This window comes from Agrobacterium sp. SORGH_AS_0440, from assembly GCF_031453135.1.
Classification (GTDB): domain Bacteria; phylum Pseudomonadota; class Alphaproteobacteria; order Rhizobiales; family Rhizobiaceae; genus Agrobacterium; species Agrobacterium pusense.
The window spans coordinates 400,507-458,000 of record NZ_JAVIYR010000001.1 but is presented as its reverse complement, the minus strand read 5'-3'; the positions used below and the strand labels follow the sequence as shown (position 1 = coordinate 458,000).

Genomic DNA, 57,494 nt, shown 5'->3' with positions numbered 1-57,494 from the left:
TTTCTGCTGATCGACCCGTCAGGACGGGAACAGCGTCATTATAGTAGTTTCGCCCCAAGGCTGACGCATGGCGATGAGCCGATCCTCAAGGTGCAGCACTGGTTGCAGGCCCGTGCCGGGCGGGCGACAAGCGTTACCGACATGGCCGGCCATGCCGGGCTGGAGGAGCGAACCTTCCTGCGCCGCTTCAAGGTGGCGACCGGCATGAAGCCCATCGAATATGTCCAGCACCTGCGGGTCGGCAAGGCGCGTGAATTGCTGGAATTCACCCGCCGTTCGGTCGATCAGATCGCTTGGTCGGTGGGTTATGAGGACGCTGCCGCCTTTCGCCGGGTGTTTCACCGCATTCTCGGCCTCTCACCGGGAGAGTATAGAAGCCGCTTTTCCAGCGGTTCGGCCATGGTTGCTGCCTGAGGTTGATCCGATGGGGGTGGTGGTACCCGGCACTTGCAATGTGGCCGGTGTTTGCTAACATGCCAGACAAGTTTAAAACAGGTGGGCCGAAATGGACGTCGAGAGCAGCACCAAGCAAGTATCGCTTGCGGCGAAAATCAGTTCGGCCTTGCGACGGGACCTGGCGGAGGGGGTGTTCCGCCCGGGTGACCGGCTTCCGAGCGAAAGCGAATTGACGCGGGAATATTCCGTCAGCCGGACGGTTGTGCGCGAGGCCATCGCCATTCTTCGTGCCGATGGCCTCGTTGAAGCACGCAAGGGCGCAGGGGTCTTTGCTGTCGAAGCCAAGCCGGCAAAGGAACTGCCTTTTAACGATCTCGCCGTGGGTCGCATTTCCTCGGTCATCGAACTCCTGGAACTGCGGACCGTGTTCGAAGTGGAATCCGCCGGGCTGGCGGCCTCGCGGCGTTCCGCCGTGCAGGTGGAATCGATCGTGGATGCGCATCGGCGTGTCGGTGACTGTCTCGCCGCCGGGCTACCAACGCGGGACGCCGATTTCGAATTCCATCTCGCCATCGCGCAGGCCACGCAGAACAGGCGGTTTCCGGAGTTTCTTCAACTCATTCGGTCCGGTATCATTCCCCGCGGCGAATTACAGGGTGCCGCGCCGGGGTCGCGCCCCAAGGATTACAACCTCCACCTTCAAGAGGAGCACGGTAAGATCGTCGATGCCATTATCGAGGGAGACGCCGATGCCGCGCGCCAATATATGGCCTCGCATCTGCGCGGCAGTCTCGAGCGTTACAAGGTGCTCCTGCGATCCCGCACCGTGGCTGAGTAGGGCGGAAATAGCTGATATAGCAATGAATTATGCGTTTGCCCGTCGGTAAAAGGCCAGGGAAGCAGCAAGCGTCAACAGCGCGCCGCCGCAGATGCGGTCGAGCCATAATGCTCCGGACTTGCGCAATATCCTGACCGCCTGCGCGCCGAACAGGGCGTATGCGAACATCACGATGAAATCGATGCCGGCGAAGATCAGCGCAAGTACGGTATATTGCTGAATCTGCGGCGCGGCGACATCGATGAATTGCGGCAGGAAGGCCGAAAAAAACAGGTATCCCTTGGGATTGGTCACGGCGACGAGAAAGCTCTTCAGGAAGATTGAACGCGCCGATGCGGCCCTGTTTGCCTCTGCAGAGCCGCGAGCGCCGTCAAGCGTCCCTCTTGAGCGCAGAAGCATGATGCCAAGATAAACAAGGTAGCAGACCCCGGCCCACTTGACGACAACGAACCAGAACTCCGAGGCGGCCATAAGAGCCCCGAGTCCCAGTGCAACCGCGCCGATCAGGACGAAATCCGAAAGGACGGCACCAGCCATGCCGATCATCGCGCGACGCACGCCGAATTTCGAACCATTGGCAAGCGCCAGCAAGACGGTGGGGCCGGGTGTTGCAATGCCGATAAAGGCGACCATGGCAAAGGCCAGGAGCGTCACGTCGATCATATTTTCCTCCCCCGAGGCAGCAGACACGAGCGGTCAAATCGCCACGAATTTCCATGTCAGCCTTCTGTGGGCAGGGAGAATACAGCGTTGTGCGGTTGTGGCAATGTGGGCTTCTTTAGGGAAAGAAGAACGCCGCAACCGCCGCCTGGGCAACGCTGTGCCTGTATACCCCCGCGCTTGCCGATATCGATTTTGGCGTCGGATGCTTGACAGCCTGCAACACCTGTGACAACTTTACCGTAGTTGTCAGACAGGATGTGCTCCTTGCACGTTCGGTGACTGGCAAGGGAGGAATCATGTCAAAAAGACGCCTTTCGCTTTATGGCTTGTCCGGCCAGATCGGAAGTATTGCGGTCACGCTGCTTGGATTGCTGCTGCTGACCTTTTTCATTGGCCGCCTGATGCCCGCCGACCCAGTGCGGGCCATTGTCGGTGAGGATGCGACCCGCGAAACCTATGAACAGGTCTATCACGCGCTCGGCTTTGACCGCCCGCTGTGGCAGCAGTTCGTCTATTATCTCGGAGATGTCTTCACCGGCAATTTCGGAACGTCGATCCGCACGGGCCGCCCCGTCATCGAGGACATCATAAGCGTGATGCCGGCGACGATCGAGCTTGCGACCTTCGCCATCCTGATCGGTGCCGGTCTCGGCATCCCCATGGGCGTTTACGCCGCCGTGAAGAAAGACCGCTGGCAGGATCATCTTGTGCGCGTTCTCAGCCTGTTCGGCCATTCCATGCCGATCTTCTGGACCGGCATGATCGCGCTGATCGTTTTTTACGCCCATCTCGGCCTCGTTGGCGGCGGTGGCCGCATGGACCAGTTCTATATCGGTCTGGTGGAGGAGCGGACGGGCTTTCTGCTGATCGACAGCCTGCTTGCGGGTGACATGGAGGTCTTCCGGTCGGCCATCAACCACCTCATCCTGCCAGCTGCCCTGCTGGGCTATTCCTCCTCTGCCTATATCACCCGCATGACGCGCAGCTTCATGCTGGATCAGCTGGGGCAGGAATATGTGACGACCGCGCGTGTCAAAGGCCTGTCGCAACGGCAGACGGTGTGGCTGCATGCTTTTGGCAATATTCGCGTGCAGCTGGTCACCATCATCGCGCTGGCTTACGGTTCGCTGCTGGAAGGAGCGGTCCTCATTGAGACCGTCTTCGCCTGGCCGGGTTTCGGGCAATATCTCACCAGCAATCTTATCATCGGCGACATGAATGCCGTGATGACCTGTGTACTGATCGTCGGCGTCATCTTTATCGGGCTCAATCTCCTGTCCGACATTCTCTACCGCTTTTTCGATCCGAGGACCCGCTGATGACGGCCCGTGCTGAAACTTCCTTCCGTCTTCCGGTGCCGCTGAACGCGCTGAAGAACATTATCGTCTTCCTCCTCAAAAGCCCGACATCGGCTTTCGGCCTCCTGATCTTGCTGCTGCTCGTCATCTCGGCGATTTTTGCGCCCTGGCTCGCGACGCATGATCCTTACGCACAGAATCTCGCCAACACGCTGCAGCCCCCGGGCAACGGCCATGTCTTCGGGACGGATGAGCTGGGGCGCGATATCTATAGCCGTCTTCTCTGGGGCGCTCGCATCACGCTCACCATCATCACGCTGGTATCGATCATCGTCGGTCCCGTCGGCCTTCTGGTCGGTACGGCATCCGGTTATCTCGGCGGCAAGTTCGATACGGTGATGATGCGCATAACGGATATCTTCCTGTCTTTCCCTAGCCTCATCCTGTCGCTCGCCTTCGTCGCAGCACTGGGTCCGAGCCTTAATAACGCGATCATTGCAATTGCGCTCACCTCATGGCCGCCGATTGCGCGTCTTGCCCGCGCTGAAGCCATGACCTTTCGCAAGGCGGATTACATTGCCGCTGCAAGGCTTCAGGGCGCGTCGCCGCTACGCATCATCGTCAAGTCGATCATGCCCATGTGTCTCCCCTCGGTTCTCATCAGACTGACGCTGAACATGGCAACCGTCATTCTGACCGCCGCAGGTCTGGGCTTTCTTGGCCTCGGCGCGCAGCCGCCGCTGCCGGAATGGGGAGCGATGATCGCCACCGGCCGGCGTTACATGCTGGATAGCTGGTGGCTGGTGACCTTTCCCGGCATTGCGATCCTGTCTGTCAGTCTCGCTTTCAACCTCCTCGGTGACGGGCTGCGGGATGCGCTCGATCCGAAGCAGATGAACCGGAGATAGAAACATGGAAAAACCAATCCTTGATGTTGAAAATCTCCGTATCCGTTATGGTGGCTCACCCACCGAGGCGGTGCGCGGCATCTCCTTCACGCTCGGTCGGGAGCGGCTCGGCATTGTCGGTGAAAGCGGTTCGGGAAAATCCACAGTCGGACGCGCTCTGTTGCGCCTCCTGCCTTCGGCAACGATCACCGCTGACAGGCTGGCTTTCGACGGGCTCGATCTTCTCTCCCTCGATGAGAAGGAGATGCTGAAGGTTCGCGGCCGGCGCATGTCGATGATCCTTCAGGATCCGAAATTCTCCCTCAACCCCATCCGTCGGGTCGGCGATCAGGTGACGGAGACCTATCTGCGCCACTTCAGGGCATCAAAAGCCGAGGCACGGGAAAAGGCGCTGGCGATGCTGGATGCGGTGAAGATCCGCGATGCCTCACGTGTCTACGAGCAATACCCGCACGAAATCTCCGGTGGCATGGGTCAGCGCGTGATGATCGCCATGATGCTGCTTGCCGATCCCGATCTCGTTATCGCTGATGAACCAACTTCGGCGCTTGATGTGACGGTGCGGTTGCAGGTGCTGAACATTCTCGACGGTCTGGTGCGCGATCGCGGCATCGGCCTCATCATGATCAGCCACGATCTCAACCTTGTGCGCAATTTCTGCGACCGGGTGCTGATCATGTATTCAGGCCGCGTGGTGGAAACGCTGGCCGCCCGCGATCTCGATCAGGCGCAGCATCCCTATACGCGCGGCCTTCTGGCGGCACAGCCGCGTATCGGCGGTGCGCGCGCACCGCTTGCGGTGCTAGACCGCCGCCCTGAATGGCTGGAGGAGAATGCATAATGGCCGTTTCTGTCGAAACCCGCGATCTTTCCATCACTTTCGGCAGCGGCAATACTGCACTGAAAGTGCTGCCTTCGGTGTCGTTCCGTGTCGAGCCCGGCGAATGTTTCGGGCTGGTCGGTGAAAGCGGTTCGGGCAAGTCCACCGTGTTGCGCTGCGTCTCAATGCTCAACGATTTCTGGACAGGCGACATCCTCATCGACGGCAGATCGGTGCGAGACGTGCCGCTGATCGAGCGCTGCCGTATGCTGCAGATGGTGTTTCAGGACCCCTATGGCTCTCTGCATCCCCGCCAGTCGGTACGCACCGTGCTTGGTGAATCGCTTGCGATCCACAAGCTCGGCGACCGCGAGGAGCGCATGCGCAAGGTCATCACTGATGTCGGCCTGCCGGTGTCTTTCCTCGACCGTTTCCCGCACCAACTCTCCGGCGGCCAACGGCAGCGCGTGGCGATTGCGAGGGCGCTGATCCTGGAACCGTCGCTGCTGCTGCTCGATGAGCCGACCTCGGCGCTCGATGTCTCGGTGCAGGCAGAAATCCTCAACCTCTTGCAGCGGCTGCGAGAAGAGCGCGGTTTCACCTATATCATGGTGACCCATGATCTCGCCGTGGTCGATCACATGTGCGATCGCTTCGCCGTGATGCTGCGTGGCGAAATCACCGAAATCCTGCCGCGCGAGGCCATTGCTGGCAACGATGCAACGCATCCTTATGCGCGCGAACTGATCGGTGCCTCGCTGGAATATGAAGGCGCGTGACGACTCCAAGAACGTGACCGTCCTCCTCCGGGGCGCCACGGATGATAACAGCCTCCTTCCTTGCCCGGCCTCCCCGCCGGGCATTTTTTTGGGGGAGGCAGGCCGAAGATAGAAAAGACCGGTGGTAATCGGGCCTCGGGCTGCTGACAAACGGAGCCTCTCCGCTGTCATGCCGGACTAGATCCGGCATCCAGCTACGGCGTGTCTGCGCCGTAAGAGGAGTCTTGCGCGATCAAGGACTTGATCGCGCTGGACCCGGGATCTAGTCCGGGGTGACGGAGTGCGGATGCCTCACTTTTGGGGAATATTTCGGCTTTGTAAGGCCTCGTCGGCAGCAAAAAAAGCGCGGGGTTAGCCGCGCCTTTTCTTACTCGCAGATATGGCGGCCGGTTATCGCTCCTTGCTCACCACTTCAAACCTCGAGAGCCAGGGGCTGACGATCATGCCCTTGACGTCGCTGCGGAAGGCTGCGGTGTCGACCACTTCGGAGAAGGGCTGAATGGACATGACGATTTCATCCATATAACCCTGCAGGTCTTCATAAAGCTTTGTCTGTTTTGCCGCATCGCGCTCGACAAGAGCTTCCTCGATCATCTTGTTCAGCTTTTCGTCGAAGAAGCTGGTGCGCCAGCTCTGGTAATTGGTGAGCTTGGCGTCATCGGCATTATTGGGGTTGTAGGCAATCGAGCGCAGGTTGTTGTCCGGGTGCGGCTGCTGGCCGCCGCCACCGCGGCCGAGCAGCAATTCGAAGTTGCGCTCGCGCATCGCACCATAGATCTGGTCGCCGGAGCCGCTGATCAGCTCGGCCTGAATGCCTGCCTGGGCGAGCGTGTTCTGGATCGCCGTTGCGGCTTTCATGAACGGGTCTTCCGAAAGCACGCGCAGCGTTGTCTTGAACCCATCAGGATAACCGGCCTCGGCCAGAAGCGCCTTGGCTTTTTCAATATCGAGCTTGTAGCCCTGATCCGGCAGCGCACCCATGACGCCGGTGCTGAGGGAGCGCTGATGCAGCTTGCCGTAATAGGGCATGACCGCCTTGTCGAGACCATCGTAATCAATCAGGTAACGCAAGGCCTCGCGCACCTTCTTGTTCGCGAATTTCTCGTCCTTCATCGAAACGCTGAGGTAATAGAAACCGGAGCCCGGTGTGGATTCGATGGTGACGGTCTTGTCGGCCTCAAGTGATTTCAGATCCGGAGCCTGCAGGGAATAGGCAACGTCGATATCGCCCTTTTCCAGCATGAGCCGCTGCGACTGCGATTCCGGCAGATGGCGCATCAGGATACGCTTCATCTTGGCCTTTTCACCCCAATAATCGTCGTTGCGGGTGAGGATGATGTATTCGTTGGATTTCCACTGGGTCAGCTTGAAGGGGCCGGAGCCGGCGGAATTCAGCGTCAGCCATGCGCCGCCGAGATCGCCATCCTTCTCATTCTCAAGCGCGGTCTGGCTGTCGATGATCGAGCCGGGACCGTTCTGGGCAAGGATCATCAGCAGAAGATTGGGATCGTCGGGCTTGGGGATATTCAGCACGAAGATCTGATCGCTTTCGGCAACGAAAAGCTTGTCGGCCTCTTCGAGCTTGAAACCGCGGGTTTTCAGAAAGGATGATTGCGCCAGATTGCGGGCGAGCAGCCGTTTGAGGCTCCATGCCACATCCTTTGCCGTCACGGCATTGCCGGAAGCGAACTTGGCATCGGCACGCAGATGGAAACGGATCGACTTCCGGTCTTCGGCTATTTCCCAGCGTTCGGCAAGGCGCGGCTGGACGCTGCGGTCCTCAGGCGAAAGCACGATCAGGGTGTCATAGATATTGTTCAGAACCTGCACGGTCTCGCGGCCGGTGATGGCGGCGGGGTCGAGTGTGAGGATATTGCTCATGGTCGTGGCGACAATGAGCTGGTCCTTTGGCGTCTCGGCAAAAGTGCTGAGCGGCATGGCGCCGATCAGCAGGGCGCCAAGTGCTGCTGTTGCAAGAAAATGTTTCATCTTTCCTCCCAATACGGCCGCTTCATACGGCCTTCCACGTTTCGATCCACGTGCCCGGTTCCTCCTCGGGCGGCGTGTGATCAACCAAGAATATCTTTGACTGGTGTGGCCAGGGCCCGGCCGATCGCCGCTGTCGCCGGCGCGTCCAGATGCACGCCGTCCATCGGCGAAGCACTGGCGACCGAACCGGCGTCGAAGAAGTGATGTCCGAGTTCGGTAGCGAGTTTTTGGTAAAGCGGCGCAAGCCTGAGCGATTGCCCGACATCCCGCCCTCCCGCCGGTTCTCCACCCGGGCCTGCAACGCAGGGCGGTGGGGCAACGATCAGCAGTTTCGGTACCGCTTCTCGCGGCTTGTAGATGAAGGTCTCGACGATCTGCGCTAACCGGCGCATGCCGGAAACGGCGGCTTCCGCGCGTCCGCCATGCACCGGTTTGATGTCATTGGTGCCGAGCATGATTATGACGAGGTCAAGCGGCATATGGCACGAGAGCGCTATTTCCAGCGCCCGCACGCCGTTGCGGCAGGCCGGACCGGCGTGGTCGTCGTAGCAGGTGGTTCGTCCGCCAAGACCTTCGGGGTAAACTTTCGCCATGCCGGCAAGCTCGGTTTCCAGAACCTCCGGCCAGCGATATGCGGCGGGGTGCCTGAGGCCCGTTGCCGGGTCCGCACCCCAGGTGAGGCTGTCTCCAAAGGCGAGCACCGTTTTCATCGCCCGTTACCTCACCCGGTTGTTGTCGATGAATGTAAAATCGATGTCCTCGCCAAGGCCCGGCCGGTCGGGAACGTGGACAAAGCCATCCCGGTCCATCGGATCGGACAGAGACTTCAGATAGTCGTGGCCGTCATCATATTCGAGGAAGGGATGTAGCAGGCCACGCTCATACCAGCGGCAATTCTTGGTGGCGGCAACCACATGCAGGTTCATGGCGGTATTTCCATGCACTTCGCACTCCATACCGAAGGCTTCGGCCAGATGCATCGTCTTCAGCGCCGGTGTGATGCCCCCGACATCGTTGACGCCGGTGCGCAGAATGTCGCAGGCGCCGGCCTTGATCCATTCGGCACGGTGCCAGTGTTTGCCGGCCGCACTTTCCGGGCCGACGACCGGAATATCGAGATTGTCGGAAAGCCACCTGTAGGAGGACAGCGACTGTTCATCCATCGGCTCCTCGATCCAGTCGAAACCGAGTTTTTCGAGGCCGCGGCCCAGCGCCAGCGCATCGGTGCGGGAGTACCAGTGGAAGGCGTCAATCATCAGGCGGATATCGGGGCCGACCGCCTCGCGCACGGCCGCGCAGGCCTTGAGGTCCATCTTCACATCCGGCGCCCAGCTGACGGGCGGCATCCACGTGTGCAGCTTGATGCCCTTGTAGCCGCGCTTCACCAGTGTCTCGGCAAAGCGGCCGTAGTCGTCCGGTGTCGCCAGCCCGCCTTCCAGTTCGTCACCGCACATGATGGAGCCATAGGCGAGCACCTTGTCGCGGTAACCGCCGATCAACTTGTATACAGGTTGATTGAGGGAGCGGCCGGCAAGGTCCCATAGCGCGCAGTCAACCACCGCCAGCGTGCGGTCAGTCAGTTGGGCGGCCGAACCGCGCTGCCAGTGGGCAAGGTCCTGCCACAGCCGTTCGCGGTCTCGATGGTCCTCACCGATCAGGACTTTCTTGACGAATTTTTCGATGACATGCGGGCGAACGATCTCTGGCGCGGTGAAAGAATGGCCCTCGTGGCCGTCCTCTGTCCGGATCGTCAGCATGGCCTGTTCCACCTGATGCGCCGGACCCGGATGCGCGTGGCCGGCACTGTCCGAGTGCCGACGGGTCGTCGTGCGGAAAACACGGACCTCGACGTCGGTAATGATCATAATTCCTCCCTCATGCAGGTGTCTCGGCGTTGTTGGTCGCCGCAATGTCATACATGTATGCAATATTTGTCAACATGTATGATAATCTGTATTACATGTTGGAGGGGGAAATCAAGGTCATTTGTGCTTGACGGTGCGCAGGTCGACGGTGAGGTACAGCCACTGGCGGATTTGCCTCATCCCAAAAAAAGACCTGAGGAAGCGTGAGGGCGGGCTGTGTGGAGGGATAGTCCACAATTTTAGTGTATTATTGAATCGCGCAATGATCTTTCAACAATGGCCGGGACTATAAACGAACATGCCGCGCCAGTTGCCGCCGTCATCATGCATGCTGTGTGAGCATGCGTCGCATCGGGCGGTCGTTCCAAACCAGGATGGCTGCGTTTGCGTTGCTGAGTTTCAACTCGTTTCCGGATGCACGCCCATGCCCCTTTCCCATATCTCCCATTTCGCCTTTCTTGTCCCGGGCAACTATCATGACGATGATCCGGGACAGGGGCTGGAAGAAACCCTGCAGCTTTTCGAAGCAGGAGAGGCGCTGGGTTATCATAGCGCCTGGGTCCGCCAGCGCCATCTGGAGCGGGGTGTTTCCTCTGCGGCGACTTTCCTCGCTGCGGCTTCGCAACGAACCAGACGGATCGGATTAGGCACCGCCGTTATTCAACTCGGTTACGAGAACCCATTCAGGCTGGCGGAGGATCTGGCCACCGTGGATGTCCTGTCGCGCGGACGGCTGAATGTGGGGGTTTCGGTGGGCGCACCGCCCTTCGCCCATCTTATTTCCGACTATGTTGATACGGTTGTCGAAGCGGACTACAGCCACGCGCGCGCTGAGAAGCTGGCGAGGGCGCTGCGATCGGAGCCGCTATCGAACGAGACGGAGGCGGGCAATGCGGCCGGTGCGCAGGTGCCGCGGCTTCGGCCAGTCGCCAAGGGGCTGACGGACCGGTTATGGTATGGCGGTGGATCGCAGAATTCTGCGCGCTGGGCTGGCAGGGCAGGGTTCAATCTTCTGACGGGCAATATTGTCAGCGGCGAGAATACCGATGATTTTCTGACCGCTCAGGCGGCTCTCGTTGCTCGCTTCCGGCAGGAATGGGCGCATGAGCGCGAACCGCGTGTCGCTCTTGGCCGCGTGATCCTGCCAACCGATAGCGCAAGCCCCGCCACGCGCCGCCGTTACCAGGAATTCGTTGCCGAGCGGGACAAGCGCACGACCTCGCCGCATGGGGCGCGCCGCACGCTTTTCCTGCCGGATATCGTCGGGACGACGCATGAGATTCTGGAAAGATTGTCGAGCGACCCCGTTTTGCCGTTTGTCTCGGAATTCCGCCTCGAACTTCCCTATGAATTCCAGCCGGAAGATTATCGCCAGATCGTGGCGGATTTCGCCTCTGTCCTGCCGCAGCTTTCCGGCGAAAGGCCGGTTTTGAAAGTGGCGACGGGGCAATAACGTCGTCACCTCCCGCCATTCGACTTTCAATGGAAGCCGGCGGGAGGTCGACTGAGCGACATTGCCGCATCCGTCCTTCAATCGGGGTATGGCAGGCCATAGCGGTCGCGGATCGTCGTGGCTTCATATTCGCGCGGGTAAACCCCGCGATCCTGCAGTACCGGAACAACGTGTTCGACGAATTCAGCGATATCATCGGGCGCCCGTGGCGGCTGTAATGTGTAGCCGTCCACTGTGCCATCCTGCCAGAGCTCGATAATGCCGTCCGCTACCTCTTCCGCCGTGCCGAGCAGCAGCCGGTGGTGTCCTTCCGAGCGGCGTACGGCCTCGCGGGCAGTCAGTTTTTCATGGGTCAGAAGATCGGAAAGGCCAAGGCCCATGCCTACCGCCCATTGCCGGTTCTGGTCGGGGATGAAACGCTCGGCATCGAGTTTTGCGTCGGGGTCGAAATCGCGAGGCTCTATGCCGTTTTCTCTGGCGAAACGTGCCAGGAGACCGTCTTCCGAACCGGCGCCGCTGTAGAGTTCGTGTTTACGCAAGGCTTCCTGCCGGGTTTCGCCGAGAATGACGACGAGGCCGGGAACGATGCGGATGCCAGAGGGATCGCGCCCGAGGGAGACGGCGCGGTCGCGGACCTTCTTGCCAAAGGCCTGCCCTGCGGGACGTGACAGAATATTGCAATAGATGATCTCGCCATGGCGTGCCGCGAGATCAATGCCGCCTTCAGAGGCGCCGGCCTGCGCGATAACGGGATGCCCCTGCGGCCCGCGCGGAACGTTGAGGGGGCCTTTGACATGGAAATATTGCCCCTCATGATCGATGGTTTCGGCTGTCGCCGCATCCCAGAAGCGGTTCTCCGGCACGTCGCTCTCGCGGCGGGGGTCCCAGCTAGACCAGAGCTTTTTTGCGACATCCAGAAATTCGGTAGCCTTGCCATAACGTTCGCTGCGCGGCGGCAGCGGGTCATTGCCAAAATTGGCGGCAACATTGGGATTAAAGGAAGAAACGATATTGACGATCAGCCGACCGCCGGTGACGAGATCGATGGATTGAGTTCGTCTGGCGAAATTATAGGGCGAATTGTAGGTGGAGGACACGGTTGCCACAAAGCCGATATCCGGCACCTGTGCGGCAAGCGATGTCGAGAGGATGAGCGGATCAATGGTGTGGAACGGCCGGCTTGCCGGGTCGGTCAGCAGTGCCGGGTGGTCGGAAAGGAAAACGGCGTCGAACCGGCCCTTATGCGCCAGTTCCGTCAGTCGTCGGTAATATCCGATATCGTTTATATCGTGCCGGTCTCCGCTCCGATATTTCCAGGCATTGGCGAGATATCCTGTCGTGTTGATGCCGACGTTGAGATTGAGCCGGCGTTTGGTCTTGCTCATGCTGCCACTTTTTCTTTCGGGTCTGTTGGATTATCGGCCTGTATGGCCGCGCAATTGCGGGAAGCGTAACAGCCGGGGGGCCGGTCGCGAGTTAAAAATCCTTGCTGTGTGGAGAAGAAAAACTTTCGTCTCCAGTTTCACCCGCGCGTGGTCGATCTGATCGATGCCCGACAAAAATCCCAGCGAAATCCTGCTTTTATCGAAAGGATATTCCGCCATGCGGCGCATGAGCTGGTAAGATGGAAACGAATTTCCTCAATCGCGTTTGAAATAGTACACTTTATCTATAGAAAATGTTTTATGGCGTGTAGCGTGCCGTCCAGATCGCAATTTCGAGGACGAACGCCATGGCCAACGCCGCTCTTCGCCAGGGAACCCAACCCGTAACGGTGTGGTATACACGCTGCCCGGCGCCCACGCCGCTTTCCATCGCAACGCAACTGGGCTGGATTGAGCAGAGTTTTGCCAACCACGGCATCTCCGTTTCCTCCATTCGCGATGCGGCCGATCCGGCCATTCGCCAGAGTCATTTTGATCATCGGCTGGACTGGTCGTTCCGTCAGGGCGGCAACATCCCACCGATCTGGGCGAAATCCGGTGGCCGGAAAACACGGCTGGTGGGGCTGACAAGAACCGACGAGTTCCAGGCCGTCATTGCCTTGCCCGCAAGTGGCATAAGCAAGGGAAGCGACCTGCAGGGGCGGCGCATCGGTCTGCCGAAGCGCCCGGACGAGATCATCGATTTCCAGCGCGCCACCTCGCTCAAGGGCATCGTGTCGGCATTGACGGTCTCGGGGCTTTCCATCGCAGATGTCGAGCTTGTCGAGCTTGCCGCCAAAGAACCCGTGCTGCTCGGCCCGACGGAGGAACGGTTCCACGGTCTGCGCCGGCGGCTTCCCTATGGCGAGGAAATCGCAGCATTACACCGGGGCCAAATCGATGCATTTTTCGTCAAGGGCGCGGAAGGCGTCACTGTCGCCAATCTCATCGCCGCGCAGGTCGTGGTATCGACGGGTTTTCACCCTGATCCGAAGATCCGCATCAATAACGGTACGCCGCGTCCCCTGACCGTGGACGCCACTTTTGCCGATGAGCGTCCAGATCTGGTAGCGGAACTGGTGGCCACGGTTCAGCGCGTTGCGGATTGGGCAAATGACAATCCGGGGGAGGCCGTGCGTTTCATCGCTCGCGAGATCGGCGTCAGCGAGGAGGCGGTTCTCGCTGCGAATGGCCCGGACGTATATCGCAATCTGAGACTCGATCTCGATCCGGCCGAGCTGGATGCGCTCAGTCACTTCAAGGATTTCCTGCTGCAATGGAAATTCATTCCCGAAGATTTCGATGTGCAGGACTGGGCCGATCCACGCGCCCTTTCTGCACCGCAGGATACCGCGCACCATATTGTTGGGAGATGATAACGTCATGGCAGCCATCATTCTTGTAACGGGTGCAACGGGCAAGCTCGGGCAAAGGGTCGTCAGCCGTCTTTTGCAACGTCAGGCGGAGGTTCGGCTCCTGACCCGCCGGCGCGAAGACGCGCAAAAGCTGTGGGGCGACAGGGTCGAGATTGCGGAGGGTAATTTTTCCGATCGGGCCAGCCTGAAGGCGGCGGCGCGGGGGACCGACAGGGTGTTTCTGCTTTCGCCCATCGGGGAGACGCTGGCGGCAGACCAGAAGAGGGTCATCGATGCCGCTCTCTCCGCCGGTATATCGCGGATCGTGAAAATATCCGGTTCCGACTGGACTATTGGAAATGCTGCACGCTCGATTTCGGGAGCGGCGCATGGCGAGGTGGAACAATATCTGGCGGCAAGCGGCATCGCCCATACGGTGTTGCGGCCGAACGCCTGGATGCAGGTTGCGCTGGAGCCTGTTGTCGCCGCGCTTCGCAAAGGCGAGGACGTGCCGGCCCGTTTCGGCGATGCGGCGGTCTCCTTCATCGATGCCGACGATATTGCCGATGTCGCTGTACAGGCTCTGGCTTCAGGCGCACCGCTCGTCGGCCCATTGGTGCTGACCGGACGCGAAGCGCTGACGGCGCTGGAAATTGCCCGCATTGCGGCCCGTATCCTGCATCGGCCCGTTGGCGTTTCGCACCATGCTGCCCCCGTCTTTCCGCCGCATATCGGCGCTTTCGAACAGACGGCGATCGGTGAATTCGGAGAACTCATCCGCGAAGGTTTCGCCGCATCCATCACCGACGCCATCTACCATATCACCGGCCGCCAGCCCCGCAGTGTCGAAGATTATCTGCGCGCGCGGCTGGCGACTGCCCCACAGGGCGATCATTCCGAGGGAGAAAAGACATGGCGCTGACTGTTCCGTTACCCGAAGATTCTGAGCTCAAAGGTCTTGAGCTGAAAGGCCCGGCTGATTTCGACGACAGCCCGCTCAGTCGCGCCATCAAGCAGCCCCTGATGCTCGGTCTGTTCCTCAATCTGCAGGATATCAATTTCTCCAGCTTGCCGACCAGCAACAGCTGGACCTTCGATTACAATGTCGAACTGGTGAAGCGTGCCGAAGAGCTCGGTTTCGAAATCGCCTTCAGTCGCACGCAATGGCTGCCGAAGGGTGGTTATGACGGTGAATCCTCGCTTGACAGTTTCATTGCGCTTGGCGCGATGGCGGCGGTGACGAAGAGCATTTTGCTGATCTCCACCATCCACGTTCTTTACGGGCCCCTGCATCCGCTGCATCTCGCCAAATATGGCGCGACGCTGGATCATATCGCCCAAGGGCGCTGGGGCATCAACATCGTCACCGGCCACCGTGCCATCGAACATGAAATGTTCGGCTGGCAGCGGATCGATCATGACAAGCGTTATGACATGGCGGGGGAATTGTTCGATGTGCTCCACCGCCTTTGGGGAGAAACCGAAAACTTCTCTTATGAAGGCAAGCTCAACCCGTGGGCGATCAACAATGGCTGGATCACGCCAAAGCCCGCCTTCGGCCGCCCGCCGCTGGTCACAGCGACGGGTTCTCCCGCCGGTATCGATTTCGCCGCCCGTCATTCCGATCTGGTTTTCGTCACTTCGCCAGGCGGTGCGCATATAGACAGTGCGCTCGAAACGCTTCCCGATCATGTCGCCACCATCAAGAACCGCGCCAAAGCCTATGGCCGGCAGGTGAAGACGATCATCAATCCGATCATTGTCAGTCGCGATACGGAGAAGGAGGCGATCGCCTATGCCGATGCCATCGAGGCCGGAAAGCCGCAGCCCGGCACGCGTGCTTTCGCCACCAACAATTACGACAGCGACGCCCATGCCTGGCGCGGACGCGGTGATGCACGCCACAAGCAGGGCCGCAATCTCGGTGGCAATATCGAAATCATCGGCTCGCCGGAACAGGTGGTCGAGCAGCTTGTCGGCCTGAAGAAGGCGGGGATCGATGGCGTTCAGCTGAATTTCTACGATTTCCGCGAAGACCTCGATTATTTCGCCGAGCGTATTCTGCCCTTGATGAAGGAGGCGGGCCTGAGGCTCTGACGCCTTTCCAGCCCTGATTTTCCTATCCGAAGCCAATCCTTCGCAATCGTCCGATTGCGAAAACGATATTTTTTGTCCTGAGGAGATACCGTGAATATCGCCGTCGATCCCGTTAAAACACCCGCCCCTAAAATCATCGACCGGATCGGGACGTTTGTTCCCGAGCTCGTCTCCATCCGCCACGACCTGCACCAGCATCCCGAAATCGGCTTCGAGGAGGTGCGCACGTCAGGCATCGTCGCTGAAAAGCTTGCTTCCTGGGGCATCGAGGTTCATCGCGGTTATGGCAAGACCGGCGTGGTTGGCGTGCTGCGCGGCCGTCATTCGGGCAATCGCTCCATCGGGCTCCGGGCCGATATGGATGCCCTGCCGATGCCCGAAGAAACCGGACTGCCCTATGCATCCGTCTACCCCGGAAAGTTCCATGGCTGCGGGCATGATGTGCACACCACCATCCTGCTCGGCACCGCCCGTTATCTGGCGGAAACCCGCGATTTCGCCGGCACGGTGGTGTTCATTTTCCAGCCTGCCGAAGAGGGACTGGGCGGCGCGCGCGCCATGATTGCCGATGGGCTGTTTAAGGATTTTCCCGTCGACGAGATTTACGGGCTGCACAATTCCACCCATGCCGCGCCCAATCACCTCAAGGTTTCGCCGGGCACCATTCTGGCTGGTGCGGATTTCTTTGACATCCGCCTGAAGGGCCGGGGTGCTCACGCCGCGCATCCCGATGTCTCCCGTGACCCCGTGCCGGCGACGGGTGAGCTGATCCAGGCGCTGCAGACCATTGTCAGCCGCAACGTATCGCCGACCGATCCCGCCGTGCTGTCGATTACGCGCATCGAGGCTGGATCAGCCTATAACGTCATTCCCGAAACGGCCGCGATTGCCGGAACAGTGCGAGCCTTCTCCGACAGCGTGCGCGAAACCATAAGGGGCCGCATCCGCACCATCTCGGATCACATCGCTGCTGCCTATGGCCTGACTGCTGAGGTGGATATTCGCGACATATTCTCGGTCCTCACCAATGATGACGTGTCAGTGGAAATCGTTGCCGGCGTGGCGCGCGAGGTTCTGGGAGACGAGCGCGTTTCCACCGAGCCCGGCCGCTTCATGGGCAGCGAGGATTTCGCCGATCTTTTGAAACACGCACCGGGTGCGTTTTTCACCCTTGGCCATTCCGGCACGGTACCTGCCCACAATCCCGGTTTCATCGTTGACGACGACATCCTGCCCGTCGGGGCGACCCTGTTCGCGCGTCTGGTGGAAACCCGGCTGAAACCTGCCTGAAATTTAAAAAACAAGTCTGTAAGAGGAAACATCCATGGATATTACAAGACGTAAGACATTGCTTCTGAGTGCCGCCCTGGCCGGAGCCACATTGCTGCCATCCCTGCCGACGCTGGCGGCGGAAACGCCGAAAAAGGGCGGGATCGTCACTTTTGCAGGTCTGGGCGAGCCAACGACGCTAGTGCCGCTTTCCGATTCCAATACGCGCACCCGCGCCATTTCCACGAAAATCCTCGAGGGTCTGGTGCGGTTCGACAGCGAGTTCAAACCGCATCCGGTTCTGGCCGAAAGCTGGGAAACATCGGCCGACGGGCTGCGCTATACTTTCAAATTGCGCAAGGGTGTCAAATGGCATGATGGCAAGGATTTCACGTCGCAGGACGTCAAATTTTCGTTGCTTGCCTTCAAGAAGGTCGGGCCACGGGGGCGCATCACCTTCGCCAATGTTGCCGATATCGAAACGCCTGATCCGCTGACGGCCGTGGTGGTGCTTTCCAAACCCGCGCCTTATCTTCTGCGCGCGCTGACGGGCGGCGAGACGCCCATATTGCCGGCCCATGCCTATGCTTCGGAAAACTACAATGAAAGCCCGAACGGCAATGCGCCAATTGGCACAGGCCCCTTCGTGTTCGAGGAATGGAAACGCGGCAGCTATGTGAAGCTGAAGAAGAACCCGGATTACTGGCAGGCCGATCTGCCCTACCTTGATGGTTTCGTGGCACGGTTCGTCGCCGATGCGGCTTCCACCACCATTTCCGTGGAGACGGGTGAGGCGGATTACACCGCCGATGTCTCCTACAGCGATCTTGAGCGCCTGCGGCAAAATCCGAAACTGGCTGTGGAGGTCTATACCGACGCTTATCTCAACAATGCGGCCGTGTTCGAGTTCAATCTGGAGAACCCAATTCTGGCGAAGAAGGAGGTGCGTCACGCGTTGGCCCACGCCATCGACCGCGATTTCATCAATGACGCCATCTTCTTCGGGACGGCGAAACCTGCCGGTTCCAACATCCCGGCAGTCTTCACCGCCTATAACGACGAAAAGCCTTTCACCTATCCCTTCGATCTCGCCAAGGCGAATGAGTTGCTGGACAAGGCCGGCTACCCGAAGGGCGCGGATGGCACCCGCTTTTCGCTGCGGCTCGCCTTTCTGCCGTCCGACGTCTTCCGTAAAACGTCCGAATATCTCCGCTCATCCTTCGGCAAACTCGGCGTGAAGGTGGATATCGTCGAAGGCGATCTCGCCACCTTTATCAAGCGCGTTTATACCGAGCGCGGTTTCGACCTGACGGTGAACGGCATCAGCCGGTTGTTCGATCCGACAGCGGGCGTGCAGCGTCTTTACTGGTCCGATGGCATCAAGAACCCCGCGCCTTATGTCAACGCCGCCCACTATAACAATCCCACGGTGGACAATCTTTTCCGGGCGGCCGCCATCGAGGTTGATGAAACGAAGCGGGCCGGGCAGTTCCATGAGATCCAGAAAGTCGTCGGCGATGACCTGCCGAATTTCTCGATCGTTGCTTTGCCGACCGTCATTCTACGCAACACCAGCCTGAAATCGCTTGTGACGACCATCGACATTGCCTATGGCGATCTGGCGACGGCCTGGAAAAGCGAGTGAGGACAGAAATCCGATCACCCTGCGGCGCGAAGTTATGACGAACTTTTCTCCGCATTCAACGTCATCCTCGGTCTTGCACCGAGGATCTCCCAAGGCATTCTACGCCTTGTAGATCGCAGATGCTCGGGACAGGCCGGAGCATGACGAAGGAGAGGTTTTACGCCAACAGCATCTCACCAGAACCCGGCAATTCTGCCGGGTTTTTTATTGCCGAAACCCACCCTCCATCCTGTTTGCACCTTCGCGCGGCAAGCCTGTTTCAGGGAAAAACTTTGCGCATGAGACAGATCGGGTGAAACAGCGATGCCATCCACAAAAATTTCGAAAAAATCAATTTCATCAATAATTTAGCGCAAAGCTTTTCTTCGTTTCCAAGCAAGAATTGCTTTCTGGACCCGCGCTATGGCCGCCTGCACTGTGAGCTGGAAATCTCACCCTCACATGATGGATGCCATGGCCAAGGATACGCTTTTTTTGATCGCTCCCGGTTTCGAGGACCCCAAGCACCCCGGTGTCCGGTTCGTCTGCCCGCATTGTAACCAGATCGAGGGTCTGCTCGCCGCGTTTCCTGACCTTGCCGCTGGGATCGACGTCCAACGCGTCGGGTTCCAGCGCCCACGTGAGGCGGTTATCGCCGCCGTGGGGGAGGAAAATCAGTCGCTGCCGCTGTTGATCTTCGCCGGCGACGCGCCTGCCGACGTCACGGTCAAGGGCGAGACGCATTTCATTCAGGATACCAAACGCATTTTGCAAATCCTCGCCGAGCGCCACGGGTTTCCGCAGCTGCATTGAGTTGCCGCACCCCGCATATCGGATTTTTCGGAGACAGACATGACCATTTCCAGACGCCAGTTTCATAAGATCGCACTTGCTGCCGGCGCATTCGTGGCGCTCCCGGGCGGTTCTTTCGCCGCGGCCGAAGAGCCGGTTTCGGGCGGCACGCTCAAGATTGTTTATTTTCCTGAGCCGACCCAGCTCGTGGCCATCAATACCAGTGCGGGCGGACCCCAGTTCATCGGTTCGAAGATTTATGATGGGCTTCTGACCTATGACTATGAGCTGTCGCCGAAGCCGAGCCTCGCCAGGGAATGGAGCGTATCGGCGGACGGACTGGAATATGTTTTCCACCTCCAGCCGAAGGCCAAATTCCATGATGGCAAACCGGTTACATCGGCGGATGTGGAATTTTCCATCCTGCGGCTGAAAGAGGCCCATCCGCGCGGTCGGGCGACGTTTGCGAATGTCGAGAGCGTCGATACTTCCGATCCGCTGGTCGCAAAGGTGAAGCTCTCCAAGCCGGCACCGGGCCTGATCACCGCGCTCGCGTCGTCTGAATCGCCAATCGTGCCGAAGCACATCTTCGAAACCTTCAAACCGACCGACAATCCCAAGCCTGCCCAGATCATCGGCAGCGGCCCCTTCGTGCTCAAGGAATGGGTGCCCGGCAGCCATATCCTGCTGGAGAAAAATGCCGACTACTGGGATGCGCCGCGCCCCTATCTGGAGCGCGTCATCATTCGCCTCATCAACGATGCGGGCGCCCGCGCGGCGGCGCTGGAAACCGGGGAAGGGGATATTGGCCCCAACCCCGTGGCGCTCGCCGATCTGGAGCGGCTGAAAGCAATCCCGACGTTGAAGGTGGATGACCGCATCTATGCCTATGCCGGCCAGCAGAACCAGCTGGTCATCAATCTTGAGAACGAATATCTGAAGGAACTGAAGGTCAGGCAGGCCATTGCCCACGCCATCGATGTTCCGGCGCTCATCGATACCGTGCTTTACGGTTACGCCGTGCCATCGCCGACGCCGATCAGCCCCGGTCTTGCAAAGTTCCACAATCCCGATATCGGTTTTGCCAAGTTCGACGTCGCGCAGGCGGAAAAATTGCTGGATGAGGCCGGTTTCCCGCGCAAGGATGGCGGCAAGCGTTTCAAGCTCCGGGTCACCACCAACCCGTTCAATCCGCAGACCTATTCGGATTTCATCGCGCAGGCGCTGTCGAAGATCGGGATTGAGGCCGATATCCAGAAATTCGATTTCGGCACCTATGTGAAGGTGGTCTACACTGACCGCGCCTGGGACCTTTCGGTGGAATCCCTGTCCAACACTTTCGATCCGACGGCCGGCGTCCAGCGCGTCTACTGGAGCAAGAACTTCAAGATCGGCCTGCCATTCTCAAATGCCAGCCACTACGCCAATCCGGAGGTGGACCGGCTGCTGGAAGCGGCGGCCGTGGAGCCTGACATCGAGAAACGCGCTGCCTTCTTCAAGGAATTTCAGGCCGTTGTCGCGAAAGATCTTCCCGTCATCAATCTCGTCGCACCCATCCAGCCGGTCGTCGGCAGCGTGCGCATCAAGGATTATGCGACGGGGGCCGAAGGTCTCGGCGGCAATCTGGCCAGGGCATGGCTGACGAAGGAGGCGTGAGCCGCCGCAGTTGGTTCTTAGAGCAGTGAGGTCATTTCCATGAGCAGAAAATCCGAAAAGCTGGTTCTCAACGCCTTCATCTATCCGGGCGGACATCACGAAGCGGCCTGGCGGCATCCGGATTCGGAGCCGCACCGCGTCACCGATATCAGGCTTTATCAGGATATCGCCCGCAAGGCCGAGGCGGCGAAGCTGGATGCGATCTTCTTTGCCGATGCGCCGGTACTGGATGCCAATATCCGCTATGCCGCCCGCCACCGGCTGGAGCCTATCACCATGCTGGCGGCGCTCGCCGCCGTCACCGAAAAGATCGGCTTCATCGCCACGGCGTCGACCACCTATTATGAGCCCTATAATCTCGCCCGGCTGTTTGCCTCTGTTGATCATATCAGCGGCGGCCGTGTGGGCTGGAACATCGTGACGACTTCGGCGGATGCAGCGGCCGGCAACTTCAACCTCCAGAAGCACCCGCCGCATGCCGATCGTTACCGTCAGGCCATCGAGTTCGTCGATGTGGTGACGAAGCTCTGGGACAGCTGGGAGGATGATGCCATCGTCGCGGACAAGGAAAGCGGACTGTTTGCCGAAACAGATCGCATCCATCCCGCCAATCACGATGGCGAATTTTATCGGGTGCGGGGCGCACTGAATGTGCCGCGCTCACCGCAGGGACGGCCAGTCTATGTTCAGGCAGGCTCCTCGGAAGAAGGGCGCGGTTTTGCCGCCCATTATGCTGAGGCAATCTTTACCGCGCATCAGACTCTGGAGAGTGCGCGGTCTTTTTATTCCGACATCAAGCGGCGTGTCGCGGCCACGGGGCGCAATCCCGCCCATGTGAAAATCTTACCCGGCATCAGCCCCTTCATTGCATCAACCGAAGACGAGGCACGAAACCTTGAGGCCTCTTTCAACGATCTCATCCAGCCGGCATTTTCGCTTGGGCAATTGCAGCGCATTACCGGCATAGACCTGTCATCGGCCGATCTCGACCGACCGCTGCCGCAGGAGGCCGTGGAAGCGACACGCGCGCAGGCGAACAGCAGCCGCCATCAGCTGGTTCTCGACGTCATTGACCGGGAAAACCCGACGATCCGGCAATTGCTTCACCGGCTTGCCGGCGGGCGTGGTCACAAGGTCATATCAGGCACACCGGAACAGGTGGCGGATTGGATAGAGACCTGGTTTCGCGAGGGTGCTGCCGACGGATTCAATATCATGCCGCCATGGCTGAATGGCGGGTTTGATCTCTTCGTGGACGAGGTGGTGCCGATCCTCAAACAACGAGGCCTCTTCCGTGAGGATTATGAGGGCGACACGTTGCGTGATCACTACGGCCTGCCACGACCTGACAATATTTACGTGGCGAGAGAGCCGCAAAAGGAACGCGCCTGAGGTGGGACGGGCGTGTTCAGGCGGCGGCCTCAAGAGCGCGCATATCCTCGCGCAACAGAGCGAGTAGAGATGCGACCTCTGGTAGCCGCCGTCTGTCAGGACTGGTCAGGAGGTGATAGCGGCTGGCGGTCGGCTGCGGCGAACCAAAAGGAGCGATCAGGCGGCCGCTTTTCAGTTCTTCCGAAATCAGCGAATGACGCACCAGGCCTATGCCGTGCCCGGATGAGATCGCTTCTATCAGCGCGGTCTGGCGTGAAAAACGCGGACCCGTTGCGGAAAGCCTGAGCGGAATGCGGCAGGCGCGAAGCCAGTTCGCCCACTCAAATGCCGGGTCAAGGCCATTACCACGCAGCAGCGCAAAGCCGATATCACGCAACCGCTCCGGTTCGCCTGCAAGGCCATGGCGGGCTGCAAATTCCGGGGTGCAGACGGCGCTGACGGTGTCGGGAAATAGCGGTTCATGAATGAAGCCGGGAATTTGGGCGGCGGTGGCGACGATGGCGCAATCGGCATCAAAATGGGTGAGATCGACGGTATCGCCCTCGATGGATTCGATCGAAAGCTCGACGTCTCCGAGTGCCGGAACGATGCTGCCCAGCCGCGGCGCAAGCCAGCGGGCGGCAAAGCAACCTTCCGCCAGAACTTTCAACTGCGGCCGTGCATTCGAAACCATCAGGTCGGAAAGACTGCCGATCATGGTCTCGAAAGCGTCCGCCAGACCGGGATAAAGTGCGCTGCCGGCATCGGTCAGCACCAATTCACCGCGCTGGCGGCTAAAAAGCGGCTGGCCGAGATGGGTTTCGAGAATGCGAACCTGCTGGCCGATGGCAGCGGTCGAAACATGCAGCTCCTCCGCGGCGCGTGAGAAGCTGGCGTGGCGCGCAGCCACGACAAAGGCGCGCAGGGCCGTCAACGGCGGCAGCCGGGAAAGCGTGGGCAGGCGAAAAGCTGTCCGGCCCCCGGCGGGAGCGACAAACTCCGTTCTCATTGCTGCTTCTCCTTTGTCGGCTGCATCGTCCGCACAGTCAGAACACCCGGCCTTCCCTGAGATGTGTCGTCGTGCCGTTGAGATAATAATCACCGATCACCCGCGCTTTGTGGGCAAGCGGATTGTGATTGTAGACGGTGCGGATATTGCGCCAGTGACGGTCGAAATTCCGGTCGCTGGATGTCGCCGAGCCGCCCCCCAGTTCATAAAGGTTGGTGGCAACGGTCAGCGACAGCTGCGAGGCAATGATCTGGGTGCGGGCAGTGGCGAGCGAGCCTTCCAGCAAGGCCGCCTCGATCGCCTCTTCATCGCCGGTGGCGAAGGCGGCCGCGGTACGGTCGAGCGTTCGGGCTGCTTCGCGGATAAGGGTTTTCACCGCGAAGCCGCCGGCGCTGATTTCGCCGAGCATCTTCTGCACGAAGGGGTCCTGATTGGCGGTTTCGGCACTGCTGTGAAGCGTGGTGCGCGCCTGGCGCAAAACATACTCGACACCGTCATTCAGCGCGCCCTGAACGGCGCCGGCGGCCGAGGCGGCAAGGTGCAGCTGCCGCATAGCCGAACTGTGCCGGCCAATCTGGCTGCCGAGCTTACGGGTCGTCAATTCATGCGGCAGAACCTCGACATTCTCGAGCAGAACACCGCCGCTCGCCGTCATACGCTGGCCCATGCTGTCCCAGTCATCGAGGATGGTGATACCCTGGCGATCAAGCGGAATAAGCACGCCGATCGGTTGCTCGTCATCGCCGATAGCGCTGAAAGTGCCAAAATCGGCAAAGGCGGTGCCGGTTGCATACCATTTGCGACCGTTCAGCCGGTAACGGTCGCCATCGGCGCTGAGCCGTGTGGTGATTTCGCCGGGGCGCTTGGTGCCCTGTTCGGTGCTGGCACCGGCGAAAAGCTTGCCGGCGAGCACATGTTCGAGATGGCGCCGGTCTTCCAGCTCGATGGGGGCGAGAGCGAGGTTTTCGGTAAAATTGAAATGGCTGCGAAGCGCGTGCGGAATATTACTGTCGGCTTCGCCGAGGATCATCAGCACCTCGATATAGTCCGCAATCGAGCCGCCCGGTCCGCCCTTGGCTTCGGGAATACGCAATGTACCGATCTTCGCCTCCTTGATGAGGGCGAAGATATCGTAAGGAAGTTCCCGCTGGCGTTCGCGGCGGGCGGCATCCTTTGCTGCGATAGCCGCAATGTCCTTTGCCCGGGCCAGAATCTCGTCACGGCTCGGTACGCCGGAATTGTCGGTGGTGGTTGTCTGCAGTTTCGGAGTGGACATTGCGGTTTTCCCTGAGCGGATGTGAGGGCCTGCGGCACAGCGCGCCGCAGGCATGGTCTTCTGGACGATCAGGCGACCGCGCGCGGCTTGAGCGCCGGGCGGTGCGCCGCTTCAAGATTGCGCGGCACACGGCCTTCGACGGGGTGGCTCGGATCGTTGAAACCGGGTGTGGAGGGATGGCCGGTGGTAACGAGGCTGTCGACCAGCGCTTCATCTTCCGCATCGATCTTCACATCGAGTGCGCGAATATATCCGTCCCAATGCTCTTCGGTGCGCGGGCCAGTGATGGCGGCGGTGACGAACTTGTTGTTCAGCACCCAGGCGAGCGCAAAATCCGCCGCTGAAACACCTTTCGAAGCGGCATGGGCCGCGACCTTTTGGGCGATCTCGACCGATTCCGGACGCCATTCCGTTTCCAAAACGCGCTTGTCGCCACGGCCAACGCGGGTATCGGCGCCGGGCTGTTCGCCAGGCTGGTATTTGCCGGTCAGCACGCCGCGGGCGAGCGGCGAATAGGACACCACGCCAAGGCCGTAATGATTGGCCGCCGGCAACTGCTCGGCTTCGGCCGTACGGTTGACGATGTTGTAGAGCGGCTGGCTGGCAACCGGCCGGTCGATGCCGAGCTGGTCGGCCAGATGCGAAATTTCGGCTATGCGCCAGCCGCGGAAATTCGACACGCCGAAATAGCGCAGCTTGCCGGCGCGGATGAGGTCGGCAATGGCGCGCACCGGCTCTTCCAGCGGCGCATCGAACACGGCGCGGTGGAAATAGAGGATGTCAATGTAATCGGTGTTGAGGCGGCGCAGCGAATTTTCGACCGTTTCGATCACCCATTTGCGCGAATGGCCGCCAAGGTTCGGGCCCTTGGTATGGGAGTTGACGAATTTCGTGGCCAGAACCCAGTGATCGCGCGTGGCCTTGATGCCGCGGCCCACGACCTCTTCCGACTTGCCGTCGTGATAGACATCGGCGGTGTCGATGAAATTGATGCCCTGTTCGCGAGCCTTGTCGATGATGCGGAAGGCCACGTCATCCGGCGTCGGGCCTCCGAACATCATCGTGCCGAGGCTCAGCGGTGAAACTTTCAGCGCGCTGCGTCCGAGATAGCGATAGTCGACCATTATGGTTGCTCCTTCAGTTTATTGGGCATGGTGGCAGGCCACGGCGTGGTTCTTGCCGAAAAGGGTATAGTCAGGTGCTTTTTCGCGACAGAGATCGGTGGCGAGCGGGCAGCGTGTATGGAACCGGCAGCCGGATGGCGGATTGTGCGGGCTCGGCAGATCGCCCGAAATGGGGGCCGCCTGCTTGCGGCGGGCGGGATCCGGAACGGCGGCGAGAAGCGCGCGGGTATAGGGGTGTTTCGGGGATGCCCAGAGTTCCGATGTGGGCGCGCTTTCGACGATCTTGCCGAGATACATGACCAGCACGCGATCGGAAAAATAACGCACCACGGAAAGGTCGTGCGAGACGAAGAGATAGGACAGCGAAAGCCGCTTCTTCATCTCCACCAGAAGATTGAGAATCTGCGCCTGTATCGACAGATCGAGCGCCGAGACCGGCTCGTCACAGACGACCAGTTCCGGTTCCAGAACAAGTGCGCGGGCAATGCCGATACGCTGGCGCTGGCCGCCCGAGAATTCATGCGGATAACGGTCGAGTGAATCCGCCGGCAGGCCCACCTGCGCGACGATGGCTTCAACGATCTCCCGCTGGCGCGCCCGGTCTCCTATGCCGTGGACCTTCAACGGCCCGGTAAGGATGGTGCGCACCGTCTGGCGGGGATTGAGCGAGGCAAAAGGATCCTGAAAGATCATCTGGATGCGGCGGCGAATGCCGCGCAGTTCGGACGATGTCATTGCGGTCACATCCGCACCCTTGAAGGTGATCCTGCCGGAAGACGGTTCGACCAGACGCATCAGGGACTTGCCGAGCGAAGATTTGCCGCAACCGGATTCGCCCACCAGGGCAACGGTTTCACCCGCCTCGATATCGAGCGACACGTCATCGACGGCGCGCACCGTGCCGCGTCCGCCCGTATAATGGGTGGAAAGACTATGCACCGACAAGAGCGCCATTGGGTATCTCCTGAGATGTTGGAGCAACGAAGGGGCAGGCGGCGTAACGGCCGTCTGAAATCTGCCTCAGCGGTGGTACATACTGCCCGCAGAAGCCGCGGGCGCTCGGACAGCGCGGCCGGAAGGCGCAGCCGCGTTCCCCCGTGGCGGAAACGATGGAGCCGGGAATTTCGATGAGCGGCCCGTCGCGATAATGCTGGCCGTCTTCGGCGCGCGGCGAGGCGGCAAGCAGGCCACGCGTATAGGGGTGGTAGGGATTGGAGAAAACCGGTTCCGGCAGCCCTTCCTCCACCTTGCGTCCGGCATACATCACCATCACCCGGTCCGCCCATTGCGCCACGATGCCGAGATCGTGGGTGATGAGGATGACGGCCATGTTGAGATCACGGCGCAGATTGTCGAGCAGCTGGAGTATCTGCGCCTGTATCGTCACGTCGAGCGCGGTTGTCGCCTCGTCGGCAATCAGCAGTTTCGGATTGCAGGCAACGCCGATGGCGATCATCACGCGCTGACGCATACCGCCGGACAGCTGGTGCGGATAATCATCCACTCTACGGCTGGCATCGGGAATATTGACGAGGTCGAGGAGCTCAATGGCCCGTTTGCGGGCCTGATGCCGGTCGATCTTCTCATGGATGCGCAGCACCTCGATGATCTGTTCGCCAACGGTCAGAACCGGGTTCAGCGAGGTCATAGGCTCCTGAAAGATCATGCCGATATCGCGACCGCGAATGCCGCGCCATTGTTTTTCCGAAAGCGGCAGCAGATCGCGCCCTTCGAGCAGAACCCGCCCGCCCGTCTTGGCGTGGGAGGGCAGGAGGCCGATCAGGCCGAGCGCCGTCAGGGATTTGCCCGAGCCGCTCTCGCCGACGATCGCGAGCATTTCACCGGGGCTGACATCGAAACTGACGCCTTTGACGGGCTGGGCAGAGCCGAAGCTGACGGAGAGGTCATGGACTTCAATCAGTTTGCTCATCGGCGTTCCTCCGAAAAACGGGGGTTGAGCGCATCGTTGAGGCCGTCGCTGATGAGGTTCAGCGAAATGACGGTGAAGACGATGGCGAGGCCGGGAAGGGCGGTCAGATACCAGGCGGTGCGGATGACATCGCGGCCGGACCCGATCATCGAACCCCAGGAAACGCGGTTGGGGTCACCAAGGCCCATGAAGGAAAGTGCTGCTTCCATGAGGATTGCGCCCGCCACCATGACGGAGGAGGTGACGATGATCGGCGGCAGCGCGTTGGGCAGGATTTCCTGAAACACGATGCGCGCATGGCCGTAACCGAGGCTGCGCGCGGCAAGCACGTAGTCCTTCTCGCGGATGGCGCGGAATTCGGCGCGGGTGAGGCGTGCCACCAGTGGCCAGGTGATGATGCCGATCGCCGAGGTGACCGTGGTGACTGAAGGCTGGGCGATGGCGACGAGCACGACCAGCAGCACAAAGTTGGGCAAGGTCTGGAAGATTTCGATCAGCTTGACGAGGATATCGTCAATGATGCCGCCGAAATAACCAGCGAAAGCGCCAACGGCGATGCCGATGGTGAGCCCGATCAGTGTCGCCACGACACCGACGGTGAGTGAGATGCGCGCACCATGCACGATGCCTGCCAGAACATCCCGGCCCATGGAATCTGTGCCAAGCGGATAGGCCGCGTTCTGGCCGGGCCACAGGAACGGGCGGGCTACCATTTCCAGGGGATCGCCGGGATAGATCAAGGGGGCGATCAGCGCGGTAACGATGACGGTCGCGAGAAACAGCAGGCCTACGATGGCGTTGGGATTGGTGAGGAAGATTTTCAGTTCCCGCCGAAGGCCGCGGCGGGGCACGGAAACGGAGCGGGCCGAGAGCGCATCCGGCGCATGGATATAGGGCCAGGTCTTTTCTTCGGGCTTCTTCGGTTTGGGGCTGGTTTCTTCAGCGCCGAGTTCGGCCGTGTCGAGAACCGCTGATGTATGGGAGGAATTCATCGGCTTTCTCCGATGCGGGGGTCAAGCCATGCCTGCAACAGGTCCACGGCTGCATTGACGATGATAACGACGAGGGAGGAGAGAAGCAGAATGCCGAGCAGAACGCTGAAATCCCGCGCCATGACGGCTTCGAAAGCAAGGCGGCCAAGGCCGGGCCAGCTGAATACGGTTTCGACCACGACAGCACCACCAAGCAGGCCGCCAATATGCATGCCGGCCATGGTTGTGATGGGGATCAGCGCATTGCGCAGAATGTGGCGTGTGGTCAGCCTGATCGGTGAAACGCCCTTGGCACGAGCGGTGCGCACATAGTCCTGCGACTTCACCTCCAGCATCGCCGCGCGGGTGAGGCGGGCATAGATCGCCAGAAAATAAAGTGCCAGCGACAGGGCGGGGAGGACAATATAGCGCAGCCGGTCCAGCAGGGCGGAAAACCCGGTGAGGCTGCTGCCTATGGTGCTGTCGCCGCCCGAGGGAAGCCAGCCGAGCTTCACCGAAAAGGTAAGGATCAGCATCAACCCGATCCAGAAACCGGGTACGGAATAAAAGATCAGCGAGCCGATGGAAATGATCCGGTCTGGCAGCTTGCCGGAAAAAAGGGCCATGATCGAGCCGAGAAACACGCCGACGAAAATCGCAATGCCAAGCGCCGCGCCCATCAAGGCAAGCGTGCCCGGCAGGCGCTGGCCGATGAGATCAGCCACCGGCATGCCGTAGCGCGGCGAAAATCCGAGGCTGAACTGGGCGAGATTGCCGAGATAATTCATCAGCTGGTGCAGGACCGGAAGGTCCAGTCCGAAACGATTGCGGATTTCCGCCATGGTTTCGACCGTTGCCGAACCCGCTTCCGCCGCCAGTACATCGGCGGCATCGCCCGGCGCCAGCTGCAGCAGGAAGAAGTTCAGAATGACAATACCGAGAACCGTCGGGACGGCCTGAATGGCCACCCGTTTCGCCTGCGATAAAATCCTTGTCGAATTTGACATCGGCTCCAGTCCGCAATCGTTAAAACACAAATCCGCCGGTCAAGGCACGGACATTAGTTGACTAATTTTATGGAATTTGTCAAAGAGTAATAGAATTATTTTCTGAAATTTACGGAAAATCGCGCCTTAAAAAAAAGATAATTCCTATTTGTGAGAATGGTTGGTTCACTATACCAATCTCGTTCTCGTCCGAGGAACAAACTTCTTCCCAAGCGCAAGAGTCCAGTTTCGCCGGTTTTTTGCCGGTTCAATCAAGGAGAGGGTATCGCATGACTGTTTTCAACCAGACGACGCGGCGGGGATTTCTGCTGGCGTCGGTCGCCCTTGGCGTGGTGTCTTTGCCTGGGCTGAAGCTTCGCGCGGCAGAGCCTGCCAGTGGCGGAACAGCCACGTTGCTTATCTCGTCGGAACCGCCGGTGCTGACGACGATTGCGCACACGGCCTATAATTCCGTCTATATATCACCGAAGGTCACCGAGGGTCTGCTGACCTATGATTTCGATCTCAATCCCAAGCCGCTGCTGGCAAAATCATGGGATGTGAGCGCGGATGGCCTGCGTTACACCTTCCAGCTGAGGACCCGGCGTTAAATGGCATGACGGCAAGCCCTTCACATCCGCCGATGTGGCGTTCTCCATCAACACCATCAAGGAAGTGCATCCGCGCGGCCGCAACACATTCCTCAATCTGACTGCCGTCGAGACGCCGGACGAGCTGACGGCGGTGCTGGTGCTTTCCAAGCCCGCGCCCTACCTCATTACGGCGCTCGCCGCCGCTGAAACGCCGATCGTGCCGAAACACCTCTATGAAGGGACGAAAGTGACCGAAAACCCGGTCAATCTCGCACCCGTCGGCACCGGCCCGTTCAAGTTCAAGGAATGGGTACGCGGCAGCCATATCGTTTTCGAGCGCAATGCCGATTATTGGGATGCGCCGCGCCCCTATCTCGACAAGCTCATCGTTCGCTTCATTCCTGATGCTTCCGCCCGCGCGATTGCCATTGAAACCGGCGAAATCGATCTCGCGCCCAGCACGCCGGTTGCCTATAGCGATCTCGACCGTTTGAAGGAGCTTCCGAGCCTCGGCTTCGAGACCAATGGCTATCAATATACCAACTCGATCAGCCGCGTGGAGTTCAACCTTGAAAAGGATGTCTTCAAGGACGTTCGCGTGCGCCGCGCTTTCGCGCATGTCATCGACCGCAACGTCATCTTCAACACCGTCAACTATGGTTACGGCGCGACGATCACCGGGCCAATCAATCCGAAGCTCACGAAATGGTTCGTGGATGATCTGAAGACCTATCCGATCGATCTGAAGGCCGCCGAAGCGCTGCTCGATGAGGCCGGATACAAGCGCGGTGCCGATGGCATCCGGTTCAAGCTCAATCTGGATTACGTGCCGAGCACCGAGGCCTATCCGCGCGGCGCAGATTATATTCGCCAGGCGCTGGCGAAAGTCGGCGTCGACGTGACGGTGCGCACGCAGGACTTCGCCACCTACACCAAGCGCATCTATACGGATCGCGACTTCGATTTTGCCTATGAGGGCATGAGCAATCTTTTCGATCCGACCGTGGGTGTGCAGCGGCTTTATTGGTCGAAGAACTTCAAGAAGGGCGTGCCTTTCTCCAATGGCGCGGCTTACAGCAATCCCAAGGTGGATGCACTTCTTGAAGCGGCCGCCATCGAGATCGATCCCGACAAGCGCGTCGCGCAATGGAAGGAAATCCAGCAGATCCTCGTCGAGGACGTGCCGGCCATCGACATCGTCGCCGCACCTGAAATCACCATCTACAACAAGCGTATCGCCGATCATACGATTGGTGCCGAAGGTGTGGCGGGAAGCCTCGCTTTCGCACACATCGCCGCATCCTGATCGTCTCACCAGACCCGGCTCCCCCTTGCGGCGGGCCGGGATGTCTCCCTTCAGCCGACGGGCGCCGCAGCTTCGCTTTCCGGTGCCATCGTTTCATTGAGGCCATTCCATGAGCACGACACTTTCTGAAATCTGGTACACACGCTGCCCGGTGCCCACGCCAGTGGGGCTCGCGGCGCAGCTGGGTTATCTCGAGCAGAACCTTCAAAGAGGCCGGCATAGCGCTGAAATCCATCATCGATTCTCCTGACCGTTCCGTTCGCCAGAGCCATTTCAACCACACGCTGGAATGGTCGTTCCGCCATGGCGGCAATGTGCCGCCTATCCGTGCCCGCTCGGAGGGGCGCAATACGCGTCTCATCGGGGTGACGTGGACGGATGAGTTTCAGGCGATCATCACCCTGCCGGAAACCGGTATTCGTTCGCTTGGCGATCTCGTCGGTCGTCGTTTCGGCGTGCCGCGCCGGCCGGAGGGCATCGTCGATTTCATGCGGGCGACGGCGCTGAAGGGCATCGTTTCGGCGCTCTCGCTGGAAGGGCTGAAGGTCGGGGATATCGAACTCACAGATATTGTCATCAAGGATTCGGTGCTCGCCTCGCAGGAGGGGCCGTCGCTGTTCGGCCTGAAGCGGCGGCAATCCTTCGGCGAAGAGATCATCGCGCTCCTGCGCGGTGAGGTCGACGCGATTTTTGTCAAGGGAACGGCTGGCATTGCCGCCGCGAACCTGATCGGCGCCGTGCAGGTGGCGGAGTTCGGTTTTTACCCCGATCCGAAGATACGCATCAATTCCGGTTCACCCCGGGTGTTGACGGTGGATGGGCGGCTTGCCGATGAGCGTCCCGATCTGGTCGAGCGGCTGGTTGCCGCCATCGGCAAAGCCTCGCTCTGGGCGGAGCAGCACCCCGAGGAGACGCGCCGTTTCATCGCGCGTGAGGCTGGCGCGACGGAAGAACAGGTTCTGGCCGCCAACGGCGCGGAGGTTCACCGCCATCTTGGCCTTGGCCTCGATGCCGACCTTGTCGGTGCCGTGGGCCATTACAAGGACTTCCTGCACCAGTGGGGCTTTCTCGAAAACGACTTCAATCTTGAGGACTGGATCGATGATCGTTTCGTTACGGCGAATGAAAGGGCGGTGGCATGAGCGTCGCACTTTCCGCCGTTCCGAACGCGTCGGCGCAGCCCGCCGATCCGGTCGCCGTGGCAACCGCGCTGGCCGAAGATTTCAGCCTGACGGCTGCGGACCATGACAAAAGCGGTGAATTCGCTGCGGGTAATTTCGAGGCGCTTTTCAAATCAGGCCTGCTCGGTCTTGTCACGGCCGAGAAGGATGGCGGCTGGGGCGAGGGCATGGAAACGACCCATGCCGTCATCACAGCCATCGCCAAGGGCGATCCATCGACCGCTCTCATCCTCGCCATGCATTATAGCGTCCATGCCGCGATCCGGCGCGGCAAGTGGCCGGGGGCACTGGCCGCAAGGGTGCTGGCCGCCAATGGCCGGGAATTGGCACTCCTCAACAACGCGCAGGCAGAGCCGGGTGTCGGTTCGCCGGCCCATGGCGGCCTGCCGGAAACAACGGCGCGAATTGAGGGCGATGTCTGGGTGGTCAACGGCCGCAAGAGCTTTGTGACTGGCCTGCCGGGCCTGAAATGGGCGATCGTGCTCGCCGTGACGACGGAAGAGACGCCGCGCCTCATCCAGCTCCTGGTTCCTCTCGACGCGACTGGAATCACCCAGGAAAAGGCATGGGAAGCGACCGGCATGTACGCCACCGCCAGTCATGATCTGGTGTTGGAGGACGTCAGGGTGCCACTTGCCGATATCGTGGCCGAGCAACCGGCGGATGAGCCGCTGCGGCGCGATGAAGTGGACGGTTACAATTTCTTCGTGCTGCTGGCTTCCGTCTATCACGGCGTCGCGCTCTCGGCGCGGGACGATCTGCTGCGCCATCTTAATGGCCATGTTCCGGCGAGTCTCGGGGCACCGCTGTCCTCCATCTCCCGCATTCAGGAAGGTCTCGGTCAGATCGAAGTATTGCTGGCGGCGAACAGACGCCTGCTTGCGTCCGTCGCCCGGGATATCGATGTCGGGGAGAGAGTGGGAACCGATGCACTGGCCGTTCGCCATGTCGTGATTGACAATGCGGTGGCGGTGACGGATCTGGCTCTGGAACTGGGCGGCAACCGCGGCCTGCGCCGGGACTACAATCTTGAGCGCCATCACCGCGATGCCATCACGGCACGGGCGCATGCGCCGCAGAGCCATATGATCCGCACGATCCTTGGCCGCCAGAGCATCAAGGCAGCCGGCGGCTGACCGGAGAAGGCATTGGGCGGCCCTGTTCCAGCAGGGTCGCCCGGCAGCGTCACCGCATCAATCCCGCAGCAGCGGCAGCAGCCTGTCGCCCTGCCGCTCAATTTCTTTCAGATAGGGCGTATCGGACAGCACGAAATGGGTGATCCCCAACGCACGATACTTCTTGAGCGACGTTGCGACATCTTCCGCTGATCCTACAAGCCAGGTCGTCCCGGCGCCGCCGCCACCGAATTTGCCCGGAGCGGTGTAAAGATTGTCGTCCAGCACGTCGCTCTGCCGGTGCAAGTCCAGAAGGCGGCGCTGGCCGACTGCGACTGCCTGAAGATGGTCGTTCCAGCGCACGCCATTGTTTGCGGCCATCTCGGCAACCTTTGCTTCCGCATCGCGCCACGCCTCGGCGGTGGTTTCGCGCACCAGTGTGGTGATCCGCAGGCCGAATTGCAGCGGCGGCAGATCGCGGCCGAGCGTTTCACTGAGGTACCTGAGCCGTTCTATCCGCTCACGCACACCGGCGAGCGGCTCTCCCCAGAAAAGCTGCACGTCGGCCTCGGTTGCGGCAACCTGCTCGGCTGCTTCGGAAGCGCCGCCGAAATAGAGTTTGGGATGCGGCCTGCCTTCGCGCGGCGCGATGCGCGGCAGGACAGTGGAGTTCTTCACCCGGAAATGCTCACCTTCGAACGAGACGTTTTCCTCCGTCCAGAGCCGCCGCACCAGCCGCATGAATTCTTTCGTGCGGGCATAACGCTGCGCCTGATCGCCTTCTTCGTCGCCATAGGCCGCAAGCTCATCCCTGCCGGAGACGATGTTGATCCTGACCCTGCCACCCGAAAGCTGGTCGAGGGTGGCGGCTGCCGATGCGAGGTTGGCCGGTTTCCAGTAGCCGGGCCGGATGGCGATCAGCGGTTCGAATGTGGTGGTGCGCGCAGTAAGCGCCGCCGCCACCGTGAAAGTGTCGGGTCTTCCCCAACCCGTGCCGACCAGCGCGCCTTTCCAGCCATGGGTTTCAAGCGCCCTGGCATGGCCCGTCAACGTGTCGAGACTGTTGTGATTATCGCTGACGGCATCGCCACGGTGACCGGGTTTGACGTCATTGGGGATGTACCAGAGAAATTCGCTCGTGCTGCTCACATTATCCGCCTGAATTTTCGTTTGTGGTGCGGCGGAGCGGCTCTGCCAAAGCCCGGCCTCTGCCACTTGGGCTACGGGAAGCGCAAGCCTACCCACGTGCGAGAATGGCAAAGCGGCGACGGCCCGGCGAAGCAGCGACGTTTCTTTTGTTGTCCGGCAGAGGAAAAGCTTTCCGTCTGGAAAGCCTAAATTGCACATATTTTCTATATAAAAAATTTGAGGAAATGATTTCCTCTGACGGACATTATCTTGGGGACCGAGAACGTATTTTCTGAACTATCGGATTTGTCTGGATCGTTTTTCCTCGTGTATCCAAAAGGTGAGCAAGGCCATAGTCGACTGGAATCATAAAATTCACCATGCTTGGTGCACTCGCACACAACCTACGGAGCAGGCATGTGTACCACCTTGATTGTTCCTGGCCTGAATGGTTCGGATGAAGGGCATTGGCAGCGACATTGGTTGCTGGATGATCCCGATGCCCAACTGGTTGATCAGGACAATTGGCAATGCCCGGTTCTCGACGACTGGCTTGACCGTCTGGAGGCAGCGCTGGCGACCGTCGAAAGTGCTTATATCGTCGCCCACAGCCTCGGTTGCCTGCTGGTGGCGAATATGGCTTCTCGACCCTCCGCCGCCAAGATCAGGGGCGCGCTTCTGGTTGCACCCGCTCATCTCGACCGCGTGGAGGCGATGCATCCCTGTATTGTGCGGTTCGGCGCATTTCCGCAGCAGCCGCTTGCTTTTCCGAGCCTCGTCGTGGGCAGTATGAACGATCCCTACATGGATGCCGAAGAGCTCTCGCGCAGTGCCAGCCTGTGGGGGAGCGATCTCATCAATCTCGGCGCCGTCGGGCATATCAATATTGCCAGCGGCTACGGACGATGGCCCGAGGGTTACGCTCTGCTCGAACGGCTGAAGATGGGTAACGCACCCGCAAAGGCGGGGACCCGATCGAGGTCCAACACACTGAGTGCGCTAAGTGATGCGTATTTTTGAAGAGAAGAGTGGCCGTTTGCGGTCCATGTACTGCCATTGGCCGTCGGAAACGGATTTTTTCCGTCACGCCGCAAGCTTGGTCCACATTTGCCGATGATCCTCTAATTATAGAATAGTAATTTTATCGAAAATATTGACGATTTTGGATGATCGCCTGAGGATGGAGTGAGTAGAGCAAAGGAGGCGCACATGCCACAGGGACTTCATGCGTTTACTTTCGATCTGTTCGGTTTGACCCGGCGTCAGCCGCATGACGAGGAACAGGTCAGCCCTCATCCCTTGGACCATTCCGGACGTATCAGGCGAGAAAAAAGCGATCTCGAACTCGAGCGGGAAGAAATCTGCGAAATGAATTTTGCAATGCTCGGCCTTTACCCGGTCTTCTGACGGCTATTGGCGAAGGCTTCGTTTCGCTTCGCAGGGCGGGTTATCCGGGAGAGAAACTCTCCATGCCGAATGGAAATTGGAACAAAATTTCTTAAACGCGCCGGGGAATTGGCTACCCTTTATCATCAGAACGCATTGCCCGAAGGGCGGATTGCAAAGGACCAGCCGATGAGCACAGCCGACAAACCCCTCGATTTTCTTTGGTTCATTCCCTCGTCGGGCGACGGTAGTTATCTGGGCTCCGACGATCTCGCGCGTCCTGCCGATCCCGGCTATTTTCGCGAAATCGCGCAGGCTGCCGATCGGCTGGGTTATTCCGGCGTGCTCATTCCAACCGGCGTCGCCTGCGAGGAATCCTTCATTCTCGCGGCCAATCTTGCGGCTTATACCGAGAAGCTGAAATTCCTCGTTGCAATCCGTCCGGGCGTTGCGTCACCCGCCTATTATGCCCGGCTGGCCTCCACGCTTGATCGTGTTTCCCATGGACGGCTGCTTCTCAACATCGTGGTTGGCGGCAGCGCGCAGGAACTGGGCGGCGACGGCATTTTCCTGCCGCATGACGAACGTTACGACCATGCCGACGAGTTCTTCCAGGTTTTCAATTCACTGATCGAAACCGGCAAGGGGAGCCTGGACGGCAAATATATCAAGGCGGTGGACGCAAGGCTCGGCCTGCCGCCGGTACAGGAGCCGCGCCCGCCGCTTTATTTCGGCGGCTCTTCCGATGCCGGCATCGAGTTTTCGGCTGGTATCACCGACAAATATCTCACCTGGGGCGAGCCGCCGGCACAGGTCGCTGAAAAAATCGCCAAGGTACGTGCGGCCGCCGCCAAAAAGGGCCGCGAGGTAACCTTCGGCATTCGCCTGCATTTCATCGTGCGTGAAACCGACGAGGAGGCCTGGGCCGATGCCGACAGGCTGATTTCGAAGCTCTCCGACGAGACCATTGCGTCTGCTCAGGAAGTATTCTCCAAAGCGTCGGATTCCGTCGGGCAAGCGCGAATGCAGGCGTTGCACAACGGCCGACGCGACCGGCTCGAGGTTTCCCCGAACCTGTGGGCGGGCATCGGGCTCGTCCGTTCGGGCGCCGGCACGGCGCTGGTCGGTTCGCCTAAGACGGTTGCGGCGAGACTGCGGGAATATCAGGCGCTCGGCATCGATACCGTCATTGCGTCCGGCTATCCTCATCTCGAGGAAGCCTATCGCGTTTCCGAACTGTTGTTCCCGGAAATCGGGCTCGGCGGACCGCGCGATCAGATCCGCTCGTCATTCGGAACGAAGCAGGTCTTTGGTGGCGGTGGCCATGGCGGCAACGTCAAGCTTGTATCCGGGGCCTGAATGGCCTGCGAAAGGCAGGCCATCCTCCCTCCGCCTCGTATCCTGCGGCAGGCTGCAACGGCGCAGAAGCATATAAAACATTATTTCTATAGAATTTTGTCATTATGGAAAAAGGTGCCTGTTTCCCACCCCATCGCCGCTGTTAGCTATTGAACAAATCAGCTTTTTCAGGAGCCACCGATGACATTGCAATATGCGGCCAAGGATCAACAATTCATCAATCTCCGTGACCCCGTTGCCGGCAAGGCTCCGGATGCCGACAGCCTCAAGGCGGCGCTGAGAACACTGGGCGGCGGCGTCAGCGTGATCACGGCGGGGGAAGGGGAGGCCCGAACGGGTGCGACCGTAACCTCGGCCACGGCGCTGTCGGTCGATCCCCCCAGAATTCTTGTCGCGCTCAATCGCTCCTCGTCCACATGGCCGGTCGTGCAGCGTTTCGGTCATCTCGCCGTGAACATCATCGGCCCCAACCATCAGTTCATCGCCAACCAGTTCGCCGGCATCGGCGGCCTGAAGGGTGCAGATCGTTATCGCGGCGCTGAATGGACCCGGCTGGCGAGCGGCGCGCCCATTCTCGAGGATGCTGTCGCGGCGATCGACTGCACCATTGAGGAAGCGATCGAACGGCATAGCCATGTCATCGTGATCGGGAAGGTGGAGGCGATCCGCGTCGGCTCCGGCTACTCGCTGGTCTATCAGAACGGGCGTTATCATTCGCTGGGTTAAGCGTCGGCCGCTGGCGCGTTACTTTGTCATTGTTTGAGGGAGTTGAGCATGGGATCCGTCACGCCTCTCGGCGAAAGACTTCGTTTCGTTCCTCCACGCCTTGGCGCGGATATTGATGTGCTGACCGTCGCACGGGCAATCGCCGCGAACTGCGGCGTTGAAAGTCCAGGACACATCCACGCTCGGATTGCCCGTTCCGGCCTTCTCGCTCTTTCCGTTCCAACGGAGCTCGGTGGAGCGGATATCACCAATGACATTCTGTCACAGGCGCTTGCCATTATTTCAGCAGCCGATGCCGACGCGGCGCAGGGCCTCGTTGAACATTTCACTGCCCTTGAGTTCATCAGGAATGCGGGCAGCGAAGAGCAGCGCAGGGCGCTCTTCGCCCGTCTCGATCTTGGCGAGACATTCGGACTGGCAACGTCTACCGCGAATCTGGACCAAGCGGTTACGGTGACGGAAGACGACTATGCCCTGCGGCTTCCCGACGACGTTGTTGAGTCGGTGAGGGGCGACGCGGACTGGATCGTCGTGCCAGCGGTCAATACGTCCGGGCAGCCCTTTCTTATCGTCTTGCGCAATCGCCCCAATACGTCGTGGGAGGGTCTGTTGCGTGCCGATCAGGTTGTGTTCCTGGCTCAGGGCGCCGGAAATCTGGCCACTTCCGTTTCAACTCTTTTGAGGGCCGCAGTGGCGTTGGGACAAAAGCAGGGTGAGCTTTCGTCCCTGCTGATCGACAGGCTGGCGTATAAGGGTGCGGCGCGACCCGTCATAGGGGAAGTATTTCTCGCCATCGAACTCCTGAGGGCGCAGATAGCAAGCCTTGCGGCCAATATCGATGCGGCACAGGTTGGTGCAGAAAACGTCACCTTTCGCTCGGTTCGCAACAATGCCATCACGCTTGAAATCCTGATGGCGCGCCTCGGTCTTGTCGAAGGCGTCAGCGAAGACGGATTGATCGCTTCGCTGGAGGACGATCTGCGCAGGCAATGAGTAGATCGCGAATGACCGACCGTTCGAAATCTATTGACCGGCCGGAATGGCGTGGGCGTCCTGCCCGTCCTTCTCCACGAATTGCGCAAGCGTCATATTGTCCAGAATCGTTGCGATGGCGTCACGCACGTCCGTCATCGAAAGTCTGACCTGACAGGTCTCCGGATCATCGCAGTCGTCACAGGCTTCAAAGGCTGTGCGACTTGCGCAGCGGATGGGCGCCAGAGGACCGTCCAGCGTGCGGATAACCTGGCCGATCATGATTTCCGACGGCATTTTCGACAGTGAATAACCGCCATTTGGCCCCTTCTTGGAGCGCAGGATTCCGCTATTGCGCAGTTCCAGAAGAATGGTGTCGAGAAATTTTTTCGGGATGTTGTTACGGCTCGCAATCTCTGTCACGAAGGCGGTTTCGCCCTGGGGCAACCGCGCCAGATCGACAAGTGCCTTTAGTCCGTATTTGCCTTTTTTGGTCAACATCACATGATCCGAAAGAGAGACGGCACGTTTTACAGCGCCTCGCCATATTATTCCTGAGTTACTAAGTAGTTTTTACCGAATTTCGGCGCAAGCCCGTTTCGCCTTCGTTGGTGCTGAAAGCGGCCAGTTGCAACGTTATTTTAAGGTGACCCTCCGCGTTGGGGATGGCTCCCGCCTGCGCCGGCTTTCCTCGACACCACTGAAAACAATATTTTCTCTCATCGCGCCGCAACGTGGAACGATCATCCTTTATTAGTATATAAAATCCGTAGACAAAGTATGCATCGAAGACACGCGAGGTGATGATGTATACGCTCAGTTTGCTGGACAAGAGCCCTGTTCCAACGGGTGAGGACGCGGCGAGTGCATTCCGCGACACTATCAATCTCGCCAGACGTGCCGAAGAGCTGGGCTACCGCCGTTTCTGGGTGGCCGAGCATCACAATTCGCCGGAACTAGCCGGGTCCGCGCCGGAAGCGCTGGTTGCGTGGATATTGGCTAAGACCTCCCACATCCGCGTCGGCTCAGGCGGCGTCATGCTGCAGCACTACAGCCCTTACAAGGTTGCCGAGGTTTTCAACGTTCTGTCGTCGCTCGCGCCTGGCCGGGTCGATCTCGGCATCGGTAAGACACCGGGCGGGCTGCCGCTCGCGACGTCAGCCTTGCAGCAGGCCTATGATCCTGCCCGCAAACCGGATTTTGAAGCGGCCTTCGGCGAGCTTACCACATTCCTGTCCGGCGCCGCGCCGCACGAACACGCGCAGGCCGGATTGCGGGCAACTCCCGTACCGCCGGTCGCTGCGGAACGATTCCTGCTCGGCGCCAGCCCGGAAAGCGCGAGGCTTGCCGCTTCACGCGGATGGAATTTCGTTTTTGCCGGCCATCTCAATGGCGACGTGGAGGTTCTCCGCCGCAGCCTTTCGGCTTTCCGTGAAGAAAGCGGCGGAGTTGCCCCGGTCCTTGCCCTGTCCGCGTTTGCTGCCAGCGACCCCGCTCATGCCGCGCGGCAGGTCGAAGGTCAGCGCATTTACCGGGTGTTCCTCAGTGATGGCAGGGCCTTCAATCTGGGCCGGCGTGAACAGGCGGAGGAATTTGCCCGCCAGTCCGGCGATGCCGATTACCGCATCGAGGAGCGCAAGCCCAATGTCCTGCATGGCGGGCCGGAGGATATTCACAAGGCGCTTCGCGCGCTTTCCGAAGAGCACGGCATCGAGGAATTCATCATCGAGCCGCCGCATGTCGGGGCCGATCAGCGGCTTGCCTCGATCGAACTCTTGGCCACGCACCGCCTTTCCCGGGCGGCGTGATTTAGTCCTCAGGAGGAAATGACATGACGAGAAAGAAAATCCGTTTCGGCATCATGCTTCAGGGTCCCGGCGGGCATATGAACGCCTGGCGGCATCCCAAAAGCCCAGTTGACGCCAGCGTCAATTTCGAGTTTTTCAGGAAGAATGCGTTGAAGGCGGAGGCGGCCGGTATCGCCTTCGCTTTCGTGGCGGACGGGCTTTACATCAACGAAAAGTCGATCCCTCATTTCCTCAACCGGTTCGAGCCGCTGACGATCCTTTCAGCGCTGGCCGCGGTGACCTCGAAGATCGGTCTCGCCGGAACCGTTTCGACCTCCTATAGCGACCCCTTCACCATCGCCCGCCAGTTTGCTTCGCTCGATCTCCTGAGCGGTGGCCGCGCCGGATGGAATGCGGTGACGACACCTCTCGAAGGCACGGCGAAGAACTACAGCCGCAATCATCCTGAACATGCGCTGCGTTATGAGATTGCCGACGAATATCTCGAAGTCATCAAGGGTCTGTGGGACAGCTGGGACGATGATGCCTTTGTGCGCAACCGTGAGACGGGGCAATTTTTCGACCGCACCAAACTTCACACCCTCGGCCATAAGGGCCGCTTTTTCCAGGTGGAAGGCCCCTTGAACATCCAGCGTTCGCCGCAGGGGCAGCCGGTAGTGTTTCAGGCCGGCTCATCCGATGCCGGCATCGGTCTTGCGGGCAAGCACGCTGATGCGGTCTTCACCAATTCCGCTTCACTTGAGGAAAACCAGACCTTCCTGAAGCGAGTCAAGCAGAGTGCCGTCGCGCAGGGCAGGTCCGCTGCCGATGTGAAGATCTTCCCAGGCATCGGTCCGATTGTCGGCGAGACCCAGGAAGAAGCGGAGGCGAAATACGACGTTATCCGCAACCTCATCACAATCGAGGAGGCGCTCGCCTATCTCGGCCGCTTCTTCGATCATCATGATTTCAGCGTCTATCCGCTGGATGAGCCGTTCCCTGACCTGGGCGATATCGGCAAGAACAGTTTCCGTTCAACGACCGACCGCATCAAGCGTCGCGCCAAGGAAAAGAACCAGACGCTGCGCGAGGCGGCACTGGAGGCGGCGACCCCGCGTGAGGGCTTCATCGGCACACCGGACAAGGTGGCTGACGAAATCATCCGCTGGGTGGAGCACGACGCTGCGGATGGCTTCATTCTCGGTTTTCCCGTGATCGCCGAAGGGCTGGATGATTTCATCCGCCTTGTCATTCCTGTGCTGCAGCGGCGGGGTTATTTCGATCCGCATCTGGACGGGGCGACGCTGCGCGACCATCTCGGCCTGCCTTTCCGGGAAAGTGTCTACGCCCGCGGCGAAAGCGGTTCGGACAAGGCCATCGCATAAGATCGCGGCCGGAGGGCGATCCGGCCGGCGCAGACTTTCAGGACGCGGCGCGTAAAGGGTCGTGCAGGAGATAGAACCATGAACATCCACATTGACGGCGCGCGTCCGCAGGACGACGCCGAACGGGGAATCCTTGCCTTCATCGAGGAGAGCATCGCCATCCGGCGCGATCTCCACCGGCATCCGGAGCTCTCGCTGAAGGAGAAACGCACGGCCGCTCTCATCGCCCGTTATCTTCTGTCCTTCGGATATGAGGTGACGGAGGGCCTCGGCGGCCATGGCGTCGTGGCGACCCTCAAGCGCGGCCATGGCGAAAAACGCCTCGGTATTCGCGCCGATATCGACGCGCTACCCATTGCCGAGGAAACCGGCCTTGCCTATGCCAGCGACACGCCGGGTGTCATGCATGCCTGCGGTCACGACGGCCATACGACCATCCTGCTCGCAGCAGCCCGTTATCTTGCCGAGACCTCGAGGTTTTCCGGCACGTTGACACTGATCTTCCAGCCCGCCGAGGAAATCGGCGCCGGCGCGAGGGCGATGATAAAGGACCGGCTGTTCGAACGCTTTCCGGTCGACGCCGTCTTTGGCCTGCATAACTGGCCGGGTGTCGAGGCGGGTCAGTTCGGTTTCGTCGAAGGCCCTGCCATGGCCTCCGTCGACAAGGCGAAGGTGCGGATTGTCGGCAGGGGCGGACACGGGGCAGCGCCGCACGAAACGGTCGACCCGGTTCTCGCTTCGGCAAGCTTCGTCACCGCGCTGCAAAGCATCGTTTCACGCAATGTCGATCCGCGCGAGATGGCGGTGCTGACGGTTGGCTCCATTCATGGCGGGACGGCTTCGAATGTCATTCCCGAGAGCGTCGAACTGCAGATAACTGCACGCGCCTTCTCGCCCGTCGTGCGCGACAGGCTGGAGGAGCGGCTTCCGGCGCTGGCAAAGGCGCAGGCGGAAAGCTTTGGCGCAAAGGCCGAGGTTGCTTATGCACGGGGTTTTCCGCCCGTCATCAATCATGCCGTGCAGACGGCTTTCGCCCAAGATGTCGCCAGACGGAACTTCCCGCCAGGACAGATCGCCGAGAGCTTTCAGCCGAGAACGGCGAGCGAGGATTTCGCCTTCATGCTGCAGGAGCGGCCTGGTTCCTATCTCTTCGTCGGCAATGGCGACAGCGCGCCGCTGCACAGCCCTCACTACGATTTCAACGATACGATCATCGCGCCTGCGGCGCGCTTCTGGGTGCGTCTGGCGGAAGACTACCTCTCCTGACGCAAAATTTGGGACAAGGACATGAGCGACAGTTTTTTCTACACATCGGTCAAGGATCCGCTCGCGACGCCGCTTCTTGAGGAGTTGCTGTTCGAGTATGACAGCCGGTACGGCACATTTTTCAATGCGGAAGGGGCCAAGGCGGAGCTCAACAAATATCCGCCTGAGGCCTTCAGCCCGCCATCTGGCAACTTCCTGCTGCTCCTGCGTGACGGCAAGGCGATCGCCGGTGGGGCTTTCATGCGCTACGACGACGAGACGGCAGAATTCAAGCGCGTCTGGACACACTCCGCCCATCGCAGGCAGGGGCTCGCGAAACTTGTGCTGCGGGAACTGGAGCTGCAGGCGATCCGTCAGGGCTACGCCCGCGTTTATCTGACCACCGGCTTCCGTCAGCCAGAAGCGGTCGGTCTTTATCTGACCAACGGCTACCGCGCCCTGTTCGACACCGCGGCCGATCCCGAGACGATCAAGTCCCTGCCTTTTGAAAAATGGCTGTCTGAAGCTTCTGCGCCCATCAGGGATGGCGCATCGCTTTCGGCCGCGCGGCCGCAACTCTCTCCAGTTCATCCGTGAAAGGCCTTTTCCGATGACGATAGCTTCCGATTTTCCGAATGTCTCGGTGAGTGAACACAAGGGCGAGCCGGTCAGGGACGGTTACGCGCATTTCCGCGTCGTTCCTGCCCGCTATCCACTGCGTACGGCGGGCACCGTTCTTGCGGTTCTCATCATCGCGGCCGTCCTGCATTCCGTCTTCGGTAACCCACGCTGGGGCTGGAATGTATTTGCGGAATGGTTTTTCGCCGAACCGGTGCTTGTGGGGCTAGGCCGGACGCTGCTGCTGACGGCGCTTGGGGCTTTTCTGGGTTTCGTGCTCGGCACCGTTCTCGCCCTTGCCCGCGTTTCGGGGTCTCCCCTGCTTGTCGCGATCTCCTGGACCTATATCTGGATATTCCGTTCCATTCCGCTGATTGTGCTGCTGCTGATCCTCAATAATCTCGGTTATCTGTACGAGACCGTTACGATCGGCGTTCCCTATACCGGTATCAACTTCTTCAGCTGGAACACGACGCAGCTCATGACGCCCTTTGCGGCTGCGGTGCTCGGACTGACGCTACATGCTGCGGCTTTCTCATCGGAGATCGTGCGCGGCGGCATCCTATCAGTCGAACAAGGTCAGCTCGAGGCGGCGGCCTCGCTTGGCCTGCCGCGCCGCCGGCAGTTTTCGCGCATCGTGCTACCGCAGGCGATGAGAACCATTCTGCCCAATGGTTTCAACGAGATCATTCTCCTCGCAAAGGGAACGTCGCAGGTCTATATCCTCGCGCTGCCCGAGCTATTCTATACGATCCAGATCATCTATCGCCGCAATCTGGAAGTGATCCCGCTGCTGATGGTTGCCACCGTCTGGTATCTGGTGATCCTGACCGCGCTTTCCATCGTCCAGCATCACATCGAGCGGCACTTTTCGCGTGGCGCGCTGCGCAACCCTCCGCCCTCACTATTTGCAACGCTCTACCGCACAATCCGGCCGCGCCGGCCCTTGCCTGAAGCGGTGGAGGCACCAGCGCCTGCGGACGCTAGAGCCGAACGGCCGGCCGCCGTCAGGACCGGTAGTTTCCAGCTCGGAAATCGCGGTGGGTCGGTCAATATTCACGGTGTTTCGAAGTCCTTCGGCTCGCTGAAAGTCCTTGATGATGTCACCGTTTCCATTCCGGCGGGCAGTGTCACCACCATTCTCGGCCAGTCCGGGTCCGGCAAGTCCACCCTGCTGCGCTCCATCAATCACCTGGAACGCGTGGATGATGGCTTCATTGCCATCGACGGCGAACTGGTCGGATATCGCCAGCAAGGCGACACGCTCTACGAGCTGAAGGAGCGGGAGATCCTCAAGCGACGCGTTGAAGTGGGTATGGTTTTTCAGAGCTTCAACCTCTTCCCCCATCTTACCGCACTGGAAAATATAGCCGAAGCGCCGGTCGTGGTTCGCGGCATCAAGAAGGAGCAGGCCGAGGCGGAGGCGAGGGATCTTCTGGCACGCGTCGGTCTTGCCGAAAAGTCCGGCGCCTATCCGCGTCAGCTTTCGGGCGGCCAGCAGCAGCGCGTGGCGATTGCGCGGGCGCTTGCCCTGCGGCCAAAGGTGCTGTTGTTCGATGAGCCGACCTCGGCGCTTGATCCCGAACTCGTCAACGAGGTGCTTGACGTCATCAAGGAACTGTCCCGGTCGGGCGTCACCCTCATCATCGTCACGCACGAGATCGGTTTTGCCCGTGAAGTTTCCGACAGGGTCATCTTCATGGAGCAGGGGCGAATTCTCGAAACGGGCACGCCTGACAAGGTGTTCAATAATCCCGAGCATCCGCGCACAGCCGAATTCCTCGCCAAAGTTCTCTAATCAACAACAAGGAAACACTCACATGGCTTTTTCATCGAAATTATTATCCCTGCTCGCTGGTGGTCTTTTCACGGCCACTGCCGCGCTCATCCCGGCAGCGCATGCGCAGGAGGTTGACCTGTCGCCGGAGCAGAAGGGTCGCGTTCGCGCAGAAAAGGTGGAGGAGGCGATCAAGCTCCTGCCTGCCGGCCACAAGTTCGTCGCCGATGGAAAGCTGACGGTTGCGACCGTACCTTTCCGGTTGCCGCTGGTGGATTACGCGAGCGACACGAAGACGCCGATCGGCGTGGAGCCGGATATTGCCCAGCTCGTCGCCGACAGCCTTGGACTTGAACTTCAGCTTGTCCCCATCGCCTGGGCCGACTGGCCGCTCGGTCTCACATCAGGCAAATATGACGCCGTGACGTCTAATATAACGGTGACGGAGGCCCGCAAGGAAAAGTTCGATTTCTCCAGCTATCGCAATGACCTGCTGGGCTTTTACGTGGGCAACAACAGCAAGGTCACGTCAATCGGCAAGCCCGAGGATGTCGCCGGGCTGAAGGTGATCGTCGGCGCGGCCACCAATCAGGAGCAGATACTCTTGAAGTGGATCAAGGACAACAAAGCCAAGGGCCTGGCCGACACCGAGGTACAATATTACGACGACCAGGCGGTGCTTGATGTCGCCCTGCAATCCGGCCGCGCGGATGCCTATCTTGGCCCCAATGCCACCTCTGCCTTCCAGGCGGCAAGCCAGAAGAAGACGAAGCTCGTCGGCACCTTCTCCGGCGGCTGGCCCGAAGCGGCGGAAATCGCCGTCGCTTCGAAAAAGGACGCCGGTACTGCCAAAGCCATCACTGCCGCACTGAATGCCCAGATCAAGAACGGCAACTACGGCAAGGTGCTCGCCCGCTGGAATCTGGGCTCGGAGGCCATCACCGAATCCCGCACAAACCCGCCCGGTCTGCCCAAGAGTTGAGAAGGCATATCGCTGACAGCCAAGTTGCCGAAAAAGCTGAGTTGAAGGTGGGACATCACTCAGCCGGTAGCGCGGGCCTCCTCCCGCCCGCGCTACCCCCGTCCCGCGATCAATATCGGGAAACACCAATGACTTTCACCTTTCGCCTGACATCTGTCACGCTCGGCGCCTTTCTTTCCTTTGCCGGCTTCGCGTCTGCTTTCGCAGATGATGTCTTCGATCTGTCGCCGGATCAGCCTGGGCGTGTCAGGGTCGAGAAGGATGCCGGCGCCATTGCCGCCATCCCGAAGGATTTCCGGTTCGTCTCACCAGGCAAATTCACCGTGGCCGTTTCACCGGGCGGCCCGCCGCTGGCCACTTACGCAACCGACGCGAAGACTGTCGTAGGGGCCGATCCCGATTATGCGCTCGCCGTTGCCGACAGTCTCGGGCTTGAGCTGGAACTGGTGGCGGTCGCCTGGGCGGACTGGCCGCTGGGGCTCGCGTCGGGCAAATACGATGCGGTGATCTCGAATGTAGGTGTCACGGAGCAGCGCAAGGAAAAGTTCGACTTCTCCACCTACCGGCAGGGTCTCCACGGCTTCTTCGTCAAGTCCGACAGTGGCATAAGGGCTATCAGGGAGCCGAAGAATGCGGCGGGGCTGCGTATCATCGTCGGCGCCGGCACCAATCAGGAGCGTATCCTGCTGAAATGGAGCGACGAGAACGTTGCCGCCGGTTTGAAGCCGATCGAGCTGCAATATTACGACGATGAAGCAACGCGGCTTGTAGCCCTTTCGGCAGGGCGGGCGGATGTAATCGTTCAGCCGCATGCCCAGCTGGTTTTCATCGCAGCGCGAGACAAGACAATCAAGCGTGTCGGGACCCTTTCCGCCGGATGGCCGGAACGTTCCGACGTTGCAATCACCACCCGCAAGGGTTCGGGACTGGCCGATGCATTGACACTCGCCACCAATGATCTGATCAAGAGTGGTGCCTATGCAAAAATTCTCGACCGCTGGCAACTTTCCGAAGAGGCGCTGCCGGAATCGCGGACCAATCCTCCCGGACTACCGAAAAGCTGATCTGCAGATGAGATGCGGCGGACTGCAATACCCGCTGGGTCAGCCCCGCGGGTATTTGTCCGTCAGAAATCCGCGACCTTGCCCCAGGCCGAGCTGTTAAAACGGCTGGGATGATAAGGCGCGGGATCGACGATCGGGCCGGCGCCAGTGACGATATCGGCAATGAGGTGGCCCGCTCCCGGACCTATGCCGAAACCATGGCCGCTGAAGCCCGCGGCGAGGATGAAGCCGGGCAATTCGCTGGTTTCACCAATGGCAGGTACGCCATCCGGCGTGCTGTCGATAAAGCCTGCCCATGTGGCCGAAACCTGCGTTTTGCGCAGAGCAGGCAGGAGCTGCAAAGCTCTTTCATGGGTTTCGCGGATCGCTGCCACATTCGGTTTCGGATCCAGAATGCGAACCCGTTCCATGGGGGTCGGCGCATCGAGCCGCCAGTTTTTCAGTGACTCATGGCCGCCGCGAACGCCTTCCAGGCCGCCCGGCCTGAGACTGCGCCAGCGCTTGAGGAACATCGGCACGAACTCACGCGCAAACCGCGCCTGCTGCGCCGTCGGGTCAATGCGTCCAAGCCCGCTGATGGCGAGCGTATAGCTCCCATTATTCCGCTTCGTTACCGAGACGGCGGCAGTGTGCAGCGCATCCGGCAGACCTTCCGCGCCGGGCGTAACGGCGAGAATAGAGGACCGAACCGAAGCCTGCGGAAAACGGATGCCCAGCTGGCGGCAGAATGAAGAGGCCCAGGCGCCGCCGGACATGATCGCCGTTTTCGTGCGGATGGTTCCTTTTTCGGTAACGACGGCGCTGACGTGACCATTTTCCGTCTCGAGGCCCCGCGCGGCGCAGTTCTGATGCACCGTGCCGCCCAGCTTCATGATGGCACGCGCTACGGCGGGGGCCGCCATGGAAGGATCGGCTGTTCCGTCGGTCGGTGAAAAAACGCCCCCCCTCCAGCGTTTTCCGGTCGCATGCCCACGCTCGCTCGCCTCATCTGCGCTCAACATATGGGTCGTCACGCCGGCAGTAAGGGCAAAGTCGCGCCAGCGCGCCCATCCAGCAAGCTCGGCCTCGTTGTCGCTCAGGTAAAGCAGCCCGCAGCGGCGAAAGCCGGTGTTCTCGCCGCTTTCGGCCGCAAATCGTTCCCAGAGCGTAAGGCTCTGCGTCGAAATCGGCAATTCCCTTGCGTCGCGGTTCTGCTGCCGGCACCAGCCCCAGTTCCGGCTGGATTGCTCCGCGCCGATAAGACCTTTTTCGACAAGGGCGACTTTCAGGCCGCGCTGCGCGAGGTAATAAGCAGCGAATACGCCGACGATGCCGCCGCCGATGATGACGGCGTCAGCCGCTTTCGGCAGGTCCGGCGATGTCGTTATCTGTTGCAGCGGGGCGGGCATGGTCTGGCTCCTTATAGTCGTCCTAATTTACCTTGGCCGACGCGCAAACGTTGCCAGACTGGGCTCTCTGCCGGAATTTCCTGCTGTTCGCAGACCTCTCTGCAACTCTTTCTGCTGAATGAAAAAAACATCGTTGCGTCGACAGCGCGCGTTCATGTGGTAAGATTTCAGTTGCCGCGCCAGAATTTTATGCCGCGTGTCTGAAAAAACAAAAGGGGTTCCGCACGTGATGAAACTTGACCGGATCGATATCAAGATTCTCTATGAACTTCAGAAAAACGGTCGCATCACCAATGTCGAGCTGGCGGAACTTGTCAATCTTTCGCCAAGCCCCTGCCTGATGCGGGTGAAGAAGCTCCAGTCGGAAGGTTATATCGAGGGGTATTCGGCGCAGATCAACATCAACAAACTCGGCCAGACGCTGACGGTCTTCACCGAGATCACACTCAAGAATCATCGCCAGATCGATTTCGCCCGCTTCCTCGGGGTCGTTGAAAAAATCGACCAGGTGGTGGAATGCCATCTCGTTTCCGGCGGTTACGACTACCTCCTGAAATTCGTCACGTCGGGCATTGTCGAATATCAGTCGATCATGGAAAGGCTGACCGATATGGACGTGGGCATCGACAAATATTTCAGCTTCGTGGTGCTGAAATCGCCGATTATCAAATCGCATATGCCGCTGACCAGTCTGTTTCCGCTTTGAAGTGAGAGGGAGTGCATCTGACGTCCGCAGAACCGATGGGTTTGACAGGGGGTTGCACTTACACTCCGTCACCCCGGACTTGATCCGGGGTCCAGCGCGATCAAGTCCTTGATCGCAAAAGACTCTTCTCACGGCGTAGACGCGCCGTGGCTGAATGCCGGATCAAGTTCGGCATGACGGAGGACAGCGTCTCAATCCTCTTTGGTAATCACCCAGGTTTTTGCAACGCCTTACTGTTTTTCAGCGGCTCACCGCTTGGAAAACGCCCGCACCAGCTCCGCATCCTGCTGAAGATTGTCGAGCCATGTCGGGTCGAGTTTGGGTACCGAAGAGAAGAGCAGCTTTGAATATGGATGCGTCGGCGATTTGATGGCTTCCGTCTCCAGATGCTCCACCTTCTTGCCGGCGTACATCACCACGATTTCGTCGCAGATGGTCTCCACCACCGAGAGATCGTGGCTGATGAAGATGTAAGAGAGGTTCAGCTCCCGCTGCAATTCGCCGAGAAGATCGATGATGGCGGCGGCAACCACGGTGTCCAGCGCCGAGGTGATTTCGTCGCAGATGATGAGTGATGGTTCGGCGGCCAGCGCCCGGGCGAAATTGACGCGCTGCTTCTGCCCGCCTGACAGGCCTGAGGGATGACGGTGGCGCACCGAGCGCGGCAGCTTCACCATGTCGAGAAGCTGATCGACCCGCGCATCCCGGGCCTTGCCCTTCATGCCGTGATAAAAGGTCAACGGCCGGCCGAGAATATCCTCGATCGGTTTCGAAGGGTTGAGCGCGGTATCGGCATATTGGAAAACGATCTGCATGCGGCGCAGCTGGTCGCTTGTCCGATGGCGGGCATCGGCATCCAGCTCCTTGCCTTCGAAAATGACATGGCCGCCTGCCGCCGGAAGAATGCCGGCAATGGCGCGTGCCAGTGTCGATTTTCCGCAGCCGGATTCGCCGATGATACCGAGATTGCGACCGGGATAGACCGAAAGGCTGACGGAATCCACGGCGCGCACGAGCGGCATCCTGTCGTCGCCCTTGGTGCCATATCCAGCGATCAGATTTTCAATATCCAGCAACGGTGCTGCCCGCTCCTGCGTTGGCGGGGCGACCGCGCGGACCTTGTCATGAAATGCCGTCAGCAATTCCTTTGTGTAAGGATGCTGCGCATTTTCGAGAATATCCCCGGTGGTGCCGGTTTCCTGTACCTCGCCGCCTTTCAGTACAACGATCCGGTCGGCGATCTGGGCAACGACGGCGAGATCGTGTGACACATAGACACCTCCGATGCCGCCCTTGCGCATTGCCGATTTGAAGGCGCGCAGAACCTCGATCTGGGTCGTGACGTCGAGTGCGGTGGTCGGTTCGTCGAAGATCACCAGCTTCGGATTGCCGATCAGCGCCATGGCCGCGGAGAGGCGCTGAAGCTGACCGCCGGAGACCTGATGCGGATAACGGTCACCGATGGTTTCCGGGTTGGGCAATGAGAGCGCCTTGAAGAGCTCAACCGCACGTGCACGGGCTTCCTGTGGCGGCATCAGGTGATGGATGCGGGTGACTTCGATGACCTGATCGATGATCTTCTGTGCCGGGTTGAAGGCGGCAGCAGCGCTTTGCGGGACATAGGTGACTTGTGTGCCGCGAACCCTTTCGCGCTCTGTTTCGGAAAGCTGCACCATATCCTGACCCGCCACCTTGACGCTGCCGCCGGAAATGCGGCAACCGGGGCGGGCATAACCCATCAGCGTCAGTGCGATGGTGGTCTTGCCGGAGCCGCTTTCGCCGATCAGTGCGACGATTTCGCCATCGGCGATATCGATGTCGACGCCCTTGATGATATCGATGCGACGGCCTGAATCGGTGGTTGCCTCGACCTTCAATCCGCGGATTTCAACGAGATTGTTCATGCTTCGCTCCTGTCGCGAATTTTCTGCGGCAGATTGTCGATCAGCAGGTTCACGCTGATCGTCAGGCTTGCAATGGCCAGTGACGGAAAAATGACCGCGGGAGCCGCGAAAGGCAGGCCGCCGATGTTTTCGCGCACCAGCGCACCCCAGTCGGCATTGGGTGGCTGCAGGCCGAGGCCAAGGAAGGAAAGGCCAGAAAGAAGCAGGACGATAAACACGAACCGCACGCCGAGATCGGCAAGCACGGGCCGGATGATGTTCGGCAGAATTTCGGAGCCGATGAGATAAAAGAGGCTCTCGCCGCGAACACGCGCCACTGTGACGAAATCCATTGTGTTGACATTGACTGCAAGCGCGCGGGCAAAACGATAGGCGCCGGGCGTGTAGATGACCGAGAGCGTGACGATCAACACCGGAATGGACGAACCGACAGCGGCGACGACCACAAGGCCGAAAAGCTTGCTTGGAATGGAATTCACCGCATCGAGAAACCGGCTGAGCGCGGCGTCGAACCAGCCGCCGATGACGGCGGCGCACATGCCGAGCACAACGCCGCAGGTGCAGGCGATGGCGACCGCTGCCAGCGAAATGCCGACCGTAAAACGTGCGCCCATGAGAATACGGGAAAGCACGTCACGACCGAGATAGTCCGAACCGAGCCAGAGCTCCGATGTCATCGGCCCGAAATAATCGAAATCGACGATTTCACCGACCGGATGCGGAATGAGATATGGCGCGAAGATCGCAACCATGGCCCAGAGAAAGATGACGAGAAAGCCGAAAACGCCGACTGCGTTGATCTTGTAACCCAAACGCGAGGTCCCCGAAGTTGTTTTGACATGATCGGCCATCAGCGCAGCCTCGGATTGGACATGATGGCGATGATGTCTGCCGTCGTGATGAGGAGGAGATAACCGACGCAGAAGATCATTGCGCAGGTCTGGATCAGCGGCAGGTCGCGGGTGGCGACGCCATCGACCATCAGCTTGGCGATGCCGGGATAATTGAAGATCGTCTCGACGATGATAACACCGCCGACAAGATAGGAGAGCGAGAGCGCCACCGCGTTGACAATGGGGCCGAGCGCGTTTGGCAGCGCGTGGCGCAGCACGATGCGCATGCGCGGCGCACCTTTCAGCAGCGCCATTTCGACATAGGGCGTGTCGAGTGTCTCGATAACGGCGGCGCGGCTCATGCGGATCATTTGAGCGGAGACAACGAAGGTCAGGGTGATGACGGGCATGGCGTAAACACGCAGCACATCGAAAAGCGTGTGCACTTCGCTGACGAGCGATAGCGCCGGCAGCCATTTCAGGTAAACGGCAAAAAGCAGCACCGCGAGCGTCGCGATCATGAATTCCGGCACCGAAATGACGCCGATGGTCAGCACGGTGACGGCCCGGTCATAAAGCGTTCCGCGCAGCATTGCGGAACTGATGCCGAGCGTCAGCGCCAGCGGCACGGCGATGATGGTCGTGATGCCGGCCAGCTTCATGGAGTTGATGAAACGCGGGCCGATGAGATCGGCAATCGCCATGTTATTGGCATAGGACGTGCCGAGATCACCCTGCACCAGGCCGAAAAGCCAACGGATGAAACGCAGCAGGGCGGGATCGTCGAGATGCATGGCGGTACGCAGGCCGGCAACGGCTTCAGGCGTCGCCGCCTGGCCGAGGAGGATCGTCGCGGTGTCGCCGGGTAACAGGCTGGTGGCTGAAAAGACGATAAATGAGACGATAAGCAGCGTCGTCAGCATGACGACCAGCCGCCTGGCGACAAGGGATAATATCCGGCTGTTCATTCACATGCTCCTGCAACCTGCCTGATGGTGGAGGCTTCCCGCATCTTGGGGAAAGCTTGCCGGGCGCTGTTTCACGCCCGGCACCATGGTTTATCAGGCTTCGAGCCAGACGTATTCCGCGAAGGCGTAACCCATCATGCCGCCGAGTGGATTGGCTTCCAGCCCCTTCAGCTTGGAGGAGATTGCGTCCACATTGGTGAGATAGGCGGGAATGATGGTGCCTGCTTCGTCGGCGATCATCGTCTGCATCTCGAAGTAGATCTGCTTGCGCTTCTCCATGTCGAGCAGGCCGCGCGCCTCCAGCATCAACTTGTCGAATTTTTCCGACTTGTACTGGCTTTCGTTCCACGGCGCGTCCGATGCATAAAGCAGCGAGAACAGGATGTCGGGCGTCGGACGCGGGTTGATGTTGCCGAAATGGATCGGGGCCTTCAGCCAGTAATTGCTCCAGTAGCCGTCGGCGGGAACGCGCTGCACGTCCAGCTTGACGCCGATTTCCGCAGCCGAAGCCTGGATGATCATCGCCATGTCGATGGCCGAGTTCGCCGCGTCGGAGGTAATGACCGGGATGGACTGGCCAATCACGCCGGCTTTTTCGAAGTGGAACTTCGCCTTCTCGGGATCGAAGGCTTTCGGCTTCAGATCCGGATTGTGATAGGGGCTCATGGGCGGCACCGGCTGGTCGTTCCCCACTTCCCCAAGTCCGCGGAGGGCCGCCTTGACGATCTGCTCGCGATTGACGATCGACTTCATGCCGGCAATGAAATCGGCCTTGTTACCGGGGGCCTGATCAAGACGGATGTTGAGATTGGTGTAGTTGCCGGACGTTCCCTTCGACAGGACAACGCCCTCCTGCTTGTCGAGCAGACGGAGCGCGCGCGGGTTGATGGCGGCGGCGAGCTGGATATCACCGGAGAGAAGCGCGTTGACACGGGCGTTGTCGTCCGAGATCGCGAAGAACTCGAAGCTGTCGACGTGCGGTCCACCGGATTTCCAGTAATTGGTATTCTTCGCCATGATCGAGCGTACCCCCGGCTCGAATTTTTCGAGCTTGAAGGCACCGGTGCCATTGCCCTTGGAGAAATCGGTGGTGCCGTCCGCCACGATCATGAAGTGGTGCATGGCAAGGATCGTCGGCAGGTCGGCATTGGCGCTGGCCAGCGTAATCTCGACGGTGCTCTTGTCGACGGCCTTGAAGCCGGTCATCTGTGCCGCGATCTTGGCAACCTTGGAGCCGACGGCTGGATCGAGATGGCGCTTCAGCGAATAGACCACGTCGTCGGCGGTCAGCGCCTTGCCGTCGTGGAAGGTCACTCCTGAGCGGAGTTTCACGGTCCAGGTCTTGGCGTCCTTGGATTCGATCGATTCGGCCAGCTCCATCTGCGGCGTGCCGGAAATGTCGAGAAAGCTCAGGCGGTTGTAGAGCGCGCAGCAGCGGACATAATCCGTCGAGAGCGAGGCTTTGGCCGGATCCAGCGTATCGGCAGTGGAGGCCGACCAGCCCGCCGCCTTCAGCGTGCCGCCGGAAACCGGGGTAGCCGCCACGGCCTGCGAGGCGCGGCCGAGGATCGCCGAACCGGCGGAAAGGGCCACGCCGCCCGCCAGCATCATGTGAAGCAGTTCGCGCCGTGTGGCGCCGCGGCGGATTGCCTGTTCAACGGCAGCATCGTCGGAGCGGGTCCAGTTTGAAATCCTGTCACTCATGGTCTTCCCCTTTTGTATGATTTCTTGAAATGCGTCTGTAGAAATTACCTGCGGCTGCGTACCGGTGTGCGCCACGCCGACAGCAGGGGCGGCTCAGCCGCCCGTTTGTCTGGCGGCTTCGGCAAGGCCGGCCATGGACGTGAAGTGATAATCCGGTTCGGTGAAGTTTTCCGGCTCGATCGTGCCGCCATATCCCTTCTGGGCATGGCGACGCTCTATCCAGCAATTGGTCATGCCGAGTTTTCGGGAAATGCCGATATCGTGGTACTGGCTCTGCGCCACGTGCAGAATGTCGTCCTTCGACGCTCCTTCGCTTTCCACGAAGGAGAAGACCTTCTCGAAGAAGGCAGGGTCGGGCTTTTCAGTGCCGGTGTCATCCGCGGTGAAAGCGGCGTGGAAGGGGTTGCCGAGTTCCTTCGAGAAATAGTCGAAGGCCCAGCGTCGGGCGTTGGTCATGGCGATCAGGCGGTGGGTCTTTGAAAGTTCGGCCATGGCGGCGCGGCAGTCGGAAAAGCCTTTCCAGTCCTTCGCCGCGTCGCGCAGACGCTCACCATAGGCGCGCTCCACCGGCAGGCCGAGCTCAGGGGCAATGATGAGGTAGACGCGCACGAGATCATCGGGAAAAAGGTCGGTCGCGTCGGAGTAGCGGGCCGCACGGTAGAGCGCGAGCGCCTTTTCACCATCGACCTCAACACCGTTTTCCGCACCGATTGCGGCCAGCGTCGATGTCAGACCCCGTTCGAAATCGATGAGGGTTCCCACCACGTCGAAGCTCATATATTTGAAGTCGCTCAGTTTTTTGGGCAATGTCGGTCTCCGCTCTGCCGCCACGTCCTTTTTAGGGGAGGGTTGCGGCATTTTATTTCGTTCCCGGACGGAATCTTTGTCCCGTTCCCATTTTTGAAAACGCCTGTTTTAGTGGCGTTTTGTGCTTTTTCTTAGGGATAGTTTGGCAGTTCCGGCGCGCCGGATTCTCCGAAATGGATCGGCTCTTCGGCAGAATATTGCGAATATGCGCTGTGTGGCGACATTTCGCGAAGGTGCCGGAAAGAGCCGGTCGCCGCTTCAGGCCATGGCCGCCCGCACGGCCGGGTCCTCTAACGTCTGATCGAGGGTTTTAAGCGTCCGTTCGATTATCGCATCGATCTCGCCATCCGTACAGCAGAGCGGCGGCGCGTAGCCGAGGATGCCGTTCGCGAAGGCGCGTACGATGAGGCCGTTCTCCCAGGCGCGATCAAAAACCCTGCGGGCTGGTGCAGCCGCTGCCGGAAGCGGGATTTTCTTCTCCTTGTCGGTCACAAGCTCGACGGCGGCAAGCATGCCGCGGCCGCGCACATCGCCGACCAGCGGATGGCTTCTCAGCCCTTCCAGCCCCGCCATGAGGCGCGCGCCGGCGCGGCGGCCATTCTCCAGAAGGCCGCCTTCGTAAAGCTTCAGCACTTCCAGGCCCACGGCTGCGCTGACCGGATGAGCG

The 57,494-nt window shown here is 59.9% G+C and carries 50 protein-coding genes and 2 pseudogenes (2 of these 52 only partly in view); 31 read left to right on the top strand and 21 right to left on the bottom strand.

What is annotated here, in order from left to right:
• Together QE453_RS02105 and QE453_RS02100 are read left to right on the top strand one after the other, a co-directional pair.
• Positions 1–414, top strand: partial view of a GlxA family transcriptional regulator gene (locus QE453_RS02105; protein ID WP_004445517.1) — the 3' end only. The gene continues 573 nt to the left of window position 1, outside the view; the window shows 414 of its 987 coding nt (coding positions 574–987); the start codon falls outside the window, past its left edge; the stop codon is at positions 412–414.
• A 91-nt stretch (positions 415–505) separates the two neighbouring features.
• Complete coding sequence (locus QE453_RS02100) at positions 506–1,234, top strand: FadR/GntR family transcriptional regulator (protein WP_004445516.1); 729 nt, start codon at positions 506–508, stop codon at positions 1,232–1,234.
• Between the two features lie 27 nt (positions 1,235–1,261).
• Here the strand turns inward: QE453_RS02100 and QE453_RS02095 are convergent, their stop codons facing one another.
• Positions 1,262–1,897 carry a LysE family translocator gene (locus tag QE453_RS02095; RefSeq protein WP_309776279.1) on the bottom strand — a complete coding sequence of 212 codons (636 nt, stop codon included), beginning with the start codon at positions 1,895–1,897 and terminating at the stop codon, positions 1,262–1,264.
• Between the two features lie 296 nt (positions 1,898–2,193).
• Between QE453_RS02095 and QE453_RS02090 the strand changes: the two genes are divergently transcribed.
• From QE453_RS02090 to QE453_RS02075, 4 genes are read left to right on the top strand one after another with little or no spacing between them, the layout of a single operon-like run.
• Positions 2,194–3,216 carry an ABC transporter permease gene (locus QE453_RS02090; protein WP_004445514.1) on the top strand — a complete coding sequence of 341 codons (1,023 nt, stop codon included), beginning with the start codon at positions 2,194–2,196 and terminating at the stop codon, positions 3,214–3,216.
• Entirely contained in the window at positions 3,216–4,103 is an 888-nt protein-coding gene (locus tag QE453_RS02085) for an ABC transporter permease (RefSeq protein ID WP_004445513.1), read from the top strand. Before QE453_RS02090 ends, QE453_RS02085 begins: the two co-directional genes overlap by 1 nt.
• A gap of 4 nt (positions 4,104–4,107) precedes the next feature.
• Positions 4,108–4,944: an ABC transporter ATP-binding protein gene (locus tag QE453_RS02080; RefSeq protein WP_060942273.1), complete on the top strand. Its 837-nt coding sequence runs from the start codon at positions 4,108–4,110 to the stop codon at positions 4,942–4,944.
• Positions 4,944–5,702, top strand: a complete 759-nt coding sequence (locus QE453_RS02075; protein ID WP_006698450.1) for an ABC transporter ATP-binding protein — start codon at positions 4,944–4,946, stop codon at positions 5,700–5,702. The genes QE453_RS02080 and QE453_RS02075 overlap by 1 nt, the downstream gene beginning before the upstream one ends.
• Positions 5,703–6,092: 390 nt before the next feature.
• Here the strand turns inward: QE453_RS02075 and QE453_RS02070 are convergent, their stop codons facing one another.
• From QE453_RS02070 to QE453_RS02060, 3 genes are all read right to left on the bottom strand, one after another.
• A complete protein-coding gene (locus QE453_RS02070; RefSeq protein WP_309776278.1) occupies positions 6,093–7,691 on the bottom strand; it encodes an ABC transporter substrate-binding protein in 1,599 nt (532 codons plus the stop codon).
• Positions 7,692–7,771: 80 nt separating this feature from the next.
• Entirely contained in the window at positions 7,772–8,401 is a 630-nt protein-coding gene (locus QE453_RS02065) for an SGNH/GDSL hydrolase family protein (RefSeq protein ID WP_309776277.1), read from the bottom strand.
• A gap of 6 nt (positions 8,402–8,407) precedes the next feature.
• Positions 8,408–9,556, bottom strand: coding sequence for a mandelate racemase family protein (locus QE453_RS02060; protein WP_112766184.1), 1,149 nt, complete (start codon positions 9,554–9,556; stop codon positions 8,408–8,410).
• Positions 9,557–9,980: 424 nt separating this feature from the next.
• Between QE453_RS02060 and QE453_RS02055 the strand changes: the two genes are divergently transcribed.
• On the top strand, positions 9,981–11,009 hold the full coding sequence (locus QE453_RS02055; protein ID WP_309776276.1) for an LLM class flavin-dependent oxidoreductase: 1,029 nt from the start codon (positions 9,981–9,983) through the stop codon (positions 11,007–11,009).
• Between the two features lie 77 nt (positions 11,010–11,086).
• Here the strand turns inward: QE453_RS02055 and QE453_RS02050 are convergent, their stop codons facing one another.
• Entirely contained in the window at positions 11,087–12,394 is a 1,308-nt protein-coding gene (locus QE453_RS02050; protein WP_309776275.1) for an NtaA/DmoA family FMN-dependent monooxygenase, read from the bottom strand.
• A gap of 347 nt (positions 12,395–12,741) precedes the next feature.
• On the opposite strand from QE453_RS02050, the gene QE453_RS02045 reads away from it, so the two are divergent.
• The 8 genes from QE453_RS02045 (at position 12,742) to QE453_RS02010 (ending at position 22,618) form a co-directional block, all read left to right on the top strand.
• Complete coding sequence (locus QE453_RS02045; protein WP_153775839.1) at positions 12,742–13,809, top strand: ABC transporter substrate-binding protein; 1,068 nt, start codon at positions 12,742–12,744, stop codon at positions 13,807–13,809.
• Between the two features lie 7 nt (positions 13,810–13,816).
• Positions 13,817–14,710 carry an NmrA family NAD(P)-binding protein gene (locus tag QE453_RS02040; protein ID WP_309776274.1) on the top strand — a complete coding sequence of 298 codons (894 nt, stop codon included), beginning with the start codon at positions 13,817–13,819 and terminating at the stop codon, positions 14,708–14,710.
• Positions 14,701–15,885 (top strand): LLM class flavin-dependent oxidoreductase, encoded by a 1,185-nt coding sequence (locus QE453_RS02035; RefSeq protein ID WP_309776273.1) that lies wholly within the window; start codon positions 14,701–14,703, stop codon positions 15,883–15,885. Before QE453_RS02040 ends, QE453_RS02035 begins: the two co-directional genes overlap by 10 nt.
• Positions 15,886–15,975: 90 nt before the next feature.
• Positions 15,976–17,175 (top strand): M20 aminoacylase family protein, encoded by a 1,200-nt coding sequence (locus tag QE453_RS02030; protein ID WP_004445497.1) that lies wholly within the window; start codon positions 15,976–15,978, stop codon positions 17,173–17,175.
• A 34-nt stretch (positions 17,176–17,209) separates the two neighbouring features.
• Positions 17,210–18,799, top strand: coding sequence for an ABC transporter substrate-binding protein (locus QE453_RS02025; protein ID WP_035206882.1), 1,590 nt, complete (start codon positions 17,210–17,212; stop codon positions 18,797–18,799).
• 441 nt (positions 18,800–19,240) lie between these two features.
• On the top strand, positions 19,241–19,591 hold the full coding sequence (locus QE453_RS02020) for a DUF3088 domain-containing protein (RefSeq protein WP_077985683.1): 351 nt from the start codon (positions 19,241–19,243) through the stop codon (positions 19,589–19,591).
• Between the two features lie 39 nt (positions 19,592–19,630).
• Complete coding sequence (locus QE453_RS02015; protein WP_035206885.1) at positions 19,631–21,226, top strand: ABC transporter substrate-binding protein; 1,596 nt, start codon at positions 19,631–19,633, stop codon at positions 21,224–21,226.
• A 39-nt stretch (positions 21,227–21,265) separates the two neighbouring features.
• Positions 21,266–22,618 (top strand): LLM class flavin-dependent oxidoreductase, encoded by a 1,353-nt coding sequence (locus QE453_RS02010; RefSeq protein ID WP_309776272.1) that lies wholly within the window; start codon positions 21,266–21,268, stop codon positions 22,616–22,618.
• Between the two features lie 16 nt (positions 22,619–22,634).
• Here QE453_RS02010 and QE453_RS02005 read toward each other — a convergent pair whose 3' ends face one another.
• The 7 genes from QE453_RS02005 to QE453_RS01975 all read right to left on the bottom strand — a co-directional run bounded on the left by QE453_RS02005 (position 22,635) and on the right by QE453_RS01975 (position 29,914).
• Positions 22,635–23,606, bottom strand: coding sequence for a LysR substrate-binding domain-containing protein (locus QE453_RS02005; protein WP_022562893.1), 972 nt, complete (start codon positions 23,604–23,606; stop codon positions 22,635–22,637).
• Positions 23,607–23,643: 37 nt separating this feature from the next.
• Positions 23,644–24,882 carry an acyl-CoA dehydrogenase family protein gene (locus tag QE453_RS02000; RefSeq protein WP_309776271.1) on the bottom strand — a complete coding sequence of 413 codons (1,239 nt, stop codon included), beginning with the start codon at positions 24,880–24,882 and terminating at the stop codon, positions 23,644–23,646.
• A gap of 68 nt (positions 24,883–24,950) precedes the next feature.
• Complete coding sequence (locus tag QE453_RS01995; RefSeq protein WP_004445482.1) at positions 24,951–26,006, bottom strand: aldo/keto reductase; 1,056 nt, start codon at positions 26,004–26,006, stop codon at positions 24,951–24,953.
• An 18-nt stretch (positions 26,007–26,024) separates the two neighbouring features.
• Positions 26,025–26,960 carry an ABC transporter ATP-binding protein gene (locus tag QE453_RS01990; protein ID WP_006698435.1) on the bottom strand — a complete coding sequence of 312 codons (936 nt, stop codon included), beginning with the start codon at positions 26,958–26,960 and terminating at the stop codon, positions 26,025–26,027.
• On the bottom strand, positions 26,938–27,936 hold the full coding sequence (locus QE453_RS01985) for an ABC transporter ATP-binding protein (protein WP_006698434.1): 999 nt from the start codon (positions 27,934–27,936) through the stop codon (positions 26,938–26,940). Before QE453_RS01985 ends, QE453_RS01990 begins: the two co-directional genes overlap by 23 nt.
• Complete coding sequence (locus tag QE453_RS01980) at positions 27,933–28,928, bottom strand: ABC transporter permease (protein ID WP_004445477.1); 996 nt, start codon at positions 28,926–28,928, stop codon at positions 27,933–27,935. The genes QE453_RS01985 and QE453_RS01980 overlap by 4 nt, the downstream gene beginning before the upstream one ends.
• Positions 28,925–29,914, bottom strand: a complete 990-nt coding sequence (locus QE453_RS01975) for an ABC transporter permease (protein ID WP_309776270.1) — start codon at positions 29,912–29,914, stop codon at positions 28,925–28,927. The genes QE453_RS01980 and QE453_RS01975 overlap by 4 nt, the downstream gene beginning before the upstream one ends.
• A gap of 269 nt (positions 29,915–30,183) precedes the next feature.
• Here QE453_RS01975 and QE453_RS01970 point away from each other — a divergent pair.
• The 3 genes and pseudogenes from QE453_RS01970 to QE453_RS01960 all read left to right on the top strand — a co-directional run bounded on the left by QE453_RS01970 (position 30,184) and on the right by QE453_RS01960 (position 34,109).
• Positions 30,184–31,792, top strand: a pseudogene (locus QE453_RS01970) (ABC transporter substrate-binding protein).
• Between the two features lie 109 nt (positions 31,793–31,901).
• Positions 31,902–32,934, top strand: a pseudogene (locus QE453_RS01965) (ABC transporter substrate-binding protein).
• Positions 32,931–34,109 (top strand): acyl-CoA dehydrogenase family protein, encoded by a 1,179-nt coding sequence (locus tag QE453_RS01960; RefSeq protein ID WP_309776269.1) that lies wholly within the window; start codon positions 32,931–32,933, stop codon positions 34,107–34,109. The pseudogene QE453_RS01965 and the gene QE453_RS01960 overlap by 4 nt, the downstream one beginning before the upstream one ends.
• Positions 34,110–34,166: 57 nt before the next feature.
• Here QE453_RS01960 and QE453_RS01955 read toward each other — a convergent pair whose 3' ends face one another.
• Complete coding sequence (locus QE453_RS01955) at positions 34,167–35,237, bottom strand: LLM class flavin-dependent oxidoreductase (RefSeq protein WP_006698430.1); 1,071 nt, start codon at positions 35,235–35,237, stop codon at positions 34,167–34,169.
• Between the two features lie 396 nt (positions 35,238–35,633).
• Here QE453_RS01955 and QE453_RS01950 point away from each other — a divergent pair, with 396 nt between their 5' ends.
• From QE453_RS01950 to QE453_RS01930, 5 genes are all read left to right on the top strand, one after another.
• Positions 35,634–36,236, top strand: a complete 603-nt coding sequence (locus tag QE453_RS01950; protein WP_064263464.1) for an alpha/beta hydrolase — start codon at positions 35,634–35,636, stop codon at positions 36,234–36,236.
• 189 nt (positions 36,237–36,425) lie between these two features.
• Positions 36,426–36,623 carry a hypothetical protein gene (locus QE453_RS01945; protein WP_309776268.1) on the top strand — a complete coding sequence of 66 codons (198 nt, stop codon included), beginning with the start codon at positions 36,426–36,428 and terminating at the stop codon, positions 36,621–36,623.
• 168 nt (positions 36,624–36,791) lie between these two features.
• The gene (gene ssuD / locus QE453_RS01940; protein ID WP_309776267.1) at positions 36,792–37,961 is read left to right on the top strand and encodes an FMNH2-dependent alkanesulfonate monooxygenase; all 1,170 of its coding nucleotides are present in this window, start codon (positions 36,792–36,794) and stop codon (positions 37,959–37,961) included.
• A 180-nt stretch (positions 37,962–38,141) separates the two neighbouring features.
• Positions 38,142–38,687, top strand: coding sequence for a flavin reductase family protein (locus QE453_RS01935; RefSeq protein ID WP_004445459.1), 546 nt, complete (start codon positions 38,142–38,144; stop codon positions 38,685–38,687).
• A gap of 48 nt (positions 38,688–38,735) precedes the next feature.
• Positions 38,736–39,680: an acyl-CoA dehydrogenase family protein gene (locus tag QE453_RS01930; RefSeq protein WP_137069453.1), complete on the top strand. Its 945-nt coding sequence runs from the start codon at positions 38,736–38,738 to the stop codon at positions 39,678–39,680.
• Positions 39,681–39,710: 30 nt separating this feature from the next.
• On the opposite strand, the gene QE453_RS01925 is transcribed toward QE453_RS01930, so the two are convergent.
• Positions 39,711–40,160, bottom strand: a complete 450-nt coding sequence (locus QE453_RS01925; protein ID WP_004445456.1) for an Rrf2 family transcriptional regulator — start codon at positions 40,158–40,160, stop codon at positions 39,711–39,713.
• A gap of 302 nt (positions 40,161–40,462) precedes the next feature.
• Between QE453_RS01925 and QE453_RS01920 the strand changes: the two genes are divergently transcribed.
• The 7 genes from QE453_RS01920 (at position 40,463) to QE453_RS01890 (ending at position 48,517) form a co-directional block, all read left to right on the top strand.
• Positions 40,463–41,467 (top strand): LLM class flavin-dependent oxidoreductase, encoded by a 1,005-nt coding sequence (locus QE453_RS01920; protein WP_035206909.1) that lies wholly within the window; start codon positions 40,463–40,465, stop codon positions 41,465–41,467.
• 23 nt (positions 41,468–41,490) lie between these two features.
• Positions 41,491–42,831 carry an LLM class flavin-dependent oxidoreductase gene (locus QE453_RS01915; RefSeq protein ID WP_022562883.1) on the top strand — a complete coding sequence of 447 codons (1,341 nt, stop codon included), beginning with the start codon at positions 41,491–41,493 and terminating at the stop codon, positions 42,829–42,831.
• Between the two features lie 78 nt (positions 42,832–42,909).
• Complete coding sequence (locus tag QE453_RS01910) at positions 42,910–44,097, top strand: M20 aminoacylase family protein (protein ID WP_309776266.1); 1,188 nt, start codon at positions 42,910–42,912, stop codon at positions 44,095–44,097.
• Positions 44,098–44,118: 21 nt separating this feature from the next.
• A complete protein-coding gene (locus tag QE453_RS01905) occupies positions 44,119–44,673 on the top strand; it encodes a GNAT family N-acetyltransferase (protein WP_037091330.1) in 555 nt (184 codons plus the stop codon).
• 13 nt (positions 44,674–44,686) lie between these two features.
• A complete protein-coding gene (locus QE453_RS01900) occupies positions 44,687–46,492 on the top strand; it encodes an amino acid ABC transporter permease/ATP-binding protein (protein WP_077985899.1) in 1,806 nt (601 codons plus the stop codon).
• 22 nt (positions 46,493–46,514) lie between these two features.
• Positions 46,515–47,453 carry an ABC transporter substrate-binding protein gene (locus QE453_RS01895; RefSeq protein ID WP_309776265.1) on the top strand — a complete coding sequence of 313 codons (939 nt, stop codon included), beginning with the start codon at positions 46,515–46,517 and terminating at the stop codon, positions 47,451–47,453.
• 128 nt (positions 47,454–47,581) lie between these two features.
• Entirely contained in the window at positions 47,582–48,517 is a 936-nt protein-coding gene (locus QE453_RS01890; RefSeq protein WP_309776264.1) for an ABC transporter substrate-binding protein, read from the top strand.
• A 62-nt stretch (positions 48,518–48,579) separates the two neighbouring features.
• Here QE453_RS01890 and QE453_RS01885 read toward each other — a convergent pair whose 3' ends face one another.
• Entirely contained in the window at positions 48,580–49,905 is a 1,326-nt protein-coding gene (locus QE453_RS01885; RefSeq protein WP_309776263.1) for an FAD-binding oxidoreductase, read from the bottom strand.
• 229 nt (positions 49,906–50,134) lie between these two features.
• Here QE453_RS01885 and QE453_RS01880 point away from each other — a divergent pair, with 229 nt between their 5' ends.
• Entirely contained in the window at positions 50,135–50,611 is a 477-nt protein-coding gene (locus QE453_RS01880) for an Lrp/AsnC family transcriptional regulator (protein WP_004445447.1), read from the top strand.
• A gap of 248 nt (positions 50,612–50,859) precedes the next feature.
• Here QE453_RS01880 and QE453_RS01875 read toward each other — a convergent pair whose 3' ends face one another.
• From QE453_RS01875 to QE453_RS01850, 6 genes are all read right to left on the bottom strand, one after another.
• On the bottom strand, positions 50,860–52,515 hold the full coding sequence (locus tag QE453_RS01875; protein ID WP_309776262.1) for an ABC transporter ATP-binding protein: 1,656 nt from the start codon (positions 52,513–52,515) through the stop codon (positions 50,860–50,862).
• On the bottom strand, positions 52,512–53,366 hold the full coding sequence (locus tag QE453_RS01870) for an ABC transporter permease (protein ID WP_004445444.1): 855 nt from the start codon (positions 53,364–53,366) through the stop codon (positions 52,512–52,514). Before QE453_RS01870 ends, QE453_RS01875 begins: the two co-directional genes overlap by 4 nt.
• On the bottom strand, positions 53,366–54,316 hold the full coding sequence (locus tag QE453_RS01865) for an ABC transporter permease (protein ID WP_004445443.1): 951 nt from the start codon (positions 54,314–54,316) through the stop codon (positions 53,366–53,368). The genes QE453_RS01870 and QE453_RS01865 overlap by 1 nt, the downstream gene beginning before the upstream one ends.
• A 93-nt stretch (positions 54,317–54,409) precedes the next feature.
• Positions 54,410–56,020 carry an ABC transporter substrate-binding protein gene (locus QE453_RS01860; RefSeq protein WP_006698417.1) on the bottom strand — a complete coding sequence of 537 codons (1,611 nt, stop codon included), beginning with the start codon at positions 56,018–56,020 and terminating at the stop codon, positions 54,410–54,412.
• Positions 56,021–56,113: 93 nt separating this feature from the next.
• Complete coding sequence (locus QE453_RS01855; protein WP_309776261.1) at positions 56,114–56,827, bottom strand: HAD-IA family hydrolase; 714 nt, start codon at positions 56,825–56,827, stop codon at positions 56,114–56,116.
• A gap of 258 nt (positions 56,828–57,085) precedes the next feature.
• Positions 57,086–57,494, bottom strand: the 3' end of a protein-coding gene (locus QE453_RS01850; RefSeq protein WP_309776260.1) for an aspartate aminotransferase family protein. It continues 965 nt past the right edge of the window; 409 of the gene's 1,374 nt are visible here — the last part of the coding sequence; its start codon lies off the right edge, out of view; it ends in the stop codon at positions 57,086–57,088.

Bases quoted from the DNA above. Each gene is read 5' to 3' on its own strand.
- QE453_RS01895 (WP_309776265.1), top strand. From the start codon at position 46,515: ATGGCTTTTTCATCGAAATTATTATCCCTGCTCGCTGGTGGTCTTTTC.
- QE453_RS02005 (WP_022562893.1), bottom strand. From the start codon at position 23,606: ATGAGAACGGAGTTTGTCGCTCCCGCCGGGGGCCGGACAGCTTTTCGC.
- QE453_RS01920 (WP_035206909.1), top strand. From the start codon at position 40,463: ATGATGTATACGCTCAGTTTGCTGGACAAGAGCCCTGTTCCAACGGGT.
- QE453_RS01960 (WP_309776269.1), top strand. From the start codon at position 32,931: ATGAGCGTCGCACTTTCCGCCGTTCCGAACGCGTCGGCGCAGCCCGCC.
- QE453_RS02065 (WP_309776277.1), bottom strand. From the start codon at position 8,401: ATGAAAACGGTGCTCGCCTTTGGAGACAGCCTCACCTGGGGTGCGGAC.
- QE453_RS02080 (WP_060942273.1), top strand. From the start codon at position 4,108: ATGGAAAAACCAATCCTTGATGTTGAAAATCTCCGTATCCGTTATGGT.
- QE453_RS02075 (WP_006698450.1), top strand. From the start codon at position 4,944: ATGGCCGTTTCTGTCGAAACCCGCGATCTTTCCATCACTTTCGGCAGC.
- QE453_RS01945 (WP_309776268.1), top strand. From the start codon at position 36,426: ATGCCACAGGGACTTCATGCGTTTACTTTCGATCTGTTCGGTTTGACC.
- QE453_RS02095 (WP_309776279.1), bottom strand. From the start codon at position 1,897: ATGATCGACGTGACGCTCCTGGCCTTTGCCATGGTCGCCTTTATCGGC.
- QE453_RS02000 (WP_309776271.1), bottom strand. From the start codon at position 24,882: ATGTCCACTCCGAAACTGCAGACAACCACCACCGACAATTCCGGCGTA.
- ssuD (WP_309776267.1), top strand. From the start codon at position 36,792: ATGAGCACAGCCGACAAACCCCTCGATTTTCTTTGGTTCATTCCCTCG.
- QE453_RS01865 (WP_004445443.1), bottom strand. From the start codon at position 54,316: ATGAACAGCCGGATATTATCCCTTGTCGCCAGGCGGCTGGTCGTCATG.
- QE453_RS02020 (WP_077985683.1), top strand. From the start codon at position 19,241: ATGATGGATGCCATGGCCAAGGATACGCTTTTTTTGATCGCTCCCGGT.
- QE453_RS02035 (WP_309776273.1), top strand. From the start codon at position 14,701: ATGGCGCTGACTGTTCCGTTACCCGAAGATTCTGAGCTCAAAGGTCTT.
- QE453_RS01910 (WP_309776266.1), top strand. From the start codon at position 42,910: ATGAACATCCACATTGACGGCGCGCGTCCGCAGGACGACGCCGAACGG.
- QE453_RS02060 (WP_112766184.1), bottom strand. From the start codon at position 9,556: ATGATCATTACCGACGTCGAGGTCCGTGTTTTCCGCACGACGACCCGT.
- QE453_RS02100 (WP_004445516.1), top strand. From the start codon at position 506: ATGGACGTCGAGAGCAGCACCAAGCAAGTATCGCTTGCGGCGAAAATC.
- QE453_RS02090 (WP_004445514.1), top strand. From the start codon at position 2,194: ATGTCAAAAAGACGCCTTTCGCTTTATGGCTTGTCCGGCCAGATCGGA.
- QE453_RS02045 (WP_153775839.1), top strand. From the start codon at position 12,742: ATGGCCAACGCCGCTCTTCGCCAGGGAACCCAACCCGTAACGGTGTGG.
- QE453_RS02025 (WP_035206882.1), top strand. From the start codon at position 17,210: ATGGATATTACAAGACGTAAGACATTGCTTCTGAGTGCCGCCCTGGCC.
- QE453_RS02015 (WP_035206885.1), top strand. From the start codon at position 19,631: ATGACCATTTCCAGACGCCAGTTTCATAAGATCGCACTTGCTGCCGGC.
- QE453_RS01985 (WP_006698434.1), bottom strand. From the start codon at position 27,936: ATGAGCAAACTGATTGAAGTCCATGACCTCTCCGTCAGCTTCGGCTCT.
- QE453_RS01880 (WP_004445447.1), top strand. From the start codon at position 50,135: ATGAAACTTGACCGGATCGATATCAAGATTCTCTATGAACTTCAGAAA.
- QE453_RS02070 (WP_309776278.1), bottom strand. From the start codon at position 7,691: ATGAAACATTTTCTTGCAACAGCAGCACTTGGCGCCCTGCTGATCGGC.
- QE453_RS01915 (WP_022562883.1), top strand. From the start codon at position 41,491: ATGACGAGAAAGAAAATCCGTTTCGGCATCATGCTTCAGGGTCCCGGC.
- QE453_RS02055 (WP_309776276.1), top strand. From the start codon at position 9,981: ATGCCCCTTTCCCATATCTCCCATTTCGCCTTTCTTGTCCCGGGCAAC.
- QE453_RS01935 (WP_004445459.1), top strand. From the start codon at position 38,142: ATGACATTGCAATATGCGGCCAAGGATCAACAATTCATCAATCTCCGT.
- QE453_RS01905 (WP_037091330.1), top strand. From the start codon at position 44,119: ATGAGCGACAGTTTTTTCTACACATCGGTCAAGGATCCGCTCGCGACG.
- QE453_RS01885 (WP_309776263.1), bottom strand. From the start codon at position 49,905: ATGCCCGCCCCGCTGCAACAGATAACGACATCGCCGGACCTGCCGAAA.
- QE453_RS01870 (WP_004445444.1), bottom strand. From the start codon at position 53,366: ATGGCCGATCATGTCAAAACAACTTCGGGGACCTCGCGTTTGGGTTAC.
- QE453_RS01875 (WP_309776262.1), bottom strand. From the start codon at position 52,515: ATGAACAATCTCGTTGAAATCCGCGGATTGAAGGTCGAGGCAACCACC.
- QE453_RS02085 (WP_004445513.1), top strand. From the start codon at position 3,216: ATGACGGCCCGTGCTGAAACTTCCTTCCGTCTTCCGGTGCCGCTGAAC.
- QE453_RS01925 (WP_004445456.1), bottom strand. From the start codon at position 40,160: ATGTTGACCAAAAAAGGCAAATACGGACTAAAGGCACTTGTCGATCTG.
- QE453_RS01980 (WP_004445477.1), bottom strand. From the start codon at position 28,928: ATGAATTCCTCCCATACATCAGCGGTTCTCGACACGGCCGAACTCGGC.
- QE453_RS01900 (WP_077985899.1), top strand. From the start codon at position 44,687: ATGACGATAGCTTCCGATTTTCCGAATGTCTCGGTGAGTGAACACAAG.
- QE453_RS01995 (WP_004445482.1), bottom strand. From the start codon at position 26,006: ATGGTCGACTATCGCTATCTCGGACGCAGCGCGCTGAAAGTTTCACCG.
- QE453_RS01975 (WP_309776270.1), bottom strand. From the start codon at position 29,914: ATGTCAAATTCGACAAGGATTTTATCGCAGGCGAAACGGGTGGCCATT.
- QE453_RS01890 (WP_309776264.1), top strand. From the start codon at position 47,582: ATGACTTTCACCTTTCGCCTGACATCTGTCACGCTCGGCGCCTTTCTT.
- QE453_RS02050 (WP_309776275.1), bottom strand. From the start codon at position 12,394: ATGAGCAAGACCAAACGCCGGCTCAATCTCAACGTCGGCATCAACACG.
- QE453_RS01950 (WP_064263464.1), top strand. From the start codon at position 35,634: ATGTGTACCACCTTGATTGTTCCTGGCCTGAATGGTTCGGATGAAGGG.
- QE453_RS01860 (WP_006698417.1), bottom strand. From the start codon at position 56,020: ATGAGTGACAGGATTTCAAACTGGACCCGCTCCGACGATGCTGCCGTT.
- QE453_RS01930 (WP_137069453.1), top strand. From the start codon at position 38,736: ATGGGATCCGTCACGCCTCTCGGCGAAAGACTTCGTTTCGTTCCTCCA.
- QE453_RS02040 (WP_309776274.1), top strand. From the start codon at position 13,817: ATGGCAGCCATCATTCTTGTAACGGGTGCAACGGGCAAGCTCGGGCAA.
- QE453_RS02010 (WP_309776272.1), top strand. From the start codon at position 21,266: ATGAGCAGAAAATCCGAAAAGCTGGTTCTCAACGCCTTCATCTATCCG.
- QE453_RS01990 (WP_006698435.1), bottom strand. From the start codon at position 26,960: ATGGCGCTCTTGTCGGTGCATAGTCTTTCCACCCATTATACGGGCGGA.